This is a genomic window from Siminovitchia fortis (genome assembly GCF_003605365.2).
Lineage (GTDB): Bacteria > Bacillota > Bacilli > Bacillales > Bacillaceae_C > Siminovitchia > Siminovitchia fortis.
In genome coordinates, this window is sequence record NZ_QYTU02000013.1 from 1 (window position 1) to 57,671 (window position 57,671).

At 45.4% G+C, this 57,671-nt stretch carries 50 protein-coding genes (1 of these 50 running past the window's edge); 30 read left to right on the plus strand and 20 right to left on the minus strand.

All coding sequences use genetic code 11. From position 1 onward, the window contains the following. The first annotated feature begins 813 nt into the window (after positions 1-813). The 7 genes from D4N35_RS07540 to D4N35_RS07570 all read left to right on the plus strand — a co-directional run bounded on the left by D4N35_RS07540 (position 814) and on the right by D4N35_RS07570 (position 10,662). Positions 814-2,247, plus strand: a complete 1,434-nt coding sequence (locus tag D4N35_RS07540) for a M14 family zinc carboxypeptidase (RefSeq protein WP_120072079.1) — start codon at positions 814-816, stop codon at positions 2,245-2,247. A 252-nt stretch (positions 2,248-2,499) separates the two neighbouring features. Then, on the plus strand, positions 2,500-6,372 hold the full coding sequence (locus tag D4N35_RS18595; protein WP_120072081.1) for a M20/M25/M40 family metallo-hydrolase: 3,873 nt from the start codon (positions 2,500-2,502) through the stop codon (positions 6,370-6,372). Between the two features lie 18 nt (positions 6,373-6,390). Beyond that, entirely contained in the window at positions 6,391-6,858 is a 468-nt protein-coding gene (locus tag D4N35_RS07550; protein ID WP_120072083.1) for a hypothetical protein, read from the plus strand. A gap of 28 nt (positions 6,859-6,886) precedes the next feature. Next, on the plus strand, positions 6,887-7,453 hold the full coding sequence (gene sipW / locus D4N35_RS07555; RefSeq protein ID WP_120072085.1) for a signal peptidase I SipW: 567 nt from the start codon (positions 6,887-6,889) through the stop codon (positions 7,451-7,453). Positions 7,454-7,513: 60 nt separating this feature from the next. Then, a complete protein-coding gene (locus D4N35_RS07560; RefSeq protein ID WP_120072087.1) occupies positions 7,514-8,101 on the plus strand; it encodes a CalY family protein in 588 nt (195 codons plus the stop codon). Between the two features lie 86 nt (positions 8,102-8,187). Next, entirely contained in the window at positions 8,188-9,813 is a 1,626-nt protein-coding gene (locus tag D4N35_RS18600; protein WP_120072089.1) for a M28 family peptidase, read from the plus strand. Positions 9,814-10,080: 267 nt separating this feature from the next. Then, positions 10,081-10,662, plus strand: coding sequence for a TasA family protein (locus D4N35_RS07570; RefSeq protein WP_430722766.1), 582 nt, complete (start codon positions 10,081-10,083; stop codon positions 10,660-10,662). Between the two features lie 105 nt (positions 10,663-10,767). Here D4N35_RS07570 and D4N35_RS07575 read toward each other — a convergent pair whose 3' ends face one another. Then, on the minus strand, positions 10,768-12,351 hold the full coding sequence (locus tag D4N35_RS07575) for a glycerol-3-phosphate dehydrogenase/oxidase (RefSeq protein ID WP_120072093.1): 1,584 nt from the start codon (positions 12,349-12,351) through the stop codon (positions 10,768-10,770). Positions 12,352-12,513: 162 nt separating this feature from the next. Between D4N35_RS07575 and D4N35_RS07580 the strand changes: the two genes are divergently transcribed. Next, positions 12,514-13,077, plus strand: coding sequence for a glycerol-3-phosphate responsive antiterminator (locus D4N35_RS07580; RefSeq protein WP_120072095.1), 564 nt, complete (start codon positions 12,514-12,516; stop codon positions 13,075-13,077). A 41-nt stretch (positions 13,078-13,118) separates the two neighbouring features. On the opposite strand, the gene D4N35_RS07585 is transcribed toward D4N35_RS07580, so the two are convergent. From D4N35_RS07585 to D4N35_RS07600, 4 genes are read right to left on the minus strand one after another with little or no spacing between them, the layout of a single operon-like run. Beyond that, the gene (locus tag D4N35_RS07585; RefSeq protein WP_120072097.1) at positions 13,119-13,892 is read right to left on the minus strand and encodes an HAD-IIA family hydrolase; all 774 of its coding nucleotides are present in this window, start codon (positions 13,890-13,892) and stop codon (positions 13,119-13,121) included. Positions 13,893-13,909: 17 nt separating this feature from the next. Continuing rightward, positions 13,910-15,607, minus strand: a complete 1,698-nt coding sequence (locus D4N35_RS07590) for an ABC transporter permease (RefSeq protein WP_120072099.1) — start codon at positions 15,605-15,607, stop codon at positions 13,910-13,912. Then, on the minus strand, positions 15,604-16,734 hold the full coding sequence (locus D4N35_RS07595; RefSeq protein ID WP_120072101.1) for an ABC transporter ATP-binding protein: 1,131 nt from the start codon (positions 16,732-16,734) through the stop codon (positions 15,604-15,606). Before D4N35_RS07595 ends, D4N35_RS07590 begins: the two co-directional genes overlap by 4 nt. A 15-nt stretch (positions 16,735-16,749) precedes the next feature. Beyond that, the gene (locus tag D4N35_RS07600) at positions 16,750-17,790 is read right to left on the minus strand and encodes an ABC transporter substrate-binding protein (protein ID WP_488281379.1); all 1,041 of its coding nucleotides are present in this window, start codon (positions 17,788-17,790) and stop codon (positions 16,750-16,752) included. A gap of 523 nt (positions 17,791-18,313) precedes the next feature. Between D4N35_RS07600 and D4N35_RS07605 the strand changes: the two genes are divergently transcribed. Then, complete coding sequence (locus D4N35_RS07605; RefSeq protein ID WP_120072105.1) at positions 18,314-20,641, plus strand: glycerophosphodiester phosphodiesterase family protein; 2,328 nt, start codon at positions 18,314-18,316, stop codon at positions 20,639-20,641. 178 nt (positions 20,642-20,819) lie between these two features. Here the strand turns inward: D4N35_RS07605 and D4N35_RS07610 are convergent, their stop codons facing one another. The 4 genes from D4N35_RS07610 to D4N35_RS07625 are packed head-to-tail and all read right to left on the minus strand — an operon-like array spanning position 20,820 to position 24,330. Continuing rightward, entirely contained in the window at positions 20,820-22,058 is a 1,239-nt protein-coding gene (locus D4N35_RS07610) for an NAD(P)/FAD-dependent oxidoreductase (protein ID WP_120072107.1), read from the minus strand. Beyond that, positions 22,055-22,387, minus strand: coding sequence for a (2Fe-2S)-binding protein (locus D4N35_RS07615; protein ID WP_120072109.1), 333 nt, complete (start codon positions 22,385-22,387; stop codon positions 22,055-22,057). Before D4N35_RS07615 ends, D4N35_RS07610 begins: the two co-directional genes overlap by 4 nt. Further along, positions 22,380-22,655, minus strand: coding sequence for a (2Fe-2S)-binding protein (locus tag D4N35_RS07620; protein ID WP_120072111.1), 276 nt, complete (start codon positions 22,653-22,655; stop codon positions 22,380-22,382). Before D4N35_RS07620 ends, D4N35_RS07615 begins: the two co-directional genes overlap by 8 nt. Positions 22,656-22,707: 52 nt before the next feature. After that, the gene (locus D4N35_RS07625; RefSeq protein WP_120072113.1) at positions 22,708-24,330 is read right to left on the minus strand and encodes a sigma-54 interaction domain-containing protein; all 1,623 of its coding nucleotides are present in this window, start codon (positions 24,328-24,330) and stop codon (positions 22,708-22,710) included. A gap of 166 nt (positions 24,331-24,496) precedes the next feature. Here D4N35_RS07625 and D4N35_RS07630 point away from each other — a divergent pair, with 166 nt between their 5' ends. Genes D4N35_RS07630 through D4N35_RS07655 form a run of 6 tightly spaced genes read left to right on the plus strand, consistent with a single transcriptional unit; the run spans position 24,497 to position 31,588 of the window. Then, on the plus strand, positions 24,497-25,669 hold the full coding sequence (locus D4N35_RS07630) for an NAD(P)/FAD-dependent oxidoreductase (protein WP_120072115.1): 1,173 nt from the start codon (positions 24,497-24,499) through the stop codon (positions 25,667-25,669). Further along, positions 25,669-26,706 (plus strand): proline racemase family protein, encoded by a 1,038-nt coding sequence (locus tag D4N35_RS07635; RefSeq protein ID WP_120072117.1) that lies wholly within the window; start codon positions 25,669-25,671, stop codon positions 26,704-26,706. Before D4N35_RS07630 ends, D4N35_RS07635 begins: the two co-directional genes overlap by 1 nt. Continuing rightward, positions 26,703-27,638 (plus strand): proline racemase family protein, encoded by a 936-nt coding sequence (locus D4N35_RS07640; RefSeq protein ID WP_120072119.1) that lies wholly within the window; start codon positions 26,703-26,705, stop codon positions 27,636-27,638. Before D4N35_RS07635 ends, D4N35_RS07640 begins: the two co-directional genes overlap by 4 nt. Positions 27,639-27,661: 23 nt before the next feature. Next, positions 27,662-29,131, plus strand: a complete 1,470-nt coding sequence (locus D4N35_RS07645; RefSeq protein WP_120072121.1) for an alanine/glycine:cation symporter family protein — start codon at positions 27,662-27,664, stop codon at positions 29,129-29,131. Positions 29,132-29,175: 44 nt separating this feature from the next. After that, positions 29,176-30,075 (plus strand): 4-hydroxy-tetrahydrodipicolinate synthase, encoded by a 900-nt coding sequence (gene dapA, locus D4N35_RS07650; protein ID WP_120072123.1) that lies wholly within the window; start codon positions 29,176-29,178, stop codon positions 30,073-30,075. A gap of 16 nt (positions 30,076-30,091) precedes the next feature. Continuing rightward, positions 30,092-31,588, plus strand: coding sequence for an aldehyde dehydrogenase family protein (locus D4N35_RS07655; protein ID WP_120072125.1), 1,497 nt, complete (start codon positions 30,092-30,094; stop codon positions 31,586-31,588). A 96-nt stretch (positions 31,589-31,684) separates the two neighbouring features. Here the strand turns inward: D4N35_RS07655 and D4N35_RS07660 are convergent, their stop codons facing one another. From D4N35_RS07660 to D4N35_RS07680, 5 genes are all read right to left on the minus strand, one after another. Beyond that, entirely contained in the window at positions 31,685-32,914 is a 1,230-nt protein-coding gene (locus tag D4N35_RS07660; protein WP_120072127.1) for a PucR family transcriptional regulator, read from the minus strand. A 79-nt stretch (positions 32,915-32,993) separates the two neighbouring features. Further along, positions 32,994-34,460, minus strand: coding sequence for a sodium/proline symporter PutP (gene putP, locus D4N35_RS07665; RefSeq protein ID WP_120072129.1), 1,467 nt, complete (start codon positions 34,458-34,460; stop codon positions 32,994-32,996). A 24-nt stretch (positions 34,461-34,484) separates the two neighbouring features. Beyond that, a complete protein-coding gene (pruA, locus tag D4N35_RS07670; protein ID WP_120072131.1) occupies positions 34,485-36,029 on the minus strand; it encodes an L-glutamate gamma-semialdehyde dehydrogenase in 1,545 nt (514 codons plus the stop codon). A 29-nt stretch (positions 36,030-36,058) separates the two neighbouring features. Further along, positions 36,059-36,976: a proline dehydrogenase family protein gene (locus D4N35_RS07675; protein WP_120072133.1), complete on the minus strand. Its 918-nt coding sequence runs from the start codon at positions 36,974-36,976 to the stop codon at positions 36,059-36,061. Positions 36,977-37,171: 195 nt separating this feature from the next. Next, a complete protein-coding gene (locus D4N35_RS07680) occupies positions 37,172-37,648 on the minus strand; it encodes a PaaI family thioesterase (RefSeq protein WP_120072136.1) in 477 nt (158 codons plus the stop codon). A gap of 127 nt (positions 37,649-37,775) precedes the next feature. Between D4N35_RS07680 and D4N35_RS07685 the strand changes: the two genes are divergently transcribed. Then, complete coding sequence (locus D4N35_RS07685; RefSeq protein ID WP_120072138.1) at positions 37,776-38,330, plus strand: thioredoxin family protein; 555 nt, start codon at positions 37,776-37,778, stop codon at positions 38,328-38,330. A 32-nt stretch (positions 38,331-38,362) separates the two neighbouring features. On the opposite strand, the gene D4N35_RS07690 is transcribed toward D4N35_RS07685, so the two are convergent. The 4 genes from D4N35_RS07690 to modA all read right to left on the minus strand — a co-directional run bounded on the left by D4N35_RS07690 (position 38,363) and on the right by modA (position 41,615). Continuing rightward, positions 38,363-39,268 carry a LysR family transcriptional regulator gene (locus D4N35_RS07690; RefSeq protein WP_120072140.1) on the minus strand — a complete coding sequence of 302 codons (906 nt, stop codon included), beginning with the start codon at positions 39,266-39,268 and terminating at the stop codon, positions 38,363-38,365. A gap of 199 nt (positions 39,269-39,467) precedes the next feature. Further along, complete coding sequence (locus D4N35_RS07695; RefSeq protein WP_120072142.1) at positions 39,468-40,121, minus strand: sulfate/molybdate ABC transporter ATP-binding protein; 654 nt, start codon at positions 40,119-40,121, stop codon at positions 39,468-39,470. A 13-nt stretch (positions 40,122-40,134) separates the two neighbouring features. After that, complete coding sequence (gene modB / locus D4N35_RS07700; protein WP_120072144.1) at positions 40,135-40,809, minus strand: molybdate ABC transporter permease subunit; 675 nt, start codon at positions 40,807-40,809, stop codon at positions 40,135-40,137. Positions 40,810-40,829: 20 nt separating this feature from the next. Next, positions 40,830-41,615: a molybdate ABC transporter substrate-binding protein gene (modA, locus tag D4N35_RS07705; protein ID WP_120072146.1), complete on the minus strand. Its 786-nt coding sequence runs from the start codon at positions 41,613-41,615 to the stop codon at positions 40,830-40,832. A gap of 149 nt (positions 41,616-41,764) precedes the next feature. Here modA and D4N35_RS07710 point away from each other — a divergent pair, with 149 nt between their 5' ends. Next, complete coding sequence (locus tag D4N35_RS07710) at positions 41,765-42,646, plus strand: sulfite exporter TauE/SafE family protein (RefSeq protein ID WP_120072148.1); 882 nt, start codon at positions 41,765-41,767, stop codon at positions 42,644-42,646. Between the two features lie 77 nt (positions 42,647-42,723). On the opposite strand, the gene D4N35_RS07715 is transcribed toward D4N35_RS07710, so the two are convergent. Beyond that, positions 42,724-44,010, minus strand: a complete 1,287-nt coding sequence (locus D4N35_RS07715) for a DUF4179 domain-containing protein (RefSeq protein ID WP_120072150.1) — start codon at positions 44,008-44,010, stop codon at positions 42,724-42,726. Next, entirely contained in the window at positions 44,003-44,479 is a 477-nt protein-coding gene (locus tag D4N35_RS07720) for an RNA polymerase sigma factor (RefSeq protein ID WP_328591070.1), read from the minus strand. Before D4N35_RS07720 ends, D4N35_RS07715 begins: the two co-directional genes overlap by 8 nt. Positions 44,480-44,742: 263 nt before the next feature. On the opposite strand from D4N35_RS07720, the gene D4N35_RS07725 reads away from it, so the two are divergent. From D4N35_RS07725 to D4N35_RS07785, 13 genes are all read left to right on the plus strand, one after another. After that, positions 44,743-45,630: a 5-oxoprolinase subunit B family protein gene (locus D4N35_RS07725; RefSeq protein WP_164876310.1), complete on the plus strand. Its 888-nt coding sequence runs from the start codon at positions 44,743-44,745 to the stop codon at positions 45,628-45,630. Further along, complete coding sequence (locus D4N35_RS07730) at positions 45,627-46,613, plus strand: 5-oxoprolinase subunit C family protein (protein WP_120072154.1); 987 nt, start codon at positions 45,627-45,629, stop codon at positions 46,611-46,613. Before D4N35_RS07725 ends, D4N35_RS07730 begins: the two co-directional genes overlap by 4 nt. Before the next feature lie 2 nt (positions 46,614-46,615). Continuing rightward, the gene (locus D4N35_RS07735; RefSeq protein ID WP_120072156.1) at positions 46,616-46,858 is read left to right on the plus strand and encodes an acetyl-CoA carboxylase; all 243 of its coding nucleotides are present in this window, start codon (positions 46,616-46,618) and stop codon (positions 46,856-46,858) included. 28 nt (positions 46,859-46,886) lie between these two features. After that, positions 46,887-48,242 carry an acetyl-CoA carboxylase biotin carboxylase subunit gene (locus tag D4N35_RS07740; protein ID WP_120072158.1) on the plus strand — a complete coding sequence of 452 codons (1,356 nt, stop codon included), beginning with the start codon at positions 46,887-46,889 and terminating at the stop codon, positions 48,240-48,242. Between the two features lie 6 nt (positions 48,243-48,248). Next, positions 48,249-49,016 carry a LamB/YcsF family protein gene (locus D4N35_RS07745; RefSeq protein WP_120072160.1) on the plus strand — a complete coding sequence of 256 codons (768 nt, stop codon included), beginning with the start codon at positions 48,249-48,251 and terminating at the stop codon, positions 49,014-49,016. Between the two features lie 23 nt (positions 49,017-49,039). Further along, the gene (locus tag D4N35_RS07750; RefSeq protein ID WP_120072162.1) at positions 49,040-49,492 is read left to right on the plus strand and encodes an SRPBCC family protein; all 453 of its coding nucleotides are present in this window, start codon (positions 49,040-49,042) and stop codon (positions 49,490-49,492) included. A 30-nt stretch (positions 49,493-49,522) separates the two neighbouring features. After that, complete coding sequence (locus tag D4N35_RS07755; protein ID WP_120072164.1) at positions 49,523-50,050, plus strand: (2Fe-2S)-binding protein; 528 nt, start codon at positions 49,523-49,525, stop codon at positions 50,048-50,050. Then, positions 50,050-52,398 (plus strand): xanthine dehydrogenase family protein molybdopterin-binding subunit, encoded by a 2,349-nt coding sequence (locus tag D4N35_RS07760; RefSeq protein WP_120072166.1) that lies wholly within the window; start codon positions 50,050-50,052, stop codon positions 52,396-52,398. Before D4N35_RS07755 ends, D4N35_RS07760 begins: the two co-directional genes overlap by 1 nt. Continuing rightward, the gene (locus tag D4N35_RS07765) at positions 52,395-53,252 is read left to right on the plus strand and encodes an FAD binding domain-containing protein (protein ID WP_120072168.1); all 858 of its coding nucleotides are present in this window, start codon (positions 52,395-52,397) and stop codon (positions 53,250-53,252) included. Before D4N35_RS07760 ends, D4N35_RS07765 begins: the two co-directional genes overlap by 4 nt. Positions 53,253-53,884: 632 nt before the next feature. Next, a complete protein-coding gene (locus tag D4N35_RS07770) occupies positions 53,885-54,817 on the plus strand; it encodes an AAA family ATPase (RefSeq protein WP_235870327.1) in 933 nt (310 codons plus the stop codon). A 13-nt stretch (positions 54,818-54,830) separates the two neighbouring features. Next, positions 54,831-56,024, plus strand: coding sequence for a vWA domain-containing protein (locus D4N35_RS07775; protein WP_164876311.1), 1,194 nt, complete (start codon positions 54,831-54,833; stop codon positions 56,022-56,024). A gap of 5 nt (positions 56,025-56,029) precedes the next feature. Continuing rightward, positions 56,030-57,148, plus strand: coding sequence for an XdhC family protein (locus D4N35_RS07780; protein WP_120072174.1), 1,119 nt, complete (start codon positions 56,030-56,032; stop codon positions 57,146-57,148). After that, positions 57,145-57,671, plus strand: the 5' portion of a protein-coding gene (locus tag D4N35_RS07785) for a nucleotidyltransferase family protein (protein WP_120072176.1). 94 nt of this gene lie beyond the right edge of the window; the window shows 527 of its 621 coding nt (coding positions 1-527); it begins with the start codon at positions 57,145-57,147; its stop codon lies beyond the right edge, outside the window. The genes D4N35_RS07780 and D4N35_RS07785 overlap by 4 nt, the downstream gene beginning before the upstream one ends.

The following is a 57,671-nucleotide window of genomic DNA, read 5'->3' on the forward strand; positions in this document are numbered from 1 at the left end:
GTCTTTTTTTCTTCAAATAGAATCAGCAGTAATCTGAATATTCAATCACTTACCCTGGGTATGGAAAATCAATGTTTGACTATGCTTTTTATTCTTTATGCAACGCTAGTGGGAAATTATAAAATGCTCAGGTTGTGAGTAACTTATTTGTCACTTAGTGCTACGTCCGGCTCCAGCGCCTATCGACTAGCAGACTTCACGCTTCTTCCTACGATAAGTCAACATCGCTCCGCTGCGCTGCGCGTGTTTCCTTTATCTCGTCAGAAGCGCTCCAGTCTGTACGTCGATAAACAGGCGCTTGCGCCTTTGTTCTTAACGCCGGCAAGCAGATTATATATGCCTTTTGGCAGGGGGCTTCCGGTTGCTTTTTTATCGAAGTCCAAACTTGCACAAAGTAACTTAGTACTAAAAAACAATAATATGCCTGTTTCTTTGGAACTGTTTTAAAGGGTTTTTATTCTAATATTTGGATAAATCTGATAAGATTCCATTAGACAATGTTTGCTTATCTCCAATCATAAACGCCATCTTTCTTCTTAAATCGGAACAAATGGAAAATGCTTCAACCTTTTCGACATTAGGATATTCGTCAAGCCCTCCCAAAAGAAACCACTTTTTTGTTTTTTAATATAACATTTAATACACGGTTTAACTTTATTCGTTACGGAGAGTTATGTGAAGGAGGTGACTAGCAGACTGTAGTCATGAATTGAAGTTGTTGATGCTGTAATGGACACTGGACGATTAACCTCTACATAACTCTATTAATCAACTAAATGACAAAGAGGAAACAATTTGAGAGGAGTGAGGAAGATGTTAAAGAGACGCTTGTTTTTGGTGGTTGCAGCTCTGTTCCTTGTTTTTTCTTCCAGCGGGATAGCCGGAGCGGAGTCGGAGAGCATTGTTGGCTCTGAAATCATTCTATACGATGAAATGGTCGACATTCTTGGGCAGTTGGAAGAACAAAGTGATGGCAAACTGGATGTATTTACGCTGAGGGAAATAGGGATTGAAGAAGGAAGAAGTGAAACAGGCAAAGACCTTTATGTTGCAAAAATTGGAAATGGGGACAGAAATATTTGGGTTCAAGGACGAATCCATGGGAATGAGCCTTATGGTACAAATGCAACACTGCGTTTGATTGAAAACCTGATAAACGAAAAAGACGTTTCTTACAAGGAAATTCTAGAAGAGTTAACTGTGTATTTTATCCCAATGTATAATGTTGATGGTGCCAATAGAAATCAGCGGGGAACGATCCTGTATGACCATGAGACTGGAGAACCCAAGCTGAATGATAGAGGACAAACAATTACGGTCGATTTGAACAGGGACTGGGTCGACGGTGGCTTTGACGCAATCGAATCAGTCGGATACTACAAATTCTGGACGCAGATCAAGCCTGAATTTATGATGGACATCCACCATCAGGGGAATAAAAACTTCTATGGGACAAATATTCCTGTGACACTGTCACTGGGAATCTCTTTAAATCCCGGAGGACCAACTCTTCCTAACCTCAAAGGCGGGGAGTATGAGGATTTGACACGTCAAGCAATGGTTACTGTATTCGATGCGCTGAAGCCATATAAAGAGTTTACCGTTGACCAATATATCACCGGAACCAATGTCATTGATATCCGCGGCGGTGTTTCATCGGGAATGATGATGGGAATCAACTATGAAGGTCTCAATGAAGAAGGGCACAGCAACCCTGCTGTCTTTCTTGAAACATCTGGCCAATTCCTTGATGGAGAGCGGGAGCCTTTGATTCAGCAAAATATTATCGCTACTCACGCATTTTTATCCGGGCTTGCGTCCGGAGAATTGTATAAAGCTGACCCTGAACGTTGGAACGAAGTTCCGATCCGGCCTATCAGCGGCTTCAATACTGATTATCAAGGAGTTATTCCGATTAATCCTCCACGTCCGGAAATTCCGGTGAAAGTGTCTGCAGACCACATTAAAGCGCTTGTTGAACGTTACGAAGAAATTGGAAAGTTTGCAAACAAGGGTGCTGCCCAAACATTGAAGGTACATGCCACATCCCTGAAGCATTATGAGGAGACGGGACAATATGATAAGGTCATTAAACATCTGGACGGATTTAATAAATTGATAGACCAGCAGAAAAAGACTAATTTGATGACCGATGGAACATATCAAATGCTGAAAGCCAACAGTGATTATTTGAAAGCTTTAATGGAAAAACAGAAGAATCAGGCGGTTGGCGGCAAAGCCGGCTAGAGATGATTATACCCCTGGGCTGCAACTTCAGTGCAGGGGTTTTACTCTGAAAAACTTTCGAACGGGAATAAAGAACTAGTTTTTAATAAGTAAGTCATATGAACAGTATTACTAATATACTAGCAAACGTTGTAAAAATTGTTATCTTTATAATGCTATATAATCATTTTATTCCAAACTATAACAATCTTCTAAAAATACTGATATAATCAACGAAGAAAATCAAAAATTTTATACAAGGGGGGGAATTAAGTGTCTTACAGACGATTTGTGTCACATTTCTTGACGGGGACAAGCATCGTTGCTTTGACTGTATCCTCTTTTTTTGTAAACCCCGTTGAAGCAGCACCGAAAGAGGATGCAACCAAGGTGGAGTTTGAACGGAAAGCGGCGCTTGTGGAAATTGTCGTACCGGATCGGAAAGCGGTGGAGGATCTAGTAGTCAAAGGTTACGATTTGACAGGCTATGTCAGTGACCGGAACGGGCAGCTCGAAGTGCAGGCCGTTTTAACAAAGGCTGATATTGAGGTGCTCAAACTAAAAGGGTATAAAGTGACAGTTATTCAAACTGCTGAAGAAGGCGAAAAGCTATTAAGGCAGCAGGAACAAACAGAAAAACAGAAACGCCAACCGGCACAGCAGGAAGACAAGATTAAGGTGTTCCGGGCGGATTACTTCAAAAATCAATCAGGACTGTTTCTGTATCTTGAAGTGAAGTCAAGTGCAGGCCCGGACGTTGGCATGACGGCAGAATGGACAGATGGCAAGGGAAATAAACAGACAGCCACAATGACCCGGAAAATTGATGCCGGAGAATATTTATATCATTACGTATTAACCGATATTGATTCTGTTCCGGAAAATGTAGTCATTACTACCAATCAGGGCGGGAAGGCCGAGACAGGTTTAAAAGAATGGATCGGCGACGGCACCCCGGCGCATGATGAGTATTTCAGCGACTTCGTTGACAAATATATGACACCTACCGAAGTAACAGAGCGAATCGAGCAGCTTGCCGAAGATTTTCCGGAGCTGGCGGAAATTGTCGCTCTTCCTGAAAAAACAAATGGATATAGAAGAAAAGCCCAGGCCACAGTCGGAAGTGTGGTGAACTCCGCTTTTGTCCTTACATCAAAGGCATGGGGACATGAAGGAGGAAACGATATTACGGTTGACATCAGACCCTCAAAAAGTGTAAATGCCGCTTTGGAGGTTATGGTCGATGGCAGCCATTTGACTGTAAATCTGGGAAATAACAGTACATCGGATGCAGTGATCAAGGCCATTAACGAGAAAGCCGGCGATTTGGTAACTGCGACAAGGTATAGAAACTCCAACGGAACCGGCATTGTTCAGCCGCAAAGCAATATTAAGCTGACCGATAATTTAAGGGCTCCAAAAGAAGTTTCGAGAGATCCATTTGAAATAAAAGCCATTCGTATCGGCAAAGTGCGGGACGGCTCTAAACCAGGTGTCTTAGGTTATTCCCAGGAACACGCGCGTGAATGGGTAACACCGCTCGTGGCTGTTGAAACGGCAGAGCGTCTGCTCAGGAACTATCATACAGACGAAAAAACAAGAAAGCTAGTAGATAATCTGGATATTTTCATTGTTCCCAGCATGAACCCTGATGGCGGTCACTATTCATTCTACGATTACAATATGCAGCGCAGAAATTTGACAAACCATTGCGGACCTGAAGCCTCCGACCCGGCTTACCGCAATTCATGGGGTGTCGATTTAAACAGGAACTATAAAATAGGATCTGTATGGGACGGCTGGATCGGCGGTTCGAAAAGCTGTACATCCGATACTTTTGCCGGACCGGAACCATTCTCGGAACCGGAAGCACGGAATTTGAATTGGCTTGCGGAACAAAATCCGAACATCAAATTTGCTATGAATATTCACGCATATGGCGGATATTTCATGTGGTCACCCGGCGCCTATGATGCAAACCGGGTAACGCTGCCTCGTCCGACAGCTGGAGAGGAAGCTTATTACTGGCAGGCGTCCGAGCATATTTTAAAAAAGATCAAAGAGCATCGCGGAACGGTTATCTTGCCAAGCAGGACCGGGCCGATTCCTGATGTTTTATATTCAGCAGGAGGTAACTCGGCGGACACGCTTTGGTACGAGCACGGCATCTACGCATGGAACTTTGAAGTTGGTGCAGATCTATGGGATGCCAGAACGAAGCGTTGGACAGCCGTTGGTTTCCAGCCGGCATTCAGTGAAGGGCACGCTGAAGCGATGGAATTCGCCAATGGTTTGATCGGGATGTTTGAAGTGGCTTATGAAAATGCCAACGACGATGTCAATCCCGAATCAAAAATTGTTCCTGGAGCTGGAACGTACAATAATCCTGTAGAAATCAAATTTGAGACGAGTGAACCGGCGACAGTCTATTATACGCTGGACGGTTCAAGACCAACGCTTAAATCCAAGGTGATTGGGGTTGGGGGTACAAGGGAAGCTGCAGAAACAATAAAGATTGATGAAACGACAACCCTCAAATGGTTCTCAGTGGATGCCGCAGGCAATATTGAAAACGGATACAATCCTGACGGAGACAAAAACAACTACAACGAAGCTAAAATTGTCATCGATTACTTGGAAGGAAATATAAGCGCCAAAGCAATGAAGAACCTTGTTGAACGCTTCGAATCTGAAGGTGAATTTAATGGCGCTGTTGCGGCACGTGCATTAAAAACCCACTTGACTGCTGTAGAACTCTACGAGCAGAAAAAGGAAGCGGAAAAAGTCATCAAGCATATGGGCAGCTTCAAGACCTTGATAGATCAGCAGGAAAAGGGCAAGCTTATTTCCGGAAAAGCTGCACGTATTCTAAAAGGCTACGCGGACGATTTGATAGAAAAATGGGATACGAGTTTTAATCCTGAAAAGGCGATGCAACATTTAAAACACTTAAGTGTTGATATCGGTCCAAGGGTTACAGGTACGGATGAAGAAAGGCAGGCTGCCCAATATATTCAAAATGAGTTCGAAAGACTCGGTTATGACGTTTCTGCTCAGGAATTCAGTATTAGGGACAGGGTCAGCGGTGAACTGAAAATTGTCTCTGATAACAACAAAAAGCTTCATTCGGCGGTGTCAGCCGGTTCCGCCCAGACGGATGAAACGGGTGTAACTGGTGATGTCTTCCATGCAGAATTGGGCAAACCGGAGAATTTTACAGATGAAGCGGAAGGAAAGATCGCTCTCATTCAAAGAGGGGAGATCTCATTCTGGGAAAAGGTGGATAATGCGACAAAGGCGGGAGCAGCCGGCGTCATCATTTATGACAATACGGAAAGCCTTGCCCCTATCAACCCGAGCTTGGGAGATAACAAAAGCACAATTCCTGTGATGGGAATTACGCAGGCGGATGGAAAAGCACTGCTTTCGATGATTTCCTCGGGTGAAGCGAAAGTAAATTTGACAGTGCGCACACTGACAAATCAAAAATCACAAAATGTCATTGCGGTTAAAAAGGCAAAAGGCATTGAAAATCCGGAAATCGTTTATGTTACGGCGCATTATGACAGTGTACCCGGCTCTCCGGGAGCTAACGACAATGGATCGGGAACTGCCTCCATCCTGGAGTTGGCGAGAAACTTCAAGGACATGCCAACCAATAAAGAAATCAGATTCATCGCGTTTGGCGCGGAAGAGATTGGATTGGTCGGCTCCAGATATTACGTCGGCCAGCTGCCGAAAGAAGAGGTTGACAGAAGCTTAGTCAACTTCAATCTGGATATGGTTGGAACGAATTGGGACAAGGCTACTCAATTGTCTGTGAATACCGGCGATGGCAACTCCAACCTTGCATGGGAGGCCGGAAAAGCGGCAGCCGGCAAGCTGGGAATTGACCAGAAAATCATGCATATGTACCGCTCAGGCGGCTCGGATCACATTCCGTTCTATGAAGCCGGTATTGATGCAGCACTTTTCATCTGGGAAGAGCCGGTCGTTCACCGCTTGGAGCCATGGTATCACACACCTGGTGACGTGATTGAAAAGGTCAGCCCGGAAAGAATGGGCATTATCGGAAGCATTATTAACCAGGCTGTAGCGGACCTCATGGCCCAAGAAAAAGTGGATCAAACGAAAAAAGCATCTTAATTGAAAGGAGTCAGTACGATGAGGGGCTATCAAACAGTAAAAAAAGCAGCAGTTTACTTGAATAGCAATCTAGTAGTCAAGCGGCTTGCCATATTATATTTGTTGTTTTGTATTGCCTCTCTTCTGACTACTCCTACAACTGCTCATTACACCCATGAGGAAAGTGTTCCAGGGGAAATGTCTGTCAGTGGCCAACTGGGGGAAGCTGAAGAATTCGTTACAGAGAATGATGAGGAAGAAAAGGAAACAGACGAGGCAAATGAACCAGAGGAAAATCAGTTGAAACAAAATGAGGCTGAAAAGCCAATCGATGAAAAAAAGCCAGAAACAGGTCAGGCAGAGCAGCAGGCCGAGAGTGATTCTAGCGGTCAAAGTGAAAAAAACGAGACAAATGAATCCCAGGCTGAAGATCAAAATGAGGCTTCCGATCAATCCGGTGACAGCAGCAATGCCGAGGGACAGGAAAGTGGCGAAAAAGCCCCTTAATCCAAACAAAGGCTGGAGTGATTTTACAATGAACTGGCAAAAGACAAAAAAAATCGTGGGAAGTATCGGATCCACTTTCATGTATATCATCCTGGCTGTGATCTTGTTCAATGTCGTCACTTCCAAAATGGCAGGGGAACCTCCCAGCATCTTCGGCTATCAAATGAAGGCTGTTCTGTCCGGGTCGATGGAACCTGGCATAAAAACCGGATCCCTTATTTTGATCAAGCAGACGGCTAATGGGGATCAATTTAAAAAAGGTGATGTCATCACTTTTATTACAGAGGAAAAAATCCTCGTAACGCATAGGATTGCCGAAGTGAAAGACGGAGGACAACGTTATATCACAAAAGGCGACAATAATAATGGGCCTGATCTGGAACCTGTCCATATCAATAATATAGTCGGCAAATATACGGATATTACCATTCCGTATGTCGGTTATATATTTAAAATCACCGAATCGCAGCTGGGAGGAGCGCTTCTTCTGTTTTTACCGGGAATCATGCTTGTGTTCTATGGGTTGTTCAGTATTTGGCGAACGGTACGCATGCCTGAAACCTACAAGGATGCGAAAGGCGTAGACGCCAAATGAAAAAATTGGCAATACCTATCTCATTGAGATAGCAAAAATAAATTATTGGGGGAATAAAAAATGTCAATGAAGAAAAAGTTTGGTATGGGTATGATGTCCGTGGCGCTGGGAGCTGCTTTGATCGGCGGAGGTACATACGCTTATTTCAGCGATGCCGAAACAACGAACAACACCTTCGCAGCGGGTACTCTTGATTTGACTCTATCTCCGACGGAAATTATTAATGTTGAAAATATTGCTCCTGGCGATTCATTTATCCGTGACTTTGAATTAGGAAACGGAGGAACTTTGGACATTGATAAGGTATTGCTGGAAACAGATTATACCGTCAATGATCCCAAGGGAGATAATACGGAAGATATGGCAGAGCATATTCAGGTCGAGTTCTTGTATAACGTAGATAATTTTGATGAAGTCATTTTTGAAACTACTCTAGCGGAACTAAAAGATATGACTCCGGAAGCGGTCAATCAAAATGTTTTTTATCCCGAACTTGGTGATAAGGGACTTCCGGCCGGAAAAACCCATGACCTTATAGTCAAATTTAACTTCCTTGATGACGGAGAAGATCAAAACCAGTTCCAGGGAGATTCTCTGGAGTTGACATGGACGTTTAATGCGACGCAAAAGCCAGGCGAACAAAAATAGGGGACAAGCTCGGAGCAGGTGATCATCCTGCTCCGATTTAACGGAATATTTTTTCTTTTAAAAACTGAATACGAGGGGGCTTTTATATGAAAATACGCCGGTTTGGCGCTTTTATGTCGGCGGTATTGATCAGTTCTACGCTGGTCGGGTTTTCGCCCAAAAACATAGAGTACAATAATCCTGGCACTGCGGCTATAGCCGAGGAGCAGCTGGAAGCCAGTATAGTCAATTTGCAGGCGCTTCTTGACAGGATGGAGAAAGATGGGGACATTGCAAGTCCGGCAGTCGCCCGAACTTTGAAAACCCATGTCACGGCGGTGGGGCATTATGAAAACAGCAAATCGTACAAAAAAGCGATCAAACACATGGAAAGCTTTCATGTCCTATTAAACAGCTATGAAAGCAAAAGGATGGTTTCCGAGAATGCCGCCAATCTTTTAAGAGATTATGCGGATGCGCTGATCAGCAAGTGGGATGTCATTTTTGATTCTGGTAGAGTGATGGATTACTTGCATCAATTAAGTGTGGAGATCGGGCCGAGAGTTGCCGGCACGGAAGGTGAAAAGAAAGCCGCGGAGTATTTGAAGAGCCAATTCCAGAGCTTAGGATACGATACGTCCATTCAGGAGTTTGCGATTAACAACCGTACAGAACGGACATTGAGAATCCTGACCAATAATAAGGAAATAGCTTTGGGTGCTGCAACAGGATCTGCTGTCACCGGCGAAAAAGGGGTTACAGGTGCTATTTATCATGCAGGCCTTGGCCAGCCGGGCGATTTCTCGGATGATGCAAAAGGGAAAATTGCTTTGGTCCAAAGGGGAGAGAACTCCTTCTGGGAAAAGGTCCAGAATGCGACGGATGCCGGAGCGATTGGCGTTGTCATTTACGATAATGTGGACAGCCTTTCCCCGCTTCGTCCAACATTGAATAACAATAGTTCGATTCCTGTAGTTGGAACAACCAAGGAGTTGGGAGAATCTATCCTTGCACAGCTTTCCAAAGGGGAAGTGAAAGCGAACCTGGTTATTCATACACACACAAATCAAACATCCCAAAACGTTATCGCTGTGAAGAAACCTAAGAACGTTGTAAACCCTGAAATTGTGTATATTACGTCTCATTATGACAGTGTACCTTATTCTCCGGGAGCGAATGATGATGGATCGGGGACCAGTACAATTGTTGAACTGGCAAGAACTTTAAAGAACTTCCCGACTGACAAGGAACTAAGATTCATAGCTTTTGGTGCGGAAGAAATCGGGCTGGTCGGCTCGAATTACTATGTGAACAATCTTCCTAAGGAAGATATTGACAGAAGCCTGATCAATTTCCAGATGGAAATGCTCGGAGCAAAATATGAACCCGCTTCTTATCTTGCGGTCAACACTGTCGATGGGAAAGCCAACACTGCATGGGATTACACAAATGCTGCATTTGACAAGCTAGGGAAGGATAAGGAAAAACTGATTCTTTTCAGAAGAGGGTCGTCTGACCATGTTCCATTCCATAATGCGGGTATAACAGCAGCTTGTTTTAACATGGGAACGTCAGACGGCGGATTGGAACCCGAATACCACACTTATCATGACACAATCGAAAATGTCAGCCCTGAAAGAATTCAATTCGCAGGAGACATTATAAGCAAAGCCATATTTGATTTTCTGGCAGACCACAATAGTCAGGGAAAAGTTTTAGATGAAGCTTCCTAAATAAATATTGTACTCATGATTTATAGAGGGATTCGCTCTTGGAATCCCACGCTTTCCTGCCCAAGCTCGTAGTTTATCGCAATAACGGGCACAAATATCCAGGATTGGTTACCGCTTCACAGGCCTTTTCTTCAGAGGGAAATAACAGACCCTAGAGTAGATGCTGGATAACTGCTTTTAAGAGACATTCTCTGTTTACAAACGTATTTTATTTGGTTCAAATTATATAAAGTTGTAGACTTCATCTGATTTAAGGGGGTGTGAATGGTGGACTTAATAAAAAAATTCAAGGCCGGCTTGTTGTCAATCATGCTTGGTATCGCCCTAATCAGCGGTGGAACATACGCTTATTTCAGCGATAATAAAATAACGGATAATACATTCGCATCCGGAACCTTGGATTTGTCTGTCAATCCGAATACATTGATTGATGTAAAGAATATAAAACCGGGAGACTCCTTTCTTCGGAATTTCACCCTTAAAAACAACGGTTCACTGGACATTGGAAAAGTCATTATAGAGACCAATTATACAGTGAACGATGCAAAAGGCGATAACACGGAGGATTTCGGGGAACATATTGCGGTGGAGTTTTTGATGAATATGGACAAGCATAATCAGCCAATCTATAAGACTACACTGGCAAGCCTGAAAAATATGTCACCGGATGCCGTAGCAAAAAATATCACCATTCCGGCAATCGGTAAAGAAGGGCTCCCCAAAGGTGCCAGTGACCGTCTTGTTGTAAAATTCACCTTTGTTGACAATGGAGAAGACCAGAACCAATTCCAGGGGGATTCACTCAAGCTGAAATGGAAGTTTGTTGCGATGCAGGCAAAAGGCGAATGATGTTGATGCGGGCAGGGGGATTCCTGCCCTGTTTTATTGTACATCATAGTTAGTGGGAGTTCCTGGAATGGGTTTTCAGTAAATACTATATCAACACAAATATCTTCATTCTGTAATTATATCAATGCACTTTTTCATATACAGAGTAACCGGCTCTTCCCATTTTCTCACCCAATTGACATTAAAAAGGCTGGCTCCAGTTCTGCGTATGAACAAGTCTTCAGGTGTTATAGCCATTTCGTGCATGATTGAATAGTGAACAAGTAATTTAATCGTCAAAGGCAGTTCGACGTCCGGCAATAGTAGACTCTCCATTGATGCAACAATATCCGCGTTCGTTCCATACACTGCCGCAATTCTTCTCGCATCCTCTTCACATAAGCCAATTTCCTGTAATTCCTTGCTTTTTCGGCCAATAAAGAGTTCATATTCTTTTGGGCTCTCAAATTCTCCGCCGGAAAGCCGCAGCTTTCTTGTTATGCATGGACTACTTTTTATTCCGTCTTCATCCAGTAATTTTGCCAGCATATCTGTCACCGTTTCGGCCATTTTCCTGTAGCCGGTCAGCTTTCCTCCTGCAATGGTAATCAAACCGGATTCGGAAACCCATATTTCATCTTTGCGTGATATCTCAGAAGGCCCTTTTCCCTCTTCTTGAATTAAAGGACGAACTCCGGACCATCCCGACTCTATGTCGTCGATGTTAATCCCTAAATCCGGAAACATGTATTGGATGCATGATATCAAATATTCTTTGTCTTCCTCTAAAATGGGAGGATTGCTTAAGTCTCCCTCAAAAAAAGTATCCGTAGTTCCTACATATGTCTTGCCGTCTCTTGGAATGGCAAATACCATCCGGCCATCCGGTGTATCAAAATAAACGGCCTGCTTTAGCGGGAACCTTTCACTATCAATAACAATATGAACACCCTTTGTATGAATGAGACCTTTCCCTTTTATTTTTTTGTCCTTTTCAATAATTTTCTCTACCCAAGGCCCTGTCGCGTTTACAACCTTTTGACACGTTGCTTCATATAATTTATCTGTAAAAACGTCTCGAACCTTAACACCTGAAATTTTGCCGCCTTCATAGAGGAAGCCTTCTGCCTTCGTATAATTCAGAAGATCAGCGCCCTTTTCGAATGCCTTTTTAGCGACCTCTATTGTCAGCCGGGCATCGTCCGTCCGGTATTCAACATAATAGCCGCCGCCGATCAAACCATCCTTCTTTAAGAGCGGCTCCTTTGCCAAGGTTTCTTCGCGTGACAGCATTTGGCGCTTCTCATTCTTTTTTACACCTGCTAAAAAATCATACACACGCAGTCCTGCAGAAGTGGAGAGCTTTCCAAACGTACCTTTCTTATAGATTGGAAGCAGCATCCACTCAGGATGTGTTACGTGCGGAGCATTTTCATATACAATTGCACGCTCTTTCCCGACCTCTGCAACCATATTTATTTCAAACTGCTTGAGATATCTGAGCCCGCCGTGGACAAGTTTTGTTGATCGGCTTGACGTTCCGGCAGCAAAGTCCTGCATTTCCACAAGAAGTGTTTTTAGACCTCTCGTTACACAATCCAGCGCAATCCCCGTTCCGGTTATACCGCCTCCAATAATAATGACATCGTAGTGCTTTTCACCGAGACGCTTCAACAATCGTTTTCGCTCTATAAAAGAAAAGGTTCTCATATTGTCATTCCTCCAATAATAAAAGCCACCACAATTTCCCTGTTAGAAAACAGGGGATTGTAATGGCCTTTTCTCGCGATCTCCGACCTTATATTATATTTTTAACAAAGCACTTCTGTGATAAACTAAAAATACAGAAGAAAAGGATGTGATTTAGCAAATATGAGAATCGAAGACATGGTAGAATCGCAGATTATCGCATCAGTCAAAAGTGAGGAAGACTTGGATAGCGCGTTAAAGAGCAACGTAAATATCGTTTTCTTGCTCACAGGCAACCTTTTAACTGCTGAACGATACATTTCCCAGCTAAGAGAATCAGGGAAATACGTCTTTCTCCATCTTGACTTCATCGAGGGACTTTCAAATTCCCGCAGCACCATCAGCTTTATTGCAGAAGTATGGAAGCCGACAGGAATCATTACGACAAAAGGGAACATGATCAAATTCGCCAAGGAAATGAATCTCATGACTATTCAACGAATTTTCCTGCTTGATCGAAGTGCCCTCTATAAAGGGATTGAGATGGTCAAATCATGCAATCCTGATGCAGTCGAAATCATGCCGGGGATCATGCCGAAAATCATTGATCAGCTTGCATCCGAACTTCATTACCCAATTATTGTTGGGGGGCTGGTTTCAGAAATTCAGGAAGTTTACGATGCACTAAAAGCCGGTGCACTTGCTGTTTCTTCAGGTAATCCTGCCATGTGGAATTATGAAATTTAATATCCGGCATCAACTTTGAGCCCTAAGCAAAATAGCTTCTTCTATATTTGATCAATTTCCTTTACGCTTTGAAGTGTATATTTGGGACGGTCAATGGCGGTTTTCAGCATAGATGAGTTCGTGATTCCTGTCATGACAAGAACTGAATTCATCCCTGTTTCATTTGCCATCCGGATATCAGTCTCGAGCCGGTCCCCAACCATATATACGTTTTCAACGGGCAGCTGAAGGACTTTATCCAATACATAGGTTGCCATAAGTGATGATGGTTTTCCTGTTACCATTGTTATTGTTTCTCCAGTTGCTCCTTCGACTGCTCCGATCATCGCACCACAGTCAGGAATTTCTCCCTCTTTTATGGGACACGTCCGGTCGGGGTTCGTTGCGATGATCTTTGCACCGTTTCTCCATGCCTGGAAAGCAGTATTTAATTTATTGTAATCGAACCTTCGGTCCCATCCTAGAACAACATAGGAAGCCTGTTCGGGATTATCCGCAATTCTGATCTGCTCTTCCGCCAATTCGTCAAAAAGCGGCTCCTCCCCAATGACATATGCAGTATCGTTAGGTCCCATGCTATCTTTTAAATATTTTGCCGTAATAAAATTCGAATTGATCACTTCATCCAACGATACATCTACCCCTAGCGAAATCAATTTTTCCACATAATCAGCCCGACGTGCTATTGACTTGTTCGTCAGAAAGATTACACGGTCACCTCGTGATTTCAACCTGGCGATTGTGTCGGCTGCGCCTTCAATAATTTCATCATCGACATAGATTGTTCCATCCAGGTCGAATATGAACCCTTTCATAACTGTCACTCCTGTAGTTACATCTGCTTTTGTCCCAATCGATTTGCAAGGGCTTGCAATAATAGTACAAGGACCACCAAAACCACGGACATGGCTGCGGCTGTATAATATTCACCCCGCAGGATATTTTGAAAGATGGCTAAACTCATAGGTGCCCATTCCGCCGGAGCGAGAAGGATTGATACACTCGCTTCCTTAATCACCGTAACAAATACAAGAACAGATCCCGCTGCTATCCCTGGAAGCATAAGCGGACCTATGATAGTCATTGCAGCTGTAAGTTGTGTAGCGCCCAGGTTGATGGCGGCCTCCTCGATGTCCTGCTTGATGGCACGCATTGTCCCCATCGTTGACCGTATCATGTATGGAAGCCGTCTGATGGTATACGCGATGATAAGCAGGATTGCTGTTCCCGTCAATTGAAGCGGGGCGGTATTAAATGTTTGGATAAGCGCGATACCGAAAGCGATCCCGGGCACGACCAACGGAATGGATACGATAAAGTCCATTGCAGAAGACTTTTGACGGACAACAAAATAAGAGACGAATGTTGAAATGATGACACTCAGAACTAAAGCGCCAAGCGCAAGAATAATACTGTTTTGAATATTCCCGATCGATGTAGAAAAGATAGTTTTATAGTGCTGAAGTGTATACCCGTTTGGCAACGGATCTTTTCCCCAAGTTGTCGCGAATGATTGAATCGCTATTGACATCATTGCCAGCAATGGAATAAGAACAACGAAAAGGGAGTAGATTGAAAGTGTCCAATTCAAAGGCCTGTTTTCACTGAGTTTCTGCTGCTTTGGCTTTCCGGACACTGTTCCATAATTCCTTCCTTTTGTGAATAAATGTTGCAGCCAGAAGAAAAATCCGGCAACCAATACCATAACAACAGTTAGGATTGCAGCCCCACCCCAGTTGAAGAACCCTGACATTTCACGGTAAGCCTCAACAACGAGCAAATTCGTTTCTTTTGGTGCCAATATGATCGGCGTACCAAAATCAGAGAAACTTACCGTAAATATGAGTAGGGCGCTTGAAATGATGCCTGGCAATGCAAGTGGAAAGGTGATAAATACAAATGTAAAGAAGTTTTTCGCCCCAAGGTTTTGTGATGCCTCTTCCAAGCTCAAGTCACTCACTTTAAATGCGGCAACTAGCGGCCAAAGTGCATATGGAAAGAAGAAGAAGACTTGAACAAGCACAATACCTGACATGGAATATGGATTGATGAACATCCCTTCTCCGCCAAGCGCATTGTAAATCTGCGTAACCCAGCCTGAACGGCCAAGCATGATAATGAATGCATATGCAGAAATGAAGGTTGGTACGATGAGCGGTACCATGCATAGTGCTGATATTGTTTTCTTGAACGGCATTTTTGTGCGTGCAATTCCATAAGCCAGCGGAATGCAGACAAGAGTAACAATAATTGTTACTAAAAATGAGAGTAATAAGCTATTTTTTAAAGCTGAGAAGTAGCTCTTTGCCGTAAAAATCTTTTTATAATTATCAAATGATGCCGCTTTGAATTTTTCCATAGTTGAACTGAAGATTGCCAGGTCAGTAACCGAACCGAGCAGGCTAATCGGTTGTCCAGTAAAGCTGACGAGGAAAACTGAAATAAGCGGAAGAATCAGGAACAGACCAAAAAATATGTAGATCAGAACTTTTACGACCGTAAGGCCATTAAATTCTCTTTTAATTTTCAAATCAAAAGCACCCTTTCATGTTCAACCGTAAGCTTTACCTTCCTACCCTCTTCGAAAATCCCTGTTCCGCTGGAATACGTGGTATCAACGATGAGCTGGTAGCTTCCAACTTGAACATCATAACGAACTATTGAACCAAGGTATGTTGACATGAGGACCTTTCCTTGAATTACATTCGTATCTGCTCCATTCACTGCTTTGCCTGCATCTACTACCTTCACATGCTCTGGTCTAATGATGACATCAACTTCAGTTTTGTCCGTCTTGTTCGCAGACCGCAATACGAATCCGTCTCCTTTTACAACGGTCAAGCTGTTTTCTTCCCCCTCAACTGAGGCTTTAAGAATATTAGATGTTCCAACGAAGTCAGCAATGAACGGAGTGGCCGGATTACTGTATAAATCTGTCGGCGTTCCAACCTGGACCACCTTTCCATGATCCATAACCGCAATTCGGTCAGCCATGCTCATCGCTTCCTCCTGATCATGTGTAACAAAAATGGTCGTAATCCCCAAATCCTGTTGAATGGAGCGGATGGTATTCCTCATTGAGTGACGAAGCTTTTGGTCAAGGTTGGAAAGCGGCTCATCCATTAGAAGTACCGCTGGTTCCATAACAAGAGCACGCGCCAATGCTACACGTTGCTGCTGCCCGCCGGAAAGCTCACTCGTCAAACGATCCGAATACTGTTCAAGCTCAACATAGCGAAGCATTTCCATTACTTTGTTTTCAATATTTTTCGGTGTCTTTCCCAGCCGCTTCGATAATAGACGGGTGTAGATTGGGAGCTTTGCGAAAAAATTGCTTGAGTTAAGCTGCTTAATATTCAGGCTGTATGCTACATTATCAAACACATCCATATGCGGGAAAAGCGCATAGCTTTGGAACACCATTCCACAATTTCGCCTGTTTGCTGAAATCCCTTTCATTTCGCGATCACCTATATAGATTGCGCCAGTCGTCGGACTCTCGAAACCCGCGATACACCGCATCGTTGTCGTCTTTCCACAACCCGACGGTCCAAGAAGGGCGAAAAACTCGCCCTCTCGAATATCGAGATTGATGTCGTGCAAGGCTGTGACATCTCCGAACTTTTTCGTTAATTTTTCGATTTTTACCGAGCCCATAGTGTTCATCCTTTATTACTGAAATTTTTCTTTCCATTCATTCCGGATACGATCATAATTCTCATTCACCCAATCAATATCCAGGTCAACGGCGTGTGATTTTACACTCTCCAATGAAAGTGGTGTTTTTGATTCAACCTCAGGGTTTATTGGAATATGGTACCAGTTCGCCAGTACTTGCTGACCTTCTTTTGAAAGCAAGAAATCGATGAATTTTTTGCCGCCCTCCTGATTTGGTCCGCCTTCTACGATGGAGGCAGGATTAACGAGAATAGGTGTCTTATCAGGTACGACAAAATCAACGCTTTCGCCTTTTGCTTTTAGTTCGTATGCCATGAAATCAAAGCCAACACCGATATGCGCTTCTCCCATGGAAACAGCTTTTGTTGGGGCTGATCCGGAGTCCGGTGTGGAGTTTGCCTGTTCAGCAAGTTTTTCAAAATATTTCCAAGCCTCATCTTCGCCCTTTTGCATCATTTGACTCATAACCATTAAAGTAGCTGTCCCAGAAGCAGCAGGGTTGGAAAACTGAATTTTTCCTTTCCATTTTGGATCAAGCAAATCTTCCCATGTTTTTGGCGCTTCTTCTTCGGATACAAGCTCAGTGTTGTACGCAAATCCAAGAACAAAGATTTCTACACCGACATATTTTCCGTCTTCGTGCTTAACTTTGATTCCGTTTTCAACGACATCCCAATCAGCTGCAAAATCCGGGATATAAGAACCGATGATTCCTTTATCAACAGCCGCTTCGAACGGAAGGATGCCGCCTCCACCGTACCAAACGTCCGCTTTCGGGTTGTCTTTTTCCGCCATCATTTGATTGACAAGAACGTTCGTACCCGCATAGTGCACATCTACTGTTTCATCATTCAATTCTTCATACTTTTGCTTTAATTCCTTCGTCATGTCAGGAGTTTCGGGAGAATAAAGCGTAATGCGGCCACTGTTCTTCCCGTCATCTCCAGATTCTGAAGAATCTCCTGCACATCCTGCCAAAACACCTAATACCAGTGCAATACTGGCTGCTAATCCCGCTAACTTTTTCACAAAAATCCCCCTTTAAAATTGTTGTTAATAAAGACAAAAATGAGATGGCCGACCGAAAGAAACCCTATCATTTGCAAGGGCTTACAATTCAGGCGTTCATCTCAACATCTCTGCCTTATTTTTGGAATTAATTCCATTATACTAAACTTTTAAAAAACTACAAGCTTAAATTCTGAAAAAATATTATTTTTCCCTCAACATGATAACCAATCAAAATTTTTTCATATCCAAAATTTCAGGAGGGAACTATTGGCCCAATGAATGTAACGCCCATGCAACTTGATTTAGCAATATTCTATCAAATTAAAGTATGCAATTCACCGGTGAAAATGAAAATAAGCAATTCAGTTACTTAGCCCTATCATGCATTTAGTCCAAGTGTATTAGAAACTATCATGTCTCAGGTAAAAAAGGACGATTTTTAGCGAAAAACAAAATTTTTACTTTCCAGAAAATTAACAATAATATATACTGCTAACCAATTGCTGTCTGGGTTAGTGAGAAAATCTATATACAAGGAGGAGTCGGAATGAGAAAGAGGAGAAACATTGTGATGAAGCTTGCCATGATTTTCACTATTATCGTTATGACTGCTGCCAGCTTTCCTTTTGAAGCAAGCCACATCGTTCGTGCAGAACAATCAGTATTGGTCGAAGAGAATTTTGATCGGTTGGATGACCGCTTGCCAGATGGGTGGAAGGTAATTGAAGGGCAAGCTGCGGTCGAGAACGGGAAATTAAAGTTAACCTCACCTTCCACTGCATCCCCGGCTAGAGTATTGGTGCCTCTCCCGGATGAAAGTAGAGATATCGTTTTTGAAGCAGATATGACCTTTGTTTCCGCTGTTGAAGACACTCGTTGGGCATCTTTGATGTACAGAGTTCAATCTGAGGATTATCCGTACTATCAGTTTGCAGTCCGGAGAGGAACAACGGCATTAAATGGAGTTGAATTCGCTGAGCGTGACGCCCAAAACAAGTGGGTTGTACCGGAAGCTACTTTTTTTACGGAAAACTTTGAGTATAATAAGCCTTACCGTTTGAAAGTTATCATCAGCAAAAACCGAGTGCAGCAATTTATTAATAATAAACTTGTCATCAATAGCGACCAGGCAATGAATATGAAGAATGGGGACGTCGGATTTCAAGCAAGCGGATCAACCGTCCTTTTTGACAATGTGAAAGTATCGACATTTGACCAGGACTTGCCGCCTGTTGATAACTCAGGTGCTTTCCTTCCAGAGGAGGTTAAGACCAATATTATCAATGCACCGACACTTATCGGCAGTTCACTTTCAGCCGCAGCCGATGCAAATACAGCATCCGTCCTTCTTGATGTTGAAAGGAATGCCGCAGGTCACTTGGTGACGAGCGGACTGCCTCTTTCAGAAGCGCTTGCCAAGGTAAAAAATAAACATATTCCAATTCTAAAAATTGAACAAAGAGGGCTCGAAGAGGAGGTAGTCCATACACTAAATGAAACTCAGTCAACTGATGTTCATATTGTTTCCTCCAACCCGGATATTGTAAAAGCAATTACCACGCTGATGCCAACAGCACGAGGCGGGATCATCTATACGAAACAATCATTTAACAAACATGATCTTAACCAATTGGTCCGGACTGTCCATTCAAGTAATGCCAAGGTTGCGTTGATTCCCCAAAAAATACTTACAGTAGAAACTGTTCACTACCTGCACACAAGAATGGTCGCTGTGTGGGGAATGGGTGCCGGAACGGAAAATGCCGCACATGAACTTATCCATACCGGTGTGGATGGCATGATTACAAACAATCCTGCTGCTTCTGTTGAGGCACTTGCAAAGTATCCAAAGAATACGATTGTTCAGCGGCCGATCGTCGCGGCACATAGAGGAGTTCCGTCTATGGCTCCTGAAAACACAATGGCTGGTTATCGACTCGCTTACGATTTGGGCGCGGATCAAATTGAAACGGATTTGCAACTCACTAAAGACGGGCACATTATCATCATGCATGATACAACTGTGGACCGAACTACAAATGGCAAAGGCGCTGTTCGTGACCTTACCCTGGAAGAAATCCGCCAACTTGATGCCGGAAGCAAGTTTGGTGAAGAATTCGCAGGCGAAAAGGTTCCGACCTTCAAAGAGTTTTTGCAGGAATTCAAAGGGAAAGATGTAATTCTACTCATTGAATTAAAAGATGTAGACATTGAAGAACAAGCGATAAGAGAAATCAAGGAAGCGGGTATGGTCGACCAAGTCGTCCTTCAAAGCTTCGATCTTGGCAGCATGGTAAAATCTTTCGAGTTACATCCTGAAATTCCGGTCGGATACCTCTATTCCGCGGCAGTTCCAGGAACGCAAAGTGCCAAAATTAAAAACGCACAAAAAATGATGGATTATGGAACAAACTACAACGTTACGCTGAATGCAAGCTACGGAAGCACATACAAGGAATTTATCCAATACATGCGGCAACGCGGCATGCTTACCATGCATTGGACTTTCCGCGAGGAAGCACCGTTCCGTGATAAGCTTGCAGAAGGTCTTATTGGACCAATCACCGATTACATGCAATGGCTGACGGACTCACCCATCAACCTGGAAACACCTATCAAAAAAGTAAATCTAAAACCAGGCAAGACGTCTACGATTCGTGCAAAAGCTTTCGTAGACTACCGGACTGCAAAAAAGGAGAACATCCCAACTGAGTTATTCGTTACAGAAAATACCGATGTTGTCCGAGTTAATGGCAATACAATCGAAGCAGTTTCTCCCGGAACTGCCCAAGTCTTCGTAAAACATACATTCTCAATGTTAGGACAGGAGTGGAATGTTGTTGGTGAGCCAATTGAAGTCCATGTAAAGGAGTAAAACTTATAATAAAAGTAATGTCAGGGAAGAGGGGGAAATACCTCAATCCGGATTTTTCTTCCTCGTCTGGATTGACATTAAGCCCCTTTAGTAAACAATTTTTTTAGCCTTATCATTGTTGAACATTAAGATTTGTGAAGCTCGCTTAAACAAAAAACCGGGCCCTCTGGCCTGGTTTTTATCCAATCCTTTTGGCATTGACCTTGTGATCTTGTTCCATGCTTTCCCAATAATCCTTCATTTGCTCTCTGCCCTTCTCTATATCAGGATTAAATTGAATGGCGGTTTCCCTCCGTAAAGCCTGAACCCGATGGATCGCCTCCTTCAGTATTTCATCTAACGATTGCCCTCCACTTTTTGCCTGCACAGCAATCGATAGCCCGGCTACAGCTCCCTGGGCCATCGCAATTTTACCGCTTTCAATTCCCGTGATATTTCCGGCGACAAAGAGTCCCTGAAGAGGTGTTTCCATCTCTTCTGAATGGATCGGCACATGCCCGCCGAGCGCAGGTACGTATTTAAACGGACAGCCGGCGACAGCAGCCAGTTCGGCCAGAGGGTACAAACCGCCGGCGATGCAAACAAAATCCGCCTCATGCTCTATCTCCGAGTCGGAGATCCTGTTTCCGGAAGAATCGATATCTACGGCGCGAACACCTTCCACTTGCTCTTTGCCTACGATCTCAACTGCCGCTTTCTTTAATTGCAGCGGTGTTCCGTTCACCTTAATCCCATCTTTAGGGAAAAAGCGTAATCCAGCCTTCCTTATCCAATCATTTTTCATCAAGCGGCTTCCTGCTCTGAGAAGAGGGGAAGGGGCAAGATGTGCAGCGTTTAACAGGGATTTTAACACTTTTTCCGGTACAGCTGCATCATTGCTTAATGGGGTCTTTTCAGGCAGAACAATTCTGTCTACATGAATTCCCGCCAACTGGAGTTCATTTAAGATGGCAAAGGCCAAAATATTCGCTCCAATAATGATCCCTTTTTTTCCGACTTCAACTCTGTGCACATTGGTCATGACTTGGGCAGCGCCGATTGACATGACTCCTGGAAGGGTCCAGCCCGGAAGAGGTATCGGGTATTCGGCTGCACCAGTCGCAAGTAGAACAAAAGGAGCTTGAAAGGAACCTTCATTTGTATAAACGTTCCAGAGGGCACCCTCTTTATAGAGGTTATAAACGGATACGCCGCAGCGTATATCCACGCCCAGTCCTTCCGCTTCTTCTTGAAGCCGTTTTGATTCTTCGATTCCATTCCACCATTGGCCGGATGGCTCCTGATGCAGCTGTCCGAGCAGCCTTCCGCCGGGCTTGATGAATTCATCGAGTACAGTAACACTCAATCCGTATTCAGCCGATGAAATAGCTCCCGCCAAACCTGCAGGCCCTGCCCCAATTACAATCACATCCGTCACTGTTCTTCCACCATCCTTTTGACAATGTTCGGAAGCCGCTTTCCGCTTTCAATCAACATATCTTCTTCCACAGTGGTTAGACAAGCCCTCTTATTTAGCTGGCCATTAACAGTAACACGGCACTCCATACAGTGGCCGATATTGCAGTAAAAGCCTCTCGGTGTCCCGCTTTCTTCATGGACCCGGAGCTGGCGGACGCCGTTTGCCAACAAGGCCGCAGCTATTGTTTCCCCTTCCCGCGCATAATATAGCTTTCCGTCAAATTGAAAAGGGATTGTTTTATTATTATCCAGTTTCCCAAGGATTGGGTGGTTCATAATCCTAGTCATTTATTTCACCTGCTGAACCGAAAGTGATGGGACGAACAGGGGGTTGATACTTTAAAGGAATCTCCGACATTTTTACATTTTTTACGGCACTTGCAATCATTCGATCTACGGATACCCGGCATGTCCGCCCCCCGCAAAAGCCCATTCCGGCTCTCGTTCGCAATTTTAGCTCCCTTGCCGTGCATTGGTGTTTTTCAGCTGTTTCTTGAAGCTGCCCAAACGTTACTTCCTCACAACGGCAAATAACCATATCTTTGAGTCTATTCACTTGATCGCCTCCTCAAATCCTTGCTCAATATAAATGCAAGAAACATGCCATATTAAGATAATCCGAGGCGCTTCATTCGATTGTACAGAGTGGCCCGGGTGATCCCAAGTTGTTTCGCACATTGTGCTTTATTTCCATCGGTTATTCTTAAAGCCCGCTCAAGAACTTTCCTTTCATATGAGTCCATCTCTTCCTGTAAAGGAAGCACAGTTTCCTCTTCATCTTTTTGTATTTCCAACGTTTGATGAGCCGGATTTATTGCGGAAGCATTAGAAACGAAGGGCAAATATTCTTTTCTTATCAAGCCATCTGCCGAAAAAACGACCAAGCGCTCAACGACATTCCGCAGCTCCCGAATATTGCCCGGCCAGTCATAATGAAGCATTGCATGTATCACATCGGCAGGGAACTTTTGAATAGGGCGCTCATAACGGATCGATAATTCTTGTAAAAAATGGCTTGTCAGTTCAATGATATCTTCTTTTCTTTCTCTTAACGGAGGTATTTGTATGCTGACGACGTTCAATCTGTAAAATAAATCGTCGCGGAATTTCCCCTCTCTGACAAGTTCCTCCAAGTCGCGGTTAGTCGCAGCGATGATCCGAAAATCAATGTCAATCTCTTTTTCTCCGCCAATTCGGTAAAACTTTTGCTCCTGTAAAACCCTTAAAAGCTTCACTTGCATATCAAGGGGCATTTCTCCAATTTCGTCGAGAAAAAGTGTCCCTCCCCGGGCAAGTTCAACCTTTCCTTTTTTTCCTTTTTGGTTTGCTCCGGAGAAGGCCCCTTTTTCATAGCCAAACATTTCGCTTTCAAACAGTGATTCGGGAATAGCCCCGCAGTTGACAGAAATGAATGGGGCATCTTCAGGCTCACTTGCCTCATGGATTGCCTTGGCAAAGACCTCCTTGCCCACGCCGCTTTCCCCCAAAATCAATACGGTGGACTTTACAGTACAAACTTTTCTGGCCAATTCAACCGTTTGCTGAAGGGAAGTGCTTTTTCCTTTGATGGAACTGAATGGATCACGTGTTTTTCTGTATTTTGCAACCTCCTGTTCCAGACGGTGGACTTCTGTTGACATGTTGAATAGTTTCTCATTCAGCATTACCTGGCTCGTTACATCCATTTCGGATACGACCGCTCCGATAATTTTCCGATCGCAAAAAACGGGATTGGAATTAATCAGCACAAACAGGTCGGATCTGGGCTGATGTTGATGGTGGGTAATGCTTTTGCCTTTATAAAGCGACTTCAATAATTCCAGTTTATCAGTGTCGAAAAAGTCAGTTATTTTTCTGCCCAATATCTCGCTTTGCTTGATTGAAAATATTTTCTCCGCACCTTCTGTCCAAGTCTGAACCAGCTCATTCTCATCAATAACAGTCACTGAGGAGTCCGTTGTTTGAGTGACAGTATTGTAAAAAGCTCTTAATTGTCTGTACAAGGAGTAGAGGGTTTGAATCATATCAGAAGCTGTCAAGACCGCTTCCGGCTGCTGCTGCTGATTTACAATGACGATCGGCTCAGACTCTTGGAGGGATTGAATCAAGGTTTCCACTGAGTCGTTGATATGGACAGTTTTATACGATGGTTTCATTGCTTCATGTAATGATTTTGAGCCATTTTTCAAAGCTTCTTTTAAAATCTTATCAATGGTGAGCGAAAACGCCATTTCTTTGCCTCCTAATCGTAAAAGTAATTATACAGTGTCTAACTTATTATACACGTAGTGTTTATTTTTTTGAAATACTCTTATAAATTTGTTTTGTTTACAAACATTTAAGGTGGCATGTTCCTTGCAACATAGATAACCAAGTGGTCGAAAGGAGGGTAGGATTTTGAAACATTGCGATGTTTTGGTCATTGGAGGGGGGATCATTGGCTGCGCGATTGCATATTACGTATCCAAATCAGGCCGGCAAGTGACGATTCTTGAAAAAGGGGAGTTTGTAAGCGGAACTTCCTCCAAGTGTGACGGCAATATCTTGGCAATTGATAAAGATCCCGGATTTGATAGCCAAATGTCTTTGGTCAGTCAAAATTTGGTCGATCGGCTGGCAAAAGAATTGAAATATCCTTTTGAATATCGGGCGCCGGGAAGTATTCTCGTCTGTGAAACCGAGGAGGAAATGGAGGCGGCCCGACAGTGGGTGGACAGGCAAAAGGAGGCAGGGCTTCCTTTTCGGATGCTCGACCGCCAGGATATCCGGCAGGAGTCAAAGTTTTTCGCCGATGATCTGTTAGGAGGTCTGGAATGCGCCACAGACTCGACGATCAACCCCTATATGCTGGCCTTTGCTTTATTGGAAAGCGCCCAGAACAACGGGGCTGACGCTTGGAAGCAGACGGAAGTAAAAAGCATTCAAAAAGGACTGGACGGACAATTTAGAGTGGAAACTTCCAATGGAGTTTTTACCGCCAGCCAAGTGGTAAATGCTTGCGGCGTTTGGGCTCCGCGAATCGGAGAAATGGTGGGGCTTTCCATTCCGATACAACCAAGAAAAGGACATATTATTGTAGCTTCCAGACAGGAGCACGTCGGTTCCCGCAAGGTGATGGAATTTGGCTATTTGATTTCAAAATTTGGCGGAAAACGCCGAGTCGACCCGCTCACTGAAAAATATGGGGTTGCCCTTGTATTTGAGCCGACGGAGAGCCAAAATTTCTTAATCGGAAGCAGCAGGGAGTTTGCCGGTTTTGATATGAGAGTAAGAAATGAAGTCATTAAGTGCATAGCAAGAAGAGCCATTCGGTTTTATCCGAAAATGGCAGATATGATGATGATCCGTTCCTACGCCGGCCTGCGGCCATACACAGAAGATCATCTGCCGATCGTTTCCCATGTGGACGAGGTTCCCGGGTTTTACATAGCCGCAGGACACGAGGGGGATGGCATTAGTCTTTCGGCAGTTACCGGGAAGGTGATTGAAGAGATGATCAATGAGAAAGAAACCTCCATTCCCATTGATCCGCTCCGCTATAACCGGTTTTCAAGAGAGGTGGTTAGTTGATGAAGGCGGATAAAATGTTTACGACGATTGACACACATACGGGAGGGAATCCGACAAGAACATTGATCAGCGGCCTTCCTGAATTAAAAGGAAACACCATGTCAGAGAAAATGCTCCATATGAAAAAAGAATACGACTGGATTCGCAAGCTGCTCATGAATGAACCGAGGGGTCATGATGTCATGTCGGGGGTGCTTCTCACGGATCCTTGCCATCCTGATGCTGATTTGGGTGTGATTTATATTGAGACGGGCGGCTATTTGCCGATGTGCGGCCACGATACGATCGGTGTCTGTACCGCTCTGGTTGAGGCGGGAATTATTAAGGGTCAGGAGCCTGTCACTATCTTGAAGCTGGATACGCCCGCAGGATTGGTGGAAGTCGATATTACAGTTGAAAATGGGAAAGCAATAGAAGTGTCATTTTGCAATGTACCGGCCTTTTTATTAAAAAGAGTTTCTGTCAACGTGGAAGGCATCGGGCAGGTTGAAGCTGACATTGCTTATGGCGGAAATTTTTACGCCATTATTGATGCAAAATCAATCGGGCTGGAGCTGATACCTGAAAATGCATCCACAATTATTGATAAGGCAATCACCATTCGAAATGCCATCAACGAACGGACAAAGGTTGTTCATCCGGAATATCCTTTTATCAAGGGCTTGACCCACGTGGAGTTTTTTACGGACCCGACCCATGAAAAGGCTCACGTAAAAAATACCGTTGTCGTTCCGCCAGGAGGAATTGACCGGTCACCTTGCGGCACAGGGACTTCGGCGAAGTTGGCGGTTCTTTATGCTAATCAGGAAATTGCCAAAGGGGAGGAGTTTGTCCATGAAAGCATCGTTGGTTCCTTATTTAAAGGCCGGGTTCTGGAAACGACGTGTGTGAATGGGCTGGAAGCGGTTGTAACCAGAATCACAGGATCCGCCTGGCTGATGGGGATGCATCGGTTTTTTTACAATGAAGAAGATCCGTTGAAAGAAGGCTTTCTCCTGATTCCGCCGATGGAGCATGAAATGGAGGAGGTAAAATGATTCTACAGGAATTCTATTCCACAACAGATGTACATGTAGCGGGTGAAGTGTTCCGTTTATTTGATGATATTCCTTTTATACAATATGAAAGCTTAAAAGAGCTGGATGAGCAGCTGCCGAATGTTTTTTCAAAAGAAATCGCACTCTTGCTTAATGAGCCGCGGGGGTTTGCGGGGATCAACGGATGTCTCGTTGTTCCGCCCATTAGCAGGAACAGTGATGCTGCAGCCGTATTTTTCAACCATGAGAAAACGCTGCCTATTCATTACGGAGGGGTCGTTGCCGTAGTTACCGCTTTGCTTGAAAGCGGCAAATTGAAGGAGAAATCGAACGGTACGTATTTGATTGAAACGGTCCACGGTGTGATTCCGGTTGTGGCCCTCAAGGAAAAAGAACAGGTTGTCTCTGTAAGTGTGGAAATCGAAGATTGTTCAGTCCTTCAGACAGATGTTCCCTTGCTTGATTCATCGTATACAGTTGTACAGGCGGATCATCGCTATGCTGTATTTGATAAAAGCGCAACGGAGGCAGACATTGGGCTCAGTGATCTTTCGGCATTAAAAAAGTGGGGAATAAACACTATTCAGGCTCTTAAATCCACTGAAATTGAAGGGGTCATACTGATGGACGAAGCTGCGCTTGCACAAGGAAAAATCAAAACGGTTACATTCCGGAAAGATGGCTGGATTGTTCGCTCGCCGGGCTTTGGTTCCACGGCAGCTTGCTTTGCTTATCTTTTATCAAAAGGGCGGGTGAAACCGAACCTTACTCTGATCAATGAAAGCGTTTTCGAAAGCTTTCTGGAATCAAAGGCTCAGTATATAAACGGAAAGTATCAATTCAGTATGTGTGCAAAAGGATTTATTACTGGAATGCAAACGTTTGTACTTGATCCAACGGACCCGTTGCCGGGGGGCTTTTTGATTAAATAAAAAATGATAGGGGGAACCCGTCTGTGGAAGGAATCATTAATTGGTTGGTCGATCAAGTATGGGGCACCGGTCTTGTTGTTTTTGCACTTGGGGCAGGTTTATTTTTCTCCATTATGACCCGCTTCGTGCAAATTCGGTATATTAAGGAAATGATTTTGTTGTTGTTCGAAGGTAAAAGTTCCGAGAACGGAATCTCTTCCTTCCAGGCATTTTGTTTGGCTTTATCAGGCCGTGTAGGGGTAGGGAATATCGCAGGTGTGGCAACCGCTATTGCCTACGGCGGTCCGGGAGCGGTTTTCTGGATGTGGATTATGGCACTGTTAGGCGGGGCGAGTGCTTTTATTGAATCGACGCTTGCACAGGTATTCAAGAGCAAGGTGGGAAATGAATACCGCGGAGGAACTCCTTATTTTATTGAAAAAGGCTTAAGGATGAAATGGTTTGCTGTCATCATGGCTGTGGTTGTTACAATTTCTTACGGATTTTTGACACCTGGGGTACAGGCCAATAACATTGCGGCCGGGATGGAAAACGCCTTTGGTTTAAGCAAGACAGTTACAGCAATATTTCTGGTGGTTTTACTTGGAGCTGTCATTTTCGGCGGTGTAAAACGTATAGCCGGTGTATCGCAAGCGGTTGTCCCATTCATGGCTATTGGCTATGTTGTCGTTACTTTCATTGTCTTGGGGCTGAATTATGATAAAGTGCCTGCAATGTTTTCTTTGATTTTTACCAGTGCTTTCGGAACCAATCAAATTTTTGGCGGCATCGTGGGAACAGCGATTGCCTGGGGCGTCAGAAGGGCTATTTTCTCCAATGTTGCCGGCTGTGGTGAAGCGACTTATAGTTCCGCAGCAGCTGAAGTGAGCCATCCTGCCAAACAAGGATTAGTGCAAGCTTTTTCCGTCTATATTGATACGATTGTCGTTTGTACGGCAACAGCCTTGATGATTCTCGTAACGGGAATGTATAACGTTACGCCGGAGGGGAAAGCCCCTATCGTCCAATCATTGGCAAATATTGAACCAGGCCCTGCCTACACTCAAATGGCGGTTGAAACAGCGCTGCCCGGCTTTGGACCGGGGTTTGTATCCATTGCCATCTTCTTCTTTGCCTTTACGACTTTAATGGCCTATTACTATATTGCTGAAACAACGCTCGTCTATTTAAGCGGCAAACGGGAACTGCCTTGGCTGAAAACAGTTTTGAAGATTGTCATGCTCACGATGATTTTTATTGGCAGCGTCAAATCAGCATCCATGATGTGGGCCCTAGGTGATATTGGGTTTGGATCGATGGCATGGCTCAGCCTTCTGGCGATTCTGCTCCTTACCAAACCAACTATGAAAGTGTTAAGAGATTATGAAATCCAGAAAAAAGCCGGTAAGGATCCTGTTTTCGATCCGATTCAAGCCGGCATAAGCGGTGCTGACTTTTGGGAGGAAAAAAGCAGAGAGTATCGTACTGCTAATGAAAAAAGTTCCATTGGATAATGACATATGAACTATAAACCTATCAAGACGAGGAGGAATTTATTGTGACAAACTTAAAAGGCGTATATCCGGTGCTCGTTACACCGATGCACAATGACGAAACGGTCAATTGGGATGGACTTAAAAACAATATTGAGTATTTCATTAACCAGGGTGTCGATGGCCTTGCCATTAATGGGAGCACCGGGGAGTTCGTAAGCTTGACAAAAGAGGAGCGGTTTAAGGCGGTCGAAGAGGCGGTCAAACAGGTTGCGGGAAGAATTCCTCTTATCGTCGGAACAGCAGCCGAAACAACGGAGGAAGCGATCGAATATACACAGCAGGCTGAAAAGGCAGGGGCGGATGCCGCACTTCTTATCAACTCGTACTATGCACATCCGAAGGAAGAAGAGATCTATGAGCATTTTAAGGCGGTTGCTGAATCGGTTTCCTTTCCGATCATGATTTATAACAACCCTTTCACTTCCGGGGTGAACATTTCAGTTGAAACAATACTGCGAACTGGCCGAGATGTAGAGAATATTACCCATGTCAAAGAATCCAGCGGAGAAATCCGGAACGTCCGCGACATATCCCGTCAAGGCAAGGGATTCATCAAAACTTTCTGCGGAGCTGATGATATGGTTCTTGAGTCGTTCACGGTCGGGGCAGAAGGGTGGATTTCAGTGGCAGGAAATATTGCTCCCCGAACTTCCAAGGAAATGTATGATGCTTATGTGGAAGGTGATATCAGCCGGGCGTGGGAATTATATGATAAGCTGCTTCCGCTTTGCAATTTCCTTGAAGGTTCCGGGAAATATGTACAAATTACCAAGCACGCGATGGATTTGAAAGGGCTCGCCGGAGGCCCAGCTCGCAGGCCGCGTCTCGGATTGAGCCACGAAGAACAAGAAACGCTAAAGAAACTGATGGAACAGTTGGATGTTTTAGAAGTATCAAGATAAATGGAGGGGTAAGAAAATGACGAATGTTAAGGCGGTGGAGTTAAAACCGAGAGTTTCGGCCTTTTTGAAAGAGAAATTGGGACTTTATATGAATGGGGAATATGTACCTTCCAAAAGTGGAAAGACGTTCGATGTACTGAATCCGGCGACGGAGGAGAAAATTGCGGAAGTCTATGAGGCGGGCGAAGAAGACATCGACTCAGCGGTCGCCGCTGCCCGCCATGCTTTTGATGAAGGAGAATGGACCAGGATGGATGCTGCTTCGCGTTCACGGCTGATCTACAAATTTGCAGATTTGCTCGAAGAACACAGGGAAGAGCTGGCACAACTGGAGACACTGGACAATGGGAAGCCCTATGCTGTTGCATTGGCTGATGACGTGGACGGCACTGTTCAGCATTTCCGCTACTATGCGGGCTGGGCGACGAAGATAGAGGGAAAAACAGTACAAGTCTCGCCGGATTATTTGAATTATATCGTCCATGAACCTGTTGGGGTAGTCGGGCAAATTATCCCATGGAACTTTCCGCTTGCCATGGCGGCATGGAAGCTGGGCTCGGCACTGGCGGTCGGTTGTACAGTCGTGATCAAACCGGCAACCGAAACACCGCTTTCCCTTTTGTATGCTGCACAGTTGTTCAAGGAAGCCGGCTTCCCGGACGGTGTGGTGAATGTTGTGCCGGGATCCGGCCGGGTAGCGGGAGAAGCGATTATCCGCCATAAACATGTCGATAAAGTAGCTTTTACAGGGTCGACGGCAGTGGGCAGAACGGTCATGAAACAGGCAGCGGATCAAATCAAGGGAGTGACACTGGAACTTGGCGGCAAATCCCCGGCGATTATTTTGGAAGATGCGGATTTAAGCGAAGCGATTGACGGTGCTTTTGCCGGAACGATGTATAACCATGGTCAAAATTGCAGCGCCTGCACAAGGGTTTACGTTCACCGGTCCTTGTACAACGAAGTGCTACAGGGATTGGCAGAACGGGCAAATTCACTAAAAATTGGACCTGGACTTGAAGAAGATACGGAAATGGGTCCACTTGTTTCGAAAAAACAACTGGAACCGGTCCTTTCTTATATTGAAAAAGGAAAGAAAGAAGGTGCGCGCCTTGTAGCCGGAGGAGAACGTGCCTATGACAAGGGATACTTTGTACAGCCGACTATTTTTGCCGACGTCACAGATGATATGACGATTGCCCGCGAGGAAATCTTTGGACCGGTTATGGCTGTCTTTCCGTTTGATACAGTGGAAGAAGTTATCCGTCGGGCAAATGACAGCGACTATGGACTGGCAGCCAGCATCTGGACGGAGAATGTCAAAAAAGCCCACTACATCGCGAGCAAACTTCAATCCGGAACAGTATGGATCAATGACTTTGGCCTCGAATGGGAAACAATGCCGTTCGGCGGTTATAAACAATCCGGAATTGGCCGCGAAATGGGCGGGGAGTATGGGCTTGCGAACTATACCGAGGTAAAAAGCGTCTTTGTAAATATTAAACAAAAATAATAAAAGCAAACTCTTGGAAAGCTGTTTTTGCTTTCCAAGAGTTTTTTAAGTCTTATCGGTATAATTGATTAAGCAAAGCATAAGAAGAACAGCTTCTTACTCTTTCACCTTCAAAATCTGCAAATCAATATACAACTGGCAATTAGCATGAAAATCATCAAAACTGATCTCGGTCAGTTCACTGATTTGATTCAATCGGTATTTCAGTGTGTTTGTATGAATGAACAGCTTTTCCGCCGCCTGCTTCAGCCGGCAATTTTCCTCTAAGTAGACTTCAAGTGTTTGAAGGAGGTTCGTTTGGCTTTCCTCATCTTTTTGTTTCAGTTTCAGCAGGTCCTCATTCATGTCACCCATTTTTTTCTGCTGCTGTGCAATCGCCTCCAAATACCGGAACAGCCCAAGCTTTTTATACTCAAGTGATGGGAGTTCCTTCAGCCCGATGAATTTGGCTGTCTTTATGACCTCAATGGATTCAAGATAACTTTTTCTAAGCTGGGTGACAGATGTATGTTCCCGGCTGATTCCCGCATATACCTGCTCCCCGCTGAACTGTGCCAACACGGACGATGCCAATGCGTTTGCGTGTATGGACAGATCTTTCGGGGATGAGATACTGCTGCCGATCATGACAATTACCGTCAGCTGATCAATAAAAAGGTGGGTAGGCATTTTCAGTGCATTTGCGAAAAGTCCCACTTTTTCAAGCAGTTCTCCAAAAGCTTCTTCACTGGAGGGGCCGACTGTAAAGACGATGGAAATAAAGGAATCCGGCAGGGAAATTTTGACGTTGGCGGCTTCCCATTTGATTTGAGCTTCCGTTTGGAAAGCGTCCTCCAAGATTTTTTTATAAAAATTATTCTTTTCTTCGTCTTTCTTCAGCTTCAATTGTTTATTTTGATAAAGGAGTTTGCCCACATGAAAGGAAACATCCAACAGAAAGGAGAGCTCGTCTTCAGTCAGCAGACGGTCCGTTTCCTGCACCCAGATGAAGCCCAAAACGCGCTCTTTATATTTAGCGCTTACAACAACGCGCTGGTTCAATCCGATTTCCTCTATTTTTTCCACTCTGAAGGGTTCGGGAATTGTTTTTAGCTGATCGACAATGCCTTCATCCATAAATTTCTCCAGGATGGGAATCGTCCAGCGTTTTTTAAAAATGGTTTGCCTGTTGGCTTCGTCAAACTGGTCAATATAAAAAGAGCTGTACGCCAAAAGGGAAAATTGCTCATCTTCTATGACAACCGGTTTTTTTAAATATTCACTGATCATCTCTGTTATTTCTTCGATATTCGTTAAAGAGTGGATTTTTTCCAAAAGACGGTCCATTCAAATTCCCCCCATCCATAAAGAAGCGGTCAATGAAAAGTTTATCATACTTTTCATTGACCGCATCAGAAAAAACACTCTATTCTTTCAATAAACGCAAGCTTTCATCAAATTCCTTTTCGATTTCTTCATTTGGTTTATAGGTGATCAGGCTGACAACAACTGCTACGAGAAGGTTGATGAGAAAGCCCGGTACAATCTCGTAAAGGGCGAAATCCAGGCTTTGCCATACAAGCACGGTAACCGCTCCGGCAACCATTCCGGCGATTGCACCCCAGTTTGTCAGCTTCCTCCAATAGAGGCTTAAAACAACGACCGGCCCGAATGAAGCTCCAAATCCGGCCCATGCGTGGGCTACAAGGTTCAGGATGGACTCCGTTTTATTGGAGCTGAGAATGTAAGCGACCAATGCAACGGCCAAAACGGCCATCCTTCCGAAAAAGACAAGTTCTTTGTCGCTTGCATCTCGGCGGAAAAGTAATTTGTATAAGTCTTCTGTAAGGGCACTTGAAGTGACGATCAACTGAGATGAGATCGTACTCATGATGGCGGCAAGAATTGCAGCCAAGACAAATCCTGCAAACAATGGGTGGAATAGAATTTGACCGAGCTCGATGAAGACGGCTTCCGGATCATGCAGCGTGTGATTCGTCGTGTGGAAATAGGCGATTCCGATCAAGGCTGTTAAAACAGCTCCCAACAATGATAGGATCATCCACCCCATTCCGATCCGGCGTGCCACTTTTGTTTCCTTCACTGAACTGATGGCCATGAACCTTACGATAATATGCGGCTGTCCGACATAACCAAGTCCCCAGGCCAGCAGGGAGACAATCCCGATAAACGTCGTATCCCTGAAAAACGAGAAAAGGGCAGGGTCAATGGATTGGATCGTTTCCACTGTTTGTGCGGGACCTCCGGTTTTCATGACGGCCAACGCCGGTACAATCAAAAGTGCAATCAACATGATCAGGCCCTGTGCAAAGTCTGTCCAGCTTACAGCGAGGAACCCGCCGAAAAGTGTGTAGGCTACGACAACGAGTGCAATGATAAGCAGTCCTTTCTGATAGCCGAATCCGAACGAGCTTTCAAAGAAAACCGCCCCTGCGACAAGACCCGAAGAAACGTAAAAGGTAAAAAAGACCAAAATGACAAGGGCAGAAACGATACGCAGCAATTTTGTGTTATCTTTCAGCCGGTTTTCAAAGAAAGACGGAATTGTAATCGAATCATTGCTCACCTGGGTATAGGTGCGCAGCCTCGGTGCGACAAAAATCCAGTTTAAATAAGCACCTAATGTCAAGCCGATGGCAATCCAGACACTGGTCAATCCGCTTGCATAGACAGCTCCGGGCAGACCCATAAGCAGCCATCCGCTCATATCCGCTGCACCGGCGCTGAGTGCGGTGACTGCCGGTCCAAGAGACCGCCCGCCTAGCATATAGTCGTTCAGGTCGCCTGTCTTCCTGTAGGCGACCCAGCCGATTACAAGCATGAGAATCATATATACAATAATCGTTATAAGTTTCAAAGTTTCATCTGTCATAAAAGCTCATCTCCGTTCTGATGACTACAGCATCTCGGATGTCGTCTTCGCCTGCATATGAAGCAGCAGATAATCAGGACCTCCTGCCTTGGAATCGGTCCCGGACATATTGAAGCCTCCAAAAGGCTGATAGCCTACAATCGCTCCTGTACAGCCGCGGTTGAAATACAGGTTGCCGACATGAAATTCCTCGCGGGCTTTTTCCATGTTCATGCGGTTGTTCGTAATGACTGCTCCAGTCAGCCCGTATTCTGTATTATTGGCAATTTCCAGCGCCTCTGTAAAATCTTTCGCCTTTGCAAAAGCCACAACCGGGCCAAAAATTTCTTCCTGCATAAGGCGTGCTTCAGGGGCAAGCCCGGCAAAAATGGTCGGTTTGATGAAGTATCCTTTAGAGTCATCGCCTTCTCCGCCGATCATCAATTCACCTTCGCCTTTGCCGATTTCAATATATTTCATGATTTTATCAAATGCGTTTTGGTCGTTCACCGGTCCCATGAAATTGTTCTGATCGGCAGGATCGCCGATGGTCAGCTCTTTTGTCAATTCAACTGCACGATTCAACACTTCATCGTATACGTCTTCAACGATGACCGCACGGGAACAAGCGGAGCATTTTTGCCCAGAAAACCCGAAAGCCGAGCGGACGATCGATTGGGCTGCCAGTTCCAGATCCGCTTCCTTATCCACGACAATTGTGTCTTTTCCGCCCATTTCGGCGATTACGCGCTTCAGCCAGATTTGGCCTTCGTTCACAATGGCGGCACGTTCATAGATGCGAGTTCCGACTTCCCTGGATCCTGTGAAGCTGATGAAACGTGTTTTCGGATGGTCGACGAGGAAGTCGCCGACTTCGGAACCGCTTCCCGGAATATAGTTGAGCACGCCTTTTGGCAATCCGGCTTCTTCCATCACTTCAACAAATTTCGCTGCGATGACAGGTGTCGTGGATGCCGGCTTCAAAAGGACTGTATTGCCTGAAACGATGGCAGCCACCGTCGTTCCGGCCATGATGGCAAAGGCGAAATTCCATGGGGAAATGATCACGCCGACGCCAAGCGGGATATAATCATAGCGATTGTATTCTCCCGGCCTGCTTTCCACTTTTTTGCCGTCCTTCAGTTCAAGCATTTGTCTTCCATAGTATTCCAGGAAGTCAATGCCTTCTGCCGTATCGGCATCCGCTTCATTCCACGGCTTTCCCGCTTCTTTGACAAGCAATGCGGAGAATTCATGCTTTCTTCTGCGAATAATGGCAGCCGCTTTGAAGAGGACATCCGCCCGAATTTCCGGTTTTACTTTTTTCCAAGATTCAAAGGCTGCAAGCGCACTGTCCATTGCCTGTTGGGCCAATTCGCGGTCAGCTTTCGATACCCGTCCGACGATTTCTTCTTTATTGGCAGGGTTGATCGAAACGATTTTTTCATCTGTCGTAATTTTCTCCCCGCCGATGACTAAAGGATAATCCTTGCCAAGATAGCTTTCTACCAAATCCAGCCCTGCTTTGAATGCCTGCTTGTTCTCCTCTTTGGAAAAATCAGTGAATGGTTCGTGTTTATAAGTGATCATCCGACACAACTCCTTATCATAATAAATGATTAATTTTTTACCAACCCTTTAAAGGCAAATGAAATATTTGCAGGCCTTTCAGCCAGTCTCCTCATAAAATATCCATACCAATCGCGGCCGTACGGAACGTAGACTCTCATCTTATATCCCTGCTCCACAAGATCTAATTGTGTTTTAGTCCGCATGCCGTACAGCATCTGGAACTCAAACTGATCTTTTGGAATCTGCAGTTTTGCAGCCAGTTCCTTTGTATAATTGATCATGTTGTCATCATGAGTGGCGACAGCTGTATACAACCCGTATTTCAGACTTTGCTCAATCAATTTTTTATAATTGGCGTCAACATCTTTTTTATCCGGATAGGCGACGGCTGCCGGCTCTTTGTAGGCTCCTTTTACAAGCCGTAAAAACGGTTTCAAAGAACTTAATTTTTGCAGGTCATTTTCCGTGCGGTACAAGTAGGCTTGAAGGACTGTACTGACACAGCTGTAGGATTCCTTGAACTGTTTAAAAAGCTCCAGCGTTTTCTCGCAGCGGGGCTCATCTTCCATATCGATCGTCACCATAACGCCATGCTTTTCCGCCGTATCTAAAATGCTTGTCATGTTGCTGATGACAAGATCTTGGTCAATATCAAGGCCGAGCGACGTCATTTTGACAGACATGTGGGAATCAAGCTTTTCCCTGCCAATCGTTTCGATCGTTTCAATGGCCTCTTTCGTCCTTTCGATGGCTGTCTCTTTTGAATTGACAAACTCCCCCAAATGGTCAACAGTGGTAGCCAGTCCTTTACTGTTCAGATCTTTGATGATTTGGACCGAGCTTGGAAAATCAGTTCCGGCGATGATTTTTCCCGTAACGATACTGCCGCCTCTTTTCCTTGCCATTTCATTCAGCCAATTGCTTTTGGAAAGTAATAAAAAGAAATTCCTTGTTACCGCTTCCATTTTATTCACCACCTTAGGAATATTAGACTTAACTTTATTGTATAAATTTTAATAATGTCTTGCATCGTCTGAAGAAACCAAACTTTGGCCGCTTTTGTTGTTGGTTGGGGACAAAGGGGGATGGAAACGGTATATATACGCGTTGGAAGGAGCACATTTGATATTTGAAAAAGCATCCCGCGGGAGGATGCTTTTTCAAATTTTAAAAGTATCGGGCATGACGACAGCGACCACTTCGCCCTTTGCACATAGGGTATCTCCGGCAAAGACTTCTACTGAGGTTTTCCATTTCTTAGGGTGAATCTCTTCGACGGTGCCGATCGCTTTTAGTGCTGTTCCTTGGGGTGTAGGTTTCAAATAATCGACATGCAATGATGCTGTAACGAAACGGGGAGGTGCATGCCCGCTGCCCGGTTCGTGGCCATTTTTCCTATGTAGGGCAAGTGCAGCCGAGCCTGTTCCGTGGCAGTCGACTAATGAAGCGAGCAATCCGCCGTAAACAAACCCGGGAATCGCCTTGTGTTCTTCCTTCGGTTCATAGATGGTGATGGTTTTATCGCCGTCCCAGCCTGTCCGGAAATGATGTCCTGCTTCATTCAGCCTCCCGCATCCAAAACAGTGGGCAAATTCGTCCGGATATTCATCTTGAATGGCATGAGTGATTTTTTCCATCTTTACCTTCCTCTCTAATTCCATATTTTTCTATCTCTATCTATATTATAGTAGACGAGCAGTTTTGTTTACAGAATAATCATGATTCGATAAGCTTTTTTATAAGAATAGGGAAGGAGTGAGAGAAATGAATTTAAACAATTGGTTTGAAAAAGGGCTGACGCCCGAGAAATATATGGGTGACCTGGAGTACCATAAAGACGGCTTTTTACATATCTATGAAAATTTCCAGCCGCCTGCTGACGACGAATTTTTCAGTAAAATCAAAGGGAAGAACCTGCGTGTTGTGGCGTTGGCTGAAGTTTGGTGCGGCCATTGCATGTTAAATGTCCCCGTTTTGCTGCGTCTGGCGGAAAAAACAGATATGGACGTCCGGCTTCTGCCGCGTGATCAGCATCTGGATTTGATGGACCAATACTTGACAAACGGGAAAAGGGTAATCCCCATTTTCATTTTCATCGATGAAAATGGCAATCAAGTGGCCAAGTGGGGACCGATCACTGAATCGACGAAAGCGTTTGTCGATGAGCACAAAAAAGACCTGCCGCCAAAAGATGATGACAGCTATGATGAGAAATTCAAAGAGATGGTTAAAATAGTCGCAAAAACGTTCATGGAAAAACCTAACTTCTGGAGCAACTCCTATGAAAGCATGAAAGAAACCTTAAATGAAGTAAAATAATTTTTTATGGGCGGGCTAACGATTCCGCCCATTTAAATTTTGGGCTGCAGTTCCTTGGCTACATCTCTCGTAATGTCCAAAAACCGTTCGACAATCGACGGTTGGTAATGATGTTGCAGTGTCACCAAGCTTAATTTCGTTTCCAGTTTGGGCTCCGCCAGCGGAACGAGTTCCGGCAGCCCGGGCCAATGGAACCGGCTGAAATTATAAGGCGCAAAACTGATTCCCACTCCTTTCATCACCATAAAGAGCATTGGAAAAACTTCCGTTCCCCAATAAACCACATCTGGGGCAAAGCCGCTGTTATGACAGGCTTCCACGATCTCTTCGGCAATTCCCGAACCGTGTGAAGAGGTGGGAAGGATGAACTTTTCATTCCGAAGATCAGCAATGCTGACCGACGGCTTATCCAATAATGGGTGGCCGGGGGGCAATGCCAGAAGTAAAGGTTCCGTCATTAAAGTGGATATATGGAGATCCTCCGCCTCGAATATTGTGCGGACGATGCCGATGTCTATTCTATGATTTCTCAATTCATTCAGCACGAACGAAGAATTCCCTTCCCTTACACGCATGATGATGTTCGGCGCTTCTTCCCGGAGTTTTTTTACCGCATCAGGAATGATGAATAGATTAGCAGAGGTAATGCATCCCGCGGTGACTGTCCCGCGCATTCCGTCATTGTGTTCCATCAGCTCCTTCACCATATTTTCAGCAGATGCAATCAGTTCTTTCCCCCGCACATATAAAAATTCCCCGTCCCTTGTCAAAGTCAGCCGCCTTCCAGACCGGTCAAACAATGAAACTTTCAATTCTTTTTCCAGCTTGGCCATCATAATACTTAATGGCGGCTGCGTCATATTCAGCGCTTCAGCGGCTTTGGAAACACTCCCCTCTTCTACTATTTTTATGAAACAGCGCAATCGATGCAAATCCATATAACTTCTCCTCTGGTTGATTGATAAAACTATATATAATGTATATTAAATTCATATGTGTTATATATTTTTAATAATACGAAAATTTACAGTTGGTTTGCAAGGGCTTTCAATAATTTTATAAAATATACTTTTTCTAAGGGGATCAACTGAAATAAGAAAAGCCTCCCGAATCCGAGAGGCTTTTCGTTTGGAAACTTTATGGGGATGCAATGGTGACTGAATCTTTTCTTGGCTTCTTCTCTACAATCTTGCCTGCTCTTAAAAATAAAATCCGATTTCCCAATTTTTTCGCTTCCTCACGGTTATGGGTGACCATAACAATGGGAATCCGCCATAGCTGATGAACACGGAGCAGTTCTTCATGGCTTTTTTCTCTTGTTTCATCATCAAGAGCTGAGAATGGCTCGTCCAACAAAAGAGCTTCAGGTTCAGTGGCGATCGCTCTCGCGATGGCTGTGCGCTGTTTTTCCCCTCCGGAAATTTCGGATGGATATTTGGCTGCCAGGTGTTCGATCCGAAGCTCTTTCATCAAGTCTTTCGCAAATGCTTCGTTCTTCATACCGTAGGCGATATTTTTCCAGACGGTCATGTGCGGGAAAAGGGCGTAATCTTGAAAAAGATATCCTATATTTCTTTTTTGGATTGGTACAAGGGGCTTGCCGTCAAAAAAATCTGTTCCGTTTAAACGGATGATTCCGGAATCCGGATGGCTCAGTCCTGCAATGTTATTAAGGATGGTGGTCTTGCCAGAACCGGAAGGACCGGAAAGGACGACAATTTCATTGGCGGCCGAGAATTGTATATTCAGTTTAAAATGAGACAGTTGTTTTTGAATATCTACGGTGAGCACAGTCATCCCTCCATCAGGACTTCGAATGTTTCATCATATTCCTTTTGCTCCACCAATTCAGCCATAGGATAGCACTGAATCCGAGTGCAACAATAATGATGACCCAAAATTTGGCTAGTTCCATATTTCCGGATTCCACTGCGAAGTAGATGGCGAGCGGAATCGTGTCCGTCACATTCGGGATATAGCCGGCAATCATCAGCGTAGCGCCGAATTCACCCAGGGCGCGGGCGAATGAAAGGACGGTTCCTGCCAGCAGCCCCGGCCAGGCAAGGGGAAAGGAGATGGTCCAAAATACTTTCCATTTCGAGGCGCCCATCGTATAGGCCGCGTTCTCAACGTTCAGGTCATATTGTTGAAATGCGGCGGCAGCACTTTGGTACATCAATGGAAAAGAAACAACAACCGCGGCGATGAGAACTCCGTACCATGTGAATACGATCTGGAAGTCGAACCAGTCGAGCAATAGCTTCCCTATGAACCCGTTTTTTCCAAAAACATATAAGAGCCCAAAGCCGACAACGGTCGGGGGCAGTACGAGCGGAAGCAAAATGATGGCTTCCACAACACTTTTCCCATAAAAAGAGTTGCGCCCGATGATCCTTGCCAGGACAACACCCGTGATAAAGACGATGACCGTTGCGATGGCAGCTGTTTTAAATGATAGTACAAGCGGAGAATAGTTCATAACATCCTACCTTACAACAATTATGGCTTGAATCCGTATTTTTCCAAAATGCTCTGTGCTTCTTCAGTCTTCAGGAATTTCAGGAAGTCTGACGCTTCTTTTTCGTGCTTTGTATCCGCAAGGACAGCGCCCGGATAGATGATCGGATCGTGAAGCGATTCATCGACAGTCGCTAAAATCTTGATTTTATCGGAAGTCATCGCATCACTTTCATAGACAAATCCGATGTCGGCGTTTCCGGTCTCAACATATGTCAACACTTGGCGAACGTCCTTTGCCCGGACGAGCTTTCCTTCCAGTTCATCCCATTTTTTTAAGTTATGTAAAATTTCCTCCGTATACTTTCCGGCAGGAACGCTTTCCGGATTTCCGATAGCAATCTGATCCACATCCGCAGCAGATATTTCATCGGCTGATTTGTAATCGATTTTGGAGGCCTCTCCTGTGATCAAAACGATTTTATTGCCTGTGACATCCTCTCTGGTTGAGGTATTGACAAGGTCATCTTCTTCCAGTTTATCCATCCATTCCCGGTTGGCCGAAATGAAAATATCCACCGGAGCTCCCTGCTGGATCTGCTGGGCCAGTGTGCCTGATCCGCCAAGATTAAATGTCAAATCTACTGGATGGTCTTTTTCATATAGTTCTTTGATTTCTTCCAGCGCGTCAGTAAGGCTAACTGCGGCGGAAACAGTCAATGGTATTTTTTCTTCTTTTAGATCTGTTTCCCCTGCCTGGCTGTTGCATCCTGCCAGAGGCAGTGAGAAAATAAGAGACATAAAGATTAAGATTGTGAACTTTTTCATCGTGGGGTCCCCTTTTGCCTGATTACAACAGCAGCAATTGTTATTTCCAATTATAGTTGGTTCGATGGTGCCTGTCACTCCCCGAAATATGTTGAAATAATGCAGGGGCAAGGCAACTCCGGGAAAATGCAATAGGTTGGGGTGGTTTTATGTGGATTTTAGCATTTTTGATCGGCTTATTTTCAGGAATGATTTCCGGCATGGTATCGGTTGGAGGAAGCATTATCGCTACGAGCATGCTGATCTTGATATCAGCCGTTTTTCAATTGAAACTGAATATGAAACAGATTGTGACGACAACTGCTTTTTATACACTTTTTACAACAATTTCCGGAGCAGTCTATTTTTGGCTGCAAAAACTGGTTGTCAGTAAAATTGTCATATACTTTGGTATCCCTGCAGTGATTTCCAGCTTAATTTCATCCTTGCTGGCCAACTCATTCAACGACAATGTGCTGCAAGGGATTTTTTCCTTTTTTGCGCTGTTGGCCGCGGTGGCGACCTTTTTACCGAACAGCGGAAAAGAACTTGAAGCGGAAGGCGGATTTCCGTATTTCACTGCCATTTTTCTCAGCATCATCGTCGGATCGATTGGAGGCATGATCGGTGTTGCAGCCGGATTTCTGTACATGCCGATATTCCTGCGGTTGTTTCGTTTAACGATAAGGCAGGCTGTGGGCACCGGCATGGTTGTGGGCGGGATGCTTTGTGTAGGAACAATTTTGGGAAAACTGAACTGGGAATATATCCGGATGGACGTCATAGCACCACTCGCAATCAGCGGCATTATCGGTGCTCTGATCGGAGGAAAGTTAACATCATTGATCAGCGAAAAATGGCTGAACCTCTTGATGTGCCTGATCATAGCAGCTATTGCCGTCCAGACGATCGTTGTATTCCTGGCGGATTCATTAATGGTGGGTATCCCGGTTGTTGTGGCGGTTGCATTGGCGATGTCAGCGTTATTCATATGGCTTATTTTTAGTTTGAATAAAATCAGTGTGAAAACCAATAAGGGAAATGTTAATTAGCATTGCACGAATCATAAAACAAACCAGCATTTTGTTTCTGGCGAAAAAAACCTGCCCACAGACAGGTTTTCGTGCATCTACTTTACGGGGATATCAATTTTTTTACTATAGTGCTTTATATAATGCATTCCTTCTATCAATAACGACTCAGGTTCGGCCTTTGTTTCGAATAGCAGGGTACGCTTTTTTATGATCCGTCCATCTTTTTGTTCCTCTTCGGTTTGTTTTACGGTGGTTGATAAAGGTACCTCTCCGCTAATAGTTTCTACGGATACTTCATCAAGCATGACATCGTCATCTGTCGCGATCGTAATTTCCAAACCTTGTGGAGTCGAGGAGATTTTTTTGACGAATAAATCCCTTCCGCCAATTATAAAAGGTTTATTTTTCACGGTATCAAGCTTTATCTTCTTCCCAAGTTTCTTATATCCGGCGAATTGGTTTACCACAAGCTCAAGTGAATCAAGCTTCTTCGGTAATGCATCGAAGCGCAGGTCAAACTTTGTGCCGTTAGGTCCCGACTCAGAGCCGCTCCCGATTGAATCGACCGGCACGCCATTGACGATCAATTCAATGCCGTCAAATGGAAAAGGAACCCTGTCAAAATTTCCAACATTAAGTTTACCGTCTATAACCGTCAATGTTGGGGTAGCTGTAATGGATTTGAAGGTAATTGTTCCTTTATCCACTTTCACGGTCTTATTAATCTTTTGTTTAAGCTCAGTCTGCATGGCTTTGTTCGGATCATAAGGGAAAGTGATACTTTCAACTTCCATTGGACCGTCCTCAGCTTCCCAATAATGAAAGGTCAGTTTTTTTGAAAAAGGACTGACAGGCTCGAAATACATCGTTCCTTTGATTTCGGTGTTTTCATTATTGGACATATATTGGCCGCTTTCGAATTTTGCATTCGTTAAAAACCCGGTAATTCTAAGTGGTTGAAAAAAGTCAATAGTCTTTTCATCCAATCCTTTTGGATTCCTTAATGTATAATACATGATCATTTGATTTGAGTCTGCTATGATTCCGTCAATAGTAAGTTGAGTTCCGTCTTTAAGGGCTGCCTTCTTATCAACGGTTTGGCCCGAGCCGTTGTCGTTCAGCTCTTGTAAGGTGCTGTTCATGATTTCATCGAAGCCAAGCAGTTTCTTTCCATAGTAGGCCAAGGCATTATATTGGTACCCGGCAGCAACTATGAATACGAGGACGATGGCCGCCAATTTCAATAAAACTGGGGAGCGCTTCAACCTTTTTGGAGGTGCGGATTGCAGGACGTCTTTTAGCCTTGATTCTAATTCCTCTGGTGCTGTGATGGAGTTCAGGCGTCTCTTTTCTTCATTCAACAGCTTTTCAACATCATTCATTCGAATCACCCCCAAAAATTTCCCTCAGTTTCTTCAAACCCACGAAAATCCTCGATTTGGCCGTCCCAATTGAAACACCGGTTATTTTAGCTATTGTTTTGTAATCCAAATCATGAAAATATTTTAGTTCGATGGCTTCCCTTTGATGATCATTCAGATGGATCAGCATGTTCTGAATATCCAAACGCTGTTCACTGCTTAAAAAAGGAGCCAGGTATGAATGTTGGGCATCCGATGCGCTTTCCAGCGGGATTATTTTCTGTTGCTTAATGAAGGTGGATTTACACATGTTCACTAAGATTGTTTTACTCCAGCTGTAAAAAGCTTCGGCTTTTTTGAGTTGATCAATTTTTTGGTACAATGTAAGAATCATATCCTCCATGACGTCCATCGCATCATGCTCATTTTTCATGTATGTCAAAGCAAGTCTATAATAAGCATCCTTTTCTGCCATGACCAACTGAAGCAATGCTTCTTTGTCCCCTTTTTTGCCCTTTTTACCAACCGACCTGCATCCATGCCCTCACCTCACTTACTTATAAGAGTAATCATAGATGAAAAAAGTTCATTTTTATATAAAATTTTTTGGTAAGGTTCATTTGAATTTCAAAAACGAAAGGTAACATTTCATTTTTGAAATATTAATAGGCGGAGGAAACTGAAAATACGAATGAATAACACTTTTTAATCATTGGCATGGATATTGCAACATAAGAATGGCAGATAGAGTAAATGAGAGGTGAAGTGTTTATGGCCCGTTACGAATACGGCGGAGATGAGTTTATTTTTGTCGAACTGGCAGAAGAGATGAGCCTTGAAGTGAACTTTCAGGCGATGGCGATCACGAAACAATTAAAGGAAGAACAGATTCCGGGCATCCTGGATATTTGCCCTTCGAACGCTTCCTACATGGTTCGATTTGAACCTGAGAAAATCCATCCGGACAAGCTGATTTCAAAATTGAAAGATTTGGAGCAAACGATTTCCATCGATGACTTTGAATTATCGTCAAGAATGGTCGATGTTCCCGTTTTGTTTGAAGATCCGTGGACACATGAAACGGTGATGAGGTTTAGGGAACGGCACCAGGATCCAAACTCGACCGATTTGGAATACACCGCTCGGATCAATGGCTTCGATTCAACGGATGCCTTGATCGATGCCATGACAGGATCTCCGTATCTTGTCACGATGATCGGCTTTGTTCCCGGGCTTCCGTGGTGCTATCAGATGGTTCCGAGAGAGCAGCAGATCGAAGCGCCGAAATATGTCCGGCCCAGGACTTTTACACCTGAAAGGGCTTTCGGACTTGGCGGAGCATTCACTGTCATCTATCCGGTAGATGGAGCCGGGGGATACCAATTATTCGGAATTGCCGCTGCTCCGATTTTTGAAAAAGACAGCAAGTTATACGACTTCCAGGATACGATGACATTCCCTAAACAGGGTGACATCTTCAGATACCGGAGTGTGACAAGGGAAGAATATGATTCAATCAGAAAAGAAGTGGAAGATGGGACCTTCCGCTATCTGACGAAGGAGATCACTTTTACCCCGAAGCAAGTGCTCGATAATCCGAAAGCGTTTTCCGAAGAAGTGTTAAGGAGGTTATACTCATGATCAAAGTGAAAAATCCCGGTTTGCAAACAACCGTTCAGGATGTTGGGCGGATTGGACATTATGAAGTGGGAATGCCTCCTTCAGGGGCAATGGACCAGTTTTCATACAAAGTGGGCAACCTTCTTGTCGGAAATGATGATGGAGCGGCATCGCTGGAAATTACATATATGGGGCCTGTCCTTGAATTTGAACAGGACGCGGTCATTGCGCTGACAGGAGGGGAAATCCCTCCAAAGATCAACGGGGAATCCGTTCCCATGTGGGAGACATTATCGCTCAAGGCCGGCGATACATTGTCATTCGACTTTGTCAAAGGAGGAGCCAGGGTCTATCTTGCCGTACAGGGCGGGATCGACGTTCCCCCGGTCATGGAATCGAGATCAACCTATACATTATGCGGAATCGGGGGCTTGGACGGACGTGCGCTGCAAGAAGGCGACGAACTGAAAGTCGGAAATGATGTCATACAGCAGGTGAAAATCGGGACCCGCATTCCGGACGGAATAATACCCAAATTTTCGAAGGAGCATGAAATTCGGGTCATCATGGGCCTATGCAGCTACCGTCTGACAGAAGAAAGCAAGGAGCGTTTCTTTTCTTTGGACTGGACGGTCACTCCTGAAGCGAACCGGGTCGGCTACCGCTTTAAAGGGGAGCGCTTGAATTTCGTGGAAAGAGAGCAGCCGTTTGGCGCCGGGAGCAACCCTTCCAATGTTGTGGATCTGGGTTACCCGATCGGTTCCATTCAGGTACCGGACGGTGTCGAGCCGATCGCTTTGCTGAATGATGCTGTCACAGGAGGCGGATATGCGACAATTGCCACGATCATCAGCACAGACCTGAATAAGATGGCCCAGGCAAAGACGAATGAAAAGGTACGCTTCATCTCCGTCAATATTGATGAGGCGCTTGAAGCAAGAAAGGCAGAAAAAGACAAGATTGAACAAATAAGAGAGCAAATCCAATCACAACAGGAGGTTTAATCATGGAAGAGAACAAAACAATTATTTCACCGATTCCGGGAGTGTTTTACCGGAAGCCGGCCCCGGACAAAGAGGTGTACGTCAATGAAGGAGATTCAGTCAAAGCGGGTGATGTCATCGGTTTGGTCGAGGTCATGAAAAATTACTATGAAATCAAAGCGGAAGCGGACGGTGTGATCGATCGTTTTTTAGCGGATAATGAGCAGCTTTTGGACGCCGGACAGGAAATTGCCATTTTAAAATAAACCATTAACCTGTTTTTACAAAGGAGAAATGCCTGTGTTTTTTAAACGAATATTAATAGCAAACAGAGGAGAGATTGCCCGCAGGATTATACGTACATGCAACCGCCTCGGAATTGAATCCGTTGCTGTTTATTCCGAGGCGGATGCCGCAATGCCGTTCGTCAAAGAGGCGACGGCCGCAGTCTGTGTAGGCCCGGCTCAAGCCAAGAAAAGCTATCTTGACATAGACAACATCATCCAGGCGGCCAAAGAGACAGATGCGGATGCCATCCACCCGGGATACGGATTTTTATCAGAGAACCCTGCATTTGTGCGACGCTGTGAGGAAGAAGGGATCACGTTTATCGGGCCGGCAGCAAAAGCGATTGAACTGATGGGGAGCAAGCTCGAAGCCCGCGCCCAGATGCAGGAGGCAGGAGTTCCGGTTGTCCCTGGATCGGAAGGGCGGTTGGAGTCTGTTGAAGAAGCCGTGAGCCTTGCCGGTGAAATTGGTTATCCGCTCATGCTGAAGGCCAGCGCGGGCGGAGGCGGGATCGGCATGCAGCTTGTCCATAATGCCGAAGAACTGGAAAAAGCCTTCGATTCCACGAAACAAAGAGCCGAGTCTTTCTTTGGGGACGGGGATTTATTCCTGGAAAAATGGATTAATGAACCCCGTCATATCGAAGTTCAGATCGCAGCAGACGAACATGGAAACGTCATCCACCTGTACGAGCGGGAATGCTCCGTCCAAAGGAGAAACCAGAAAGTGGTGGAGGAGAGCCCTTCCCCGTTTTTAGATGAAAAATTAAGGAAAGAGCTGCTGCAGACGGCGATCCGCGGTGTCCAGCATATCGGGTATACGAATGTCGGGACGATGGAATTCATTTTCGATGGTGAGAGAAACTTTTACTTCCTTGAAATGAATACGCGACTTCAGGTTGAGCACCCTGTCACCGAGGAAATAACCGGTTTGGATCTGGTGGAATTGCAGCTCCAATTGGCTGCAGGTGAAGAACTTCCTTTCCAGCAGCAAAACATTAAAAAGGACGGCCACTCAATTGAATGCCGTTTGTATGCAGAAGATCCGAAAACTTATTTTCCATCTCCGGGAACAATCAAGCGATTGATTTTGCCGGAAGAGGCAAGGCTCGATTTTGCCATTGAAGAAGGAAGCCAAGTATCGCCGTTTTACGATCCGATGATCGGGAAAATCATTGTCCATGGAGACGATCGGCATCAAGCCATTGGAAAAATGCAGGCAGCACTTGAAAAGTTGGAAGTTGAAGGCATTACAACAAACCTTCCGCTTCTATATGACATTATGGAAAATGCCAGTTTTAAAAAAGGTGAGTATACAACAAAATTTTTGGATGAATTCCAGAAGGAACGCCAGGTGAGGTGATAGATAATGTACAAAGTTGATTTGAACTGTGATATGGGTGAGAGCTTTGCTCTTTATGAGATGGGAAATGACGAAGAAATGATGAAGTACATTACCTCTGCGAATATTGCATGCGGATTCCATGCGGGAGACCCGCAGGTGATGAGACGGACCGTAGAAATGGCAAAAGAACATGGAGTAGGAATTGGAGCCCACCCCGGATTCCCTGACTTGCTCGGGTTCGGGCGCCGCTATATGACGTGCACGGCGCAGGAAGTGAAGGATTATATTACGTATCAGACAGGCGCGTTAAGAGAATTTGCCCGGGCGGCCAATGTGGACATCCAGCATTGCAAGCCGCATGGCGCATTGTTCATGAAAGCAATGGAAGACAGAGAGCTTGCACGGGCAGTTTTGGAGGCAATCCACGCCGTGAATCCGGAAACGGTCGTTTTTGCCCTGAATAATTCCGAAGTATGGGAAGAAGCGAATAAAATGGGAATTCCGGTTGCGCTTGAAACTTATTCTGATCGTGAGCATACAGAAAATGGGTCGATCGTGCTGACGAGGAAGGGGCAGACAATCCAAGATTACGATGAAATGGCCCGGCGGGTTGTCCGCATGGTCAAAGAGGGGAAAGTCACTACTCACGACGGAAAAGAGGCTTCCGTCAAGGCGCAGACAATTTGCATCCACGGAGATACGCCGGGTGCTCCCGAGCTTGCCAAAGCGATAGTTTCCGCATTGAAGGCAAACGATGTGGATATTGTACCTGTCAGGGAAGTCATCGGTTAATAGAGAACTAGGAGTGATCAACTGTGAAAATAGAAAACTCTCATACATTTAAAGGCGTTTCTGTCGAAACACTTTGGAATACACTGCAAAATAAGGAGGTGTTGCAAGGGGCTTTGCCGGGATGCAAGTCGTTTGATGAAGTGGAAGATGACGTATATGATGCCGAGCTTGGCATCAACGTAGGTCCAGTTAAAGGAGTGTTCACGGCTGAAGTCCGACAGGTGGAAAAAAGGGAGCCGGAGTTTTATAAGCTGCTAGTCCATGGGAAAGGGAAACCTGGTGAAATCGATGCAGTGGCCGAAATGGGATTGAAAGATTCAGAGGCAGGGGCGGTTCTTACTTGCAGCGCAGATGTAAAAGTGACCGGTATTCTTGCTTCTGTCGGACAGCGTGTCATGGGAGGCGTAGCCAAGCTGTTGTTGGGACAATTTTTCAAAGATATTGAAAAAGAAACGAAAAAAATCGCAAACCTGTAATGATCATATCTAAATGAGGAGGCGCGGTTCATGACAAACGAAAAAATGAAGGTGAATATGACCGTCAATGGCCGGGAGCGAAGTGCAGAAGCTGAACCACGGATGCTGCTTGCCCATTTTTTGCGGGATGAGCTTGGTTTGACCGGTACACATATCGGCTGTGATACGAGCCAATGCGGAGCGTGCACAGTGATGGTGGACGGTGCTGCCGTGAAATCCTGCACGATGCTTGCTGTGCAGGCGGACGGAACAGAAGTGACGACTGTGGAAGGAATCGGCACGGTTGACAATCTGCACCCCATGCAGCAAGGATTTTGGGAGGAACATGGGCTTCAGTGCGGTTACTGTACTTCGGGGGTCATGATGGCGATGATCGGCTTGTTAAACGAAAATCCCAATCCGACTGAGAAAGAGATCCGGGAAGGGCTGGAAGGCGTTATCTGCAGATGTACAGGCTATCAGTTTATCGTGAAGGCTGTTCAAAAAGCGATACAAATCATGGCGGAAACCGATCGGCCGATACCGGCAAAAGAAGCTGTTGGGGAGGTGCGCTCGTAATGACGACTGTAGTTGGAACCAGTGTAAAAAGGAAAGAGGATCCCAAGCTGCTTACAGGGACCGGATATTTCTCTGATGATATCAAATTGCCCGGCATGCTGCATGCCGTCATATTAAGAAGCCCCCATGCCCATGCAAAAATCAAAAGCATCAATGTGGAAGAAGCATTGAAATCACCGGGTGTTGTAAAAATTTATACCGGCAAGGATTTGGAAGGGAAAATCGGAAGAATCCCTTCATCGTGGCTTGTTCCGGACAGCAATTTAAAAGAAGCGCCCCAATATCCGCTTGCCATTGACCGTGTCCGTTACGTAGGTGACGGTGTCGCCATGCTGATTGCTGAAGACAGGTATGCTGCCCGCGATGCGCTTGATCTGATAGATGTTGAATACGAGGTGCTGCCTCCTGCTGTTCATCAGAAAAAGGCGATGGAAGATGGTGCACCGCTTGTCCATGATGATATTGAAAACAATATCGCTTTCCATTGGAAGGCCGGCGAAATTCCGGAAGAAATTTTTCAAACGGCGGAAGCGGTCGTCAAGGAGAGTTTCCATGTTCAGCGGGTCGCGCCAAGCCCGATGGAAACACGCGCAGCGGTAGGACAATATCACCCGGCTACGGGAGAATTGACACTTTATTGTACATCGCAAAACCCGCATATCCACCGGATGGTTCTTTCAGGAGTTCTTGGAATTTCGGAAGCCAAGCTTCAGATCATTGTGCCTGATATGGGCGGAGGTTTTGGCGGGAAAATCGGCGTGTATCCGGATGAAGCCCTCGTCGGCTATGCCGCACGCGATCTGCAGCAGCCTGTCAAATGGATCGAACAGCGCAACGAACATTTCATGGCATCGAATCATGGCCGGGATGAAATCATTGAGGTGGAGCTTGCAGGGAGCCGCGATGGAAAATTATCGGCTATCCGGGTGAAAAATACAGCCAACATGGGAGCATACCTCTCTACAATGGGCCCGGGGGTTCCAACCATTGATTTCGGCCTCATGATTACCGGCGCCTATGATATCCCGCATGCTTCATGCGAAACGTTCGGAGTCTATACGAACACGACGCCTACGGATGCATACCGCGGAGCCGGAAAGCCGGAAGCGACTTACCAGATTGAACGGATCATCGATCTGTTTGCAAGGGAAATCGGCATGGATCCGCTTGAAATCCGGAAAAAGAATTTCACTCCAAAGGAAGCTTTTCCATATACGAATGCCCAAGGGCTTGTATATGACAGCGGAGACTATGAGAAGCCATTGAAGAAAGCTTTGGAAATCATCAATTACGAAAAGCTCCGCAAAGAGCAGGAAAACTTGCGCAAAGAAGGAAAGCTGATCGGCATCGGGTTGTCTACATACGTGGAGCTGTGCGGTTTTGGTCCATCGGCGGTCGCCGGCGCCATCGGATTCCAGGGAGGAGTCTGGGAAAACTCCACCGTCCGTGTACATCCTTCGGGAAAAGTGACTGTTTTTGCCGGAACTTCTCCGCACGGGCAGGGACATGCAACAACATTCGGACAGGTGGTAGCAGACAAGCTGGGCATTCCAATGGACGATATTGAATTCGTTTTCAATGATACAAAAGCTGTTTCCATGGGCTGGGGAACTTATGGGTCGCGTTCAACCGCTGTGGGTGGAGGCGCTGTTGCATTTGCCGCCGAGCGCGTCGTTGAAAAAGCCAAAAAGATTGCCGCCCATGAACTCGAGGTTTCTGCCGAAGACATTGATTTTGAAAATGGCGTATTTAAAGTAAAAGGCGTTCCAGGCCGCGAGCGCACCTTCCAGGAAATCGCCAGATCAGCGAACTATGCCTGGAATCTCCCGGAAGGAATGGAGCCATCCTTGGAAGGACAAGCCTTCTTTGATCCGGAGAACTTCGTTTATCCGTTCGGCACGCATATTGTTGTGGTCGAAATTGATCAGGATACAGGAGAGATTGAGCTTAAACGGTATATAGCTGTCGATGATGTCGGGCGTGTCATCAATCCGCTTACAGCATCAGGGCAGGTACATGGCGGCATAGCCCAGGGTGTAGGACAGGCCATGTGGGAAGGCATTGTCTACAACGATGAGGGACAGCTTATGTCCGGTACGTTTATGGACTATACAATGCCAAAAGCACGGTTCTTCCCCGAAATTGAAAATTCTTTTACGGAAACCTTGTCGCCTGTCAATCCATTGGGCTCCAAAGGTGTGGGAGAAACGGGAACGACCGCTTCCATTCCAGCCGTTATGAACGCGGTGGTAGATGCACTCGCACCGTTTGGCATCACCGATATTGATATGCCGCTTACCCCTGAAAAAGTATGGCGGGTAATTCAAAAAGGGAGGGAACAAGCATGATTCCTGCTAAATTTGATTATGTTCGCGCCGATTCCATTGAACAGGCCATTCAATTATTACAGGAGAGCGATGGGGAAGGCAAGCTGATCGCCGGCGGGCACAGTTTGCTCCCCCTGATGAAGTTCAGGCTGACTGAACCCGGGACTTTGATTGATATCAGCCGGATTTCCGAATTAAAAGGAGTGCACAAAGATGGGGACCGCGTCGTTGTCGGAGCAATGACCACCCATCGCGAGGCGGCCACTGATCCGGTCATTAAAGAACATATTCCAATATTGGCAGAAGCTGCACGCCAAGTCGGGGATATTCAAATCAGGAACCGCGGAACGGTCGGAGGCAATATCGCGCATGCGGATCCGGCCGCAGACCTGCCTGCAGCTGCGATTGTTCTCGATGCAGAGCTGACAATCCAAGGGGAAGAAGGCGAAGAAACGATGAGCCTTGACAGCTTCATCATCGGACCGTTGATCACGATGATGCCTGAGAACAGCATCGTTACAAGTATATCTTTTGCTATTCCTCCTTCACATACAAAATCGGCGTATTTGAAATATTTTCACCCGGCATCAGGCTATCCTGTCGTAGGGGTTGCCGCAGTTGCCGGAACAGATAGTAACGGGAAAATCGATTATGTCAGGGTGGGAATCACCGGGGCAGGAGATATGGTATTCCGGGCGGAAGCTGTAGAAGAAGCGCTGATGGGGCAAGTTCCTTCCGAATCCGTCATCGACTCGGCCGCCGGTCTTGCGGTGGAAAACGCGGATATGGGAAGCGACCTGTTTGCATTGGAAGAATATAGAGAACAGCTATGTAAAATTTATACTGCTCGCGCGTTGAAATCCGTTTTACTGTAAAAATGTTCTTTGTCTATAAAAAATGAATTCAAAAATTTAACACATAATCACGAGCAGATTTCCTAATATTTGCCGCTTTCTCAATAAACTTGGTTAATGGGTCGGACCGCCAACGCCCGCGGAAGGTTTATAACGGCGAAGCGGTCAACGGCAGAGCGAGCCAATGCCCGGAGAAGGGAGTTATCGTTGAACGCGGTCAACGGCAGAGCGAGCCAATGCCCGGAGAAGGGAGTTATCGTTGAACACGGTCAACGGCAGAGCGAGCCGATGCCCGTGGAAGGGAGTTATCGTCGAACGCGGTCAACGGCAGGGCGAGCCAATGCCTGGAGAAGGAGTTATCGTCGAACGCGGTCCACGGCAGAGGGAGCCAATGCCCGTGGAAGGGAGTTATCGTCGAACGCGGTCAACGGCAAAGCGAGCAATGCCCGTGCAGGCGCTATTTCAAAGAACACGGTCACTGATCCGGCCCTCCACTGCCCGCGCAGGAACTATTTCAAAGAATGCGGTCACTGGTCCGCCTCTCCAATGCCCGGGCGGGAGCTTTTTCAAAGAACGCGGTCACTGGTTCGGACCGCCACTGCCCGCTTTGATCAAGGTGTTTTTCTTTTCTAACCAGGGTCTGCGCTTTAACAGTGCGGCCCCTTCATTTTCAAATTAACTTTCCAAACGGGGTGATTTATATCGGCCGTCACGAACAAACAATCGAAGAAGCATTCAGGGAACAAGGGTATATCGCCGACTCGGCAACATTGACAGCACTCCATCTTGTAACAGCGCTGAACAAGCCCCTGTTGATCGAAGGCCCGGCAGGCGTCGGAAAGACGGAGCTTGCAAAGGTGCTGGCCAAGTCTTTGAATACGCGGCTGATCCGGCTGCAATGCTATGAAGGGCTTGACGCCAGTTCAGCTTTATATGAATGGAATTACGCCAAACAAATGCTCCATATCCGGTTGACTGAAAACAGTGATACTTCTTTGGCCGAAAAAGAGGCAGCCATTTTCAGCAAACCATTCCTCCTTACACGCCCCATTCTCGATGCTCTGACAGATGAGCATTCTTCACCCGTGCTTCTGATTGATGAGGTGGACAGGGCGGATGAGGAATTTGAAGCTTTTTTACTGGAGGCCCTTGCTGAATTTCAAATCACCATTCCGGAATTGGGCACCATTCAGGCGAAGCATCCGCCATACGTCATTTTGACGTCCAATCGGACCCGGGAACTGAGTGATGCGCTGCGCAGGCGCTGTCTGTATCATTGGGTTACATATCCGGATGTTGAAAAAGAGTCCGCCATCCTTCATGCCCGCATTCCAACTATCAATGATCAGCTGACAAAGCAGATCGTCAATATGATGCAGCTTGTCCGTAAGATGCCGTTAGCAAAAATTCCGGGAATAGCCGAAAGCCTCGATTGGGCTTTCGCTTTGATGGCACTGAACCAAAGTGAGCTGGACAAAGAGGCAGTACTTCAAACAATGGGCTGCTTTATCAAGGATCAGGAAGATTGGGAAACCGTTGAAAAAGAGATCAATGAGGGGAATCTTCTTTCCATGGCCAAGGTCTAAAGGAGGCTGGAACATGCTGACACGGACACTTTCCAACCATATATTAAAATTCTGCCTTCATTTGCGGGATCGGGGTTTTTTGATCGGGCCGCAGGAAACGATGGACGGCATCCGCGCCGTCCAGACGATTGATATTTTCAACAGAGACCAATTTCAGGCGTGTTTACGGCTTGTTCTCTGCTCCCGCGTGGAAGAGCAGCCTATTTTCGATCATGCTTTTAAAGAGTTCTTTTTTAACATAAAAGAAAATAGATTAAGTGAAGAATTGCTTCATTATTTGAGTGATAAAGAGAATAATGGAAGAAAAGAAAAATCCGACCAGGGAAAACCGCAGGAAAGTAAAAAAGGAATACCGGAAAAACAGGGGACGGTTCCCTCAGGATCACCGGGAATACAATCACAAGGCGGTGAAACCGCCAAAGAAGAACGGAAATTATCATGGGTTGCTTCAAGAGCAGCCTTTAAGCAGTCCGATGAATTTCAGGCCTATATCCCTCCCGATGAACTCGGGGATATGGAAAAAGCGGCTAAAATGCTTGTGAGAAAAATTGCGCTGACAAGAGCGCACTCCTGGCAATCTGCGAAAAAGGGGATCAGGCTCGATTTTCGGAAAACGATGCGCGCCAATCTTCAGACAGGCGGCTATCCTGTCCATCTATATTGGAAAAAAAGAAAAAAACAGGGTGCCAAGTTTGTGCTTTTATGCGATGCAAGCCGTTCCATGTCCCTTTATACCCAACGGTTCCTGCAGTTCGCTTATGCATTGTTAAAATGTACGAAGCATGTGGAAGTGTTTCTTTTTTCTACAAAAATCAAAAGAGTGACGGATCAGCTGCTGGATAAACGTACGGATCTCCCGGCTTTAAGCAAGCTTGAGAATTCCTGGGGCGGGGGAACCTGCATCGGTGAATCGATCTATTCGTTTGTACAGGATTACGGCCCGCAAATGCTCCATCAAGATACGGTCGTCATAATCGCCAGCGACGGCCTGGATGCCGGGGATATCAGCCGCATGGCGTGGTCGATGGGAGAGATTCAAAGAAGGACATCTTCCGTCATTTGGCTCAATCCGTTGCTGAAAATTGAAGGCTATGAACCGACGGCCCGCGGAATGAAGGCGGCACTTAAATATATCGATCTTTTTGCCGAAGCCTCCGATGCACATTCATTCCTGAAGCTTGCAAAGAAAATAAAGATTAGGAGGTAAAGAGTATGACTGAAAATGAGAAAATCATCCAGGCTGTCATAGATACCCGGGTAAAAGGCGTCAAAGCTGCCCTTGCAACGGTTGTCCGCGTGTACGGATCAGCTTACCGCCGGGAAGGGGCCAAAATGCTGATAGATGAACATGAAAATCGGATCGGCATGGTTTCAGGCGGCTGCCTCGAAGCGGATGTTGCAGAAGTGGCGAAGCAGGTGATCAGCTCCGGCACTCCCCTTTTAAAAACATATGACATGGATGAAGACCTTGTCTGGGGGCTAGGGCTGGGCTGTCCTGGTACTGTCGATATTTATATCGAGCCGGTTCCGCAAAAGAAGGATCCAGCCTTTGACCTTTGGTTGGCCACTATAAAAGAAGAGCAGCCCTGCGTTCTGGCGACCATTTTACTGGAAAAAGGCGACTCCGAGCGTATCTTCATTCCGAAAAAAGGAGCGCCGGCCGGGGATTTTTCGGATTCAACGGTTCAAGCGCATGTCATCACGATGGCACAGCAAAAGATGAAAGAAAAAAATCCGAAGTCTCTTTCCCAGTCCTTTACAATGGAGAACGGCAAGGAGATTGATATTTTTATTGATGTGTATATGCCGCCGGCTGAGCTTGTGATTTTCGGCGCCGGACATGACGCCATTCCAGTGGCCCAATACGCAGTGTCGCTCGGATGGAAAACAATCTTAGTCGATCCGCGGCCCTTCTATAACAGTGAAGAAAGATTTCCGGGAACGGTAAGGATTTTGGTCGACACTTCCAAATTGAAGGATGAAGTAAAAATCGGCGGGCATACATATGTGATCGTCATGAACCACCATATTGAAAGGGATCGGGAAACGCTGAAATATGTCTTGCCTTCACCGTCTCCATATATCGGGGTTCTCGGCCCGCGCAAGCGTCGTGTCCGGATGCTTGAGGCCATTCAAGGGGAAGGGATCCGCTTTACGGAGGAACAGCTTCGGCGGATGCACAGCCCGATTGGCCTTGATATCGGTTCGGAAACGCCTGAGGAAATTGCCATCAGCATCATGGCAGAAATCATCGCGGTGCAAAAAGGGCATCATGGAGGATTTTTGCAAGATGCAAATACGATCCACCAAGGAGCAACTGTAAACTTATGATGGAACAGACGAGTGCCATCATTCTTGCCGCCGGCACTTCATCCAGAATGGGAACAGCGAAGCAATTGCTGCCTTTAGGAGACCGCCCCATCCTGGCGCATGTCATTGAACATGTGCTTGCAGAAAACTTTTCTGAAGTCATCGCTGTAATCGGGCATGAGGCGGAAGCGATCCGGCGGGCGATTCCCGTTAAGGATGATCGGTTCCGCTGGATATTGAATGAAGATTACAGACAGGGGCAGGGAACCTCTTTAAAATTGGGCATAAGCCAAATGAGCGAACGCCATTCCAGTGTAATGGTGTTTCTTGCCGATCTTCCTTTTATTTCTCAAAAAACGATTCACGATATATATACGCAGGGAAATGCCATGCTTCAAGACATGGATGCACCGTTTGTTGTACAGCCAAGCTTTCAAGGGACCGCCGGCCATCCGGTTTTTTTCGGTCATGTAAAAACGGAATGGTTCCAGCAGGTTGAGGGTGATCAGGGTGCAAAAGCGATTATGGGCCGGTTCTCAATAAG

Excerpts from the sequence above, each read along its gene's own strand:
- D4N35_RS07585 (WP_120072097.1), bottom strand. The coding sequence starts at position 13,892 with ATGAAAGGGTTCATATTCGACCTGGATGGAACAATCTATGTCGATGAT.
- modB (WP_120072144.1), bottom strand. The coding sequence starts at position 40,809 with ATGAACTATTCTCCGCTTGTACTATCATTTAAAACAGCTGCCATCGCA.
- sipW (WP_120072085.1), top strand. The coding sequence starts at position 6,887 with ATGAACTGGCAAAAGACAAAAAAAATCGTGGGAAGTATCGGATCCACT.
- D4N35_RS07745 (WP_120072160.1), top strand. The coding sequence starts at position 48,249 with ATGTACAAAGTTGATTTGAACTGTGATATGGGTGAGAGCTTTGCTCTT.
- putP (WP_120072129.1), bottom strand. The coding sequence starts at position 34,460 with ATGACAGATGAAACTTTGAAACTTATAACGATTATTGTATATATGATT.
- D4N35_RS07560 (WP_120072087.1), top strand. The coding sequence starts at position 7,514 with ATGTCAATGAAGAAAAAGTTTGGTATGGGTATGATGTCCGTGGCGCTG.
- D4N35_RS07760 (WP_120072166.1), top strand. The coding sequence starts at position 50,050 with ATGACGACTGTAGTTGGAACCAGTGTAAAAAGGAAAGAGGATCCCAAG.
- D4N35_RS07615 (WP_120072109.1), bottom strand. The coding sequence starts at position 22,387 with ATGACTAGGATTATGAACCACCCAATCCTTGGGAAACTGGATAATAAT.
- D4N35_RS07625 (WP_120072113.1), bottom strand. The coding sequence starts at position 24,330 with ATGGCGTTTTCGCTCACCATTGATAAGATTTTAAAAGAAGCTTTGAAA.
- D4N35_RS07595 (WP_120072101.1), bottom strand. The coding sequence starts at position 16,734 with ATGGGCTCGGTAAAAATCGAAAAATTAACGAAAAAGTTCGGAGATGTC.
- D4N35_RS07575 (WP_120072093.1), bottom strand. The coding sequence starts at position 12,351 with ATGAGAACCTTTTCTTTTATAGAGCGAAAACGATTGTTGAAGCGTCTC.
- pruA (WP_120072131.1), bottom strand. The coding sequence starts at position 36,029 with ATGATCACTTATAAACACGAACCATTCACTGATTTTTCCAAAGAGGAG.
- D4N35_RS07725 (WP_164876310.1), top strand. The coding sequence starts at position 44,743 with ATGAGAGGTGAAGTGTTTATGGCCCGTTACGAATACGGCGGAGATGAG.
- D4N35_RS07540 (WP_120072079.1), top strand. The coding sequence starts at position 814 with ATGTTAAAGAGACGCTTGTTTTTGGTGGTTGCAGCTCTGTTCCTTGTT.
- D4N35_RS07755 (WP_120072164.1), top strand. The coding sequence starts at position 49,523 with ATGACAAACGAAAAAATGAAGGTGAATATGACCGTCAATGGCCGGGAG.
- D4N35_RS07660 (WP_120072127.1), bottom strand. The coding sequence starts at position 32,914 with ATGGACCGTCTTTTGGAAAAAATCCACTCTTTAACGAATATCGAAGAA.
- D4N35_RS07740 (WP_120072158.1), top strand. The coding sequence starts at position 46,887 with ATGCCTGTGTTTTTTAAACGAATATTAATAGCAAACAGAGGAGAGATT.
- D4N35_RS07605 (WP_120072105.1), top strand. The coding sequence starts at position 18,314 with ATGAGAAAGAGGAGAAACATTGTGATGAAGCTTGCCATGATTTTCACT.
- D4N35_RS07655 (WP_120072125.1), top strand. The coding sequence starts at position 30,092 with ATGACGAATGTTAAGGCGGTGGAGTTAAAACCGAGAGTTTCGGCCTTT.
- D4N35_RS07690 (WP_120072140.1), bottom strand. The coding sequence starts at position 39,268 with ATGGATTTGCATCGATTGCGCTGTTTCATAAAAATAGTAGAAGAGGGG.
- D4N35_RS07685 (WP_120072138.1), top strand. The coding sequence starts at position 37,776 with ATGAATTTAAACAATTGGTTTGAAAAAGGGCTGACGCCCGAGAAATAT.
- D4N35_RS07730 (WP_120072154.1), top strand. The coding sequence starts at position 45,627 with ATGATCAAAGTGAAAAATCCCGGTTTGCAAACAACCGTTCAGGATGTT.
- D4N35_RS07550 (WP_120072083.1), top strand. The coding sequence starts at position 6,391 with ATGAGGGGCTATCAAACAGTAAAAAAAGCAGCAGTTTACTTGAATAGC.
- D4N35_RS07680 (WP_120072136.1), bottom strand. The coding sequence starts at position 37,648 with ATGGAAAAAATCACTCATGCCATTCAAGATGAATATCCGGACGAATTT.
- D4N35_RS07735 (WP_120072156.1), top strand. The coding sequence starts at position 46,616 with ATGGAAGAGAACAAAACAATTATTTCACCGATTCCGGGAGTGTTTTAC.
- D4N35_RS07675 (WP_120072133.1), bottom strand. The coding sequence starts at position 36,976 with ATGGAAGCGGTAACAAGGAATTTCTTTTTATTACTTTCCAAAAGCAAT.
- D4N35_RS07765 (WP_120072168.1), top strand. The coding sequence starts at position 52,395 with ATGATTCCTGCTAAATTTGATTATGTTCGCGCCGATTCCATTGAACAG.
- D4N35_RS07640 (WP_120072119.1), top strand. The coding sequence starts at position 26,703 with ATGATTCTACAGGAATTCTATTCCACAACAGATGTACATGTAGCGGGT.
- D4N35_RS07635 (WP_120072117.1), top strand. The coding sequence starts at position 25,669 with ATGAAGGCGGATAAAATGTTTACGACGATTGACACACATACGGGAGGG.
- D4N35_RS07715 (WP_120072150.1), bottom strand. The coding sequence starts at position 44,010 with ATGAATGATGTTGAAAAGCTGTTGAATGAAGAAAAGAGACGCCTGAAC.
- D4N35_RS18600 (WP_120072089.1), top strand. The coding sequence starts at position 8,188 with ATGAAAATACGCCGGTTTGGCGCTTTTATGTCGGCGGTATTGATCAGT.
- D4N35_RS07775 (WP_164876311.1), top strand. The coding sequence starts at position 54,831 with ATGCTGACACGGACACTTTCCAACCATATATTAAAATTCTGCCTTCAT.
- D4N35_RS07710 (WP_120072148.1), top strand. The coding sequence starts at position 41,765 with ATGTGGATTTTAGCATTTTTGATCGGCTTATTTTCAGGAATGATTTCC.
- modA (WP_120072146.1), bottom strand. The coding sequence starts at position 41,615 with ATGAAAAAGTTCACAATCTTAATCTTTATGTCTCTTATTTTCTCACTG.
- D4N35_RS07580 (WP_120072095.1), top strand. The coding sequence starts at position 12,514 with ATGAGAATCGAAGACATGGTAGAATCGCAGATTATCGCATCAGTCAAA.
- D4N35_RS07780 (WP_120072174.1), top strand. The coding sequence starts at position 56,030 with ATGACTGAAAATGAGAAAATCATCCAGGCTGTCATAGATACCCGGGTA.